48 protein-coding genes and 1 other RNA gene (1 of these 49 cut by a window edge) are annotated in these 57,671 nt (G+C 59.1%); 20 read left to right on the plus strand and 29 right to left on the minus strand.

The genetic code is table 11. The annotated features are described in order from the left end of the window. Window positions 1-64: 64 nt before the first annotated feature. Complete coding sequence (locus FAES_RS17450; RefSeq protein WP_015332554.1) at window positions 65-769, minus strand: esterase family protein; 705 nt, start codon at window positions 767-769, stop codon at window positions 65-67. A 178-nt stretch (window positions 770-947) separates the two neighbouring features. Here FAES_RS17450 and FAES_RS17455 point away from each other — a divergent pair, with 178 nt between their 5' ends. The 3 genes from FAES_RS17455 to FAES_RS30760 all read left to right on the plus strand — a co-directional run bounded on the left by FAES_RS17455 (window position 948) and on the right by FAES_RS30760 (window position 3,388). Continuing rightward, window positions 948-1,790 (plus strand): alpha/beta hydrolase, encoded by an 843-nt coding sequence (locus FAES_RS17455; protein ID WP_015332555.1) that lies wholly within the window; start codon window positions 948-950, stop codon window positions 1,788-1,790. A gap of 102 nt (window positions 1,791-1,892) precedes the next feature. Continuing rightward, the gene (locus FAES_RS17460; RefSeq protein ID WP_015332556.1) at window positions 1,893-2,705 is read left to right on the plus strand and encodes a glycoside hydrolase family 16 protein; all 813 of its coding nucleotides are present in this window, start codon (window positions 1,893-1,895) and stop codon (window positions 2,703-2,705) included. Between the two features lie 152 nt (window positions 2,706-2,857). Continuing rightward, a complete protein-coding gene (locus tag FAES_RS30760) occupies window positions 2,858-3,388 on the plus strand; it encodes a hypothetical protein (RefSeq protein WP_015332557.1) in 531 nt (176 codons plus the stop codon). 11 nt (window positions 3,389-3,399) lie between these two features. Here the strand turns inward: FAES_RS30760 and FAES_RS29115 are convergent, their stop codons facing one another. Beyond that, window positions 3,400-4,824: a sensor histidine kinase gene (locus tag FAES_RS29115; RefSeq protein ID WP_015332558.1), complete on the minus strand. Its 1,425-nt coding sequence runs from the start codon at window positions 4,822-4,824 to the stop codon at window positions 3,400-3,402. A gap of 674 nt (window positions 4,825-5,498) precedes the next feature. After that, entirely contained in the window at window positions 5,499-7,163 is a 1,665-nt protein-coding gene (locus tag FAES_RS17475; protein WP_015332559.1) for a S8 family serine peptidase, read from the minus strand. Window positions 7,164-7,238: 75 nt separating this feature from the next. Here FAES_RS17475 and FAES_RS17480 point away from each other — a divergent pair, with 75 nt between their 5' ends. The 11 genes from FAES_RS17480 to FAES_RS17530 all read left to right on the plus strand — a co-directional run bounded on the left by FAES_RS17480 (window position 7,239) and on the right by FAES_RS17530 (window position 18,693). Further along, window positions 7,239-7,772 (plus strand): hypothetical protein, encoded by a 534-nt coding sequence (locus tag FAES_RS17480; protein ID WP_015332560.1) that lies wholly within the window; start codon window positions 7,239-7,241, stop codon window positions 7,770-7,772. Next, entirely contained in the window at window positions 7,772-8,428 is a 657-nt protein-coding gene (locus FAES_RS17485) for a hypothetical protein (RefSeq protein ID WP_015332561.1), read from the plus strand. Before FAES_RS17480 ends, FAES_RS17485 begins: the two co-directional genes overlap by 1 nt. After that, the gene (locus FAES_RS17490; RefSeq protein ID WP_148289392.1) at window positions 8,382-9,485 is read left to right on the plus strand and encodes a sensor histidine kinase; all 1,104 of its coding nucleotides are present in this window, start codon (window positions 8,382-8,384) and stop codon (window positions 9,483-9,485) included. The genes FAES_RS17485 and FAES_RS17490 overlap by 47 nt, the downstream gene beginning before the upstream one ends. Window positions 9,486-9,623: 138 nt before the next feature. Continuing rightward, the gene (locus tag FAES_RS17495; protein WP_015332563.1) at window positions 9,624-10,244 is read left to right on the plus strand and encodes a response regulator; all 621 of its coding nucleotides are present in this window, start codon (window positions 9,624-9,626) and stop codon (window positions 10,242-10,244) included. Between the two features lie 122 nt (window positions 10,245-10,366). Beyond that, on the plus strand, window positions 10,367-11,323 hold the full coding sequence (locus FAES_RS17500; protein WP_015332564.1) for a Kelch repeat-containing protein: 957 nt from the start codon (window positions 10,367-10,369) through the stop codon (window positions 11,321-11,323). Then, window positions 11,256-11,801, plus strand: a complete 546-nt coding sequence (locus FAES_RS17505; protein WP_015332565.1) for a Kelch repeat-containing protein — start codon at window positions 11,256-11,258, stop codon at window positions 11,799-11,801. Before FAES_RS17500 ends, FAES_RS17505 begins: the two co-directional genes overlap by 68 nt. A gap of 102 nt (window positions 11,802-11,903) precedes the next feature. Beyond that, window positions 11,904-12,572, plus strand: a complete 669-nt coding sequence (locus FAES_RS17510; RefSeq protein WP_041258052.1) for a hypothetical protein — start codon at window positions 11,904-11,906, stop codon at window positions 12,570-12,572. A gap of 686 nt (window positions 12,573-13,258) precedes the next feature. After that, window positions 13,259-13,840, plus strand: a complete 582-nt coding sequence (locus tag FAES_RS17515) for a DUF4082 domain-containing protein (protein WP_015332567.1) — start codon at window positions 13,259-13,261, stop codon at window positions 13,838-13,840. A gap of 129 nt (window positions 13,841-13,969) precedes the next feature. Beyond that, on the plus strand, window positions 13,970-14,839 hold the full coding sequence (locus FAES_RS17520) for a thermonuclease family protein (protein WP_015332568.1): 870 nt from the start codon (window positions 13,970-13,972) through the stop codon (window positions 14,837-14,839). A gap of 75 nt (window positions 14,840-14,914) precedes the next feature. Continuing rightward, window positions 14,915-16,642 (plus strand): alpha/beta hydrolase, encoded by a 1,728-nt coding sequence (locus FAES_RS17525; RefSeq protein WP_015332569.1) that lies wholly within the window; start codon window positions 14,915-14,917, stop codon window positions 16,640-16,642. Between the two features lie 59 nt (window positions 16,643-16,701). Next, on the plus strand, window positions 16,702-18,693 hold the full coding sequence (locus FAES_RS17530) for a PAS domain-containing sensor histidine kinase (RefSeq protein ID WP_015332570.1): 1,992 nt from the start codon (window positions 16,702-16,704) through the stop codon (window positions 18,691-18,693). A 70-nt stretch (window positions 18,694-18,763) separates the two neighbouring features. On the opposite strand, the gene FAES_RS17535 is transcribed toward FAES_RS17530, so the two are convergent. The 8 genes from FAES_RS17535 to FAES_RS17565 all read right to left on the minus strand — a co-directional run bounded on the left by FAES_RS17535 (window position 18,764) and on the right by FAES_RS17565 (window position 29,427). Further along, complete coding sequence (locus tag FAES_RS17535) at window positions 18,764-19,810, minus strand: acyl-CoA reductase (RefSeq protein WP_015332571.1); 1,047 nt, start codon at window positions 19,808-19,810, stop codon at window positions 18,764-18,766. 94 nt (window positions 19,811-19,904) lie between these two features. Next, window positions 19,905-20,582: a tRNA (guanosine(37)-N1)-methyltransferase TrmD gene (gene trmD / locus FAES_RS17540; RefSeq protein ID WP_015332572.1), complete on the minus strand. Its 678-nt coding sequence runs from the start codon at window positions 20,580-20,582 to the stop codon at window positions 19,905-19,907. A gap of 96 nt (window positions 20,583-20,678) precedes the next feature. Further along, entirely contained in the window at window positions 20,679-21,245 is a 567-nt protein-coding gene (gene rimM / locus FAES_RS17545; protein ID WP_015332573.1) for a ribosome maturation factor RimM, read from the minus strand. A gap of 215 nt (window positions 21,246-21,460) precedes the next feature. Then, a complete protein-coding gene (locus FAES_RS17550) occupies window positions 21,461-22,024 on the minus strand; it encodes a 30S ribosomal protein S16 (RefSeq protein ID WP_015332574.1) in 564 nt (187 codons plus the stop codon). A gap of 199 nt (window positions 22,025-22,223) precedes the next feature. Continuing rightward, an RNA gene (gene rnpB, locus FAES_RS29390) (RNase P RNA component class A) lies at window positions 22,224-22,725 on the minus strand. 157 nt (window positions 22,726-22,882) lie between these two features. After that, entirely contained in the window at window positions 22,883-23,701 is an 819-nt protein-coding gene (locus FAES_RS17555; protein ID WP_015332575.1) for an alpha/beta fold hydrolase, read from the minus strand. 42 nt (window positions 23,702-23,743) lie between these two features. Beyond that, window positions 23,744-26,149, minus strand: a complete 2,406-nt coding sequence (locus tag FAES_RS17560; RefSeq protein ID WP_015332576.1) for a leucine-rich repeat domain-containing protein — start codon at window positions 26,147-26,149, stop codon at window positions 23,744-23,746. 5 nt (window positions 26,150-26,154) lie between these two features. After that, window positions 26,155-29,427 (minus strand): leucine-rich repeat domain-containing protein, encoded by a 3,273-nt coding sequence (locus FAES_RS17565; protein WP_015332577.1) that lies wholly within the window; start codon window positions 29,425-29,427, stop codon window positions 26,155-26,157. A gap of 119 nt (window positions 29,428-29,546) precedes the next feature. On the opposite strand from FAES_RS17565, the gene FAES_RS17570 reads away from it, so the two are divergent. After that, on the plus strand, window positions 29,547-30,608 hold the full coding sequence (locus FAES_RS17570) for an agmatine deiminase family protein (protein WP_015332578.1): 1,062 nt from the start codon (window positions 29,547-29,549) through the stop codon (window positions 30,606-30,608). A 94-nt stretch (window positions 30,609-30,702) separates the two neighbouring features. Here the strand turns inward: FAES_RS17570 and FAES_RS17575 are convergent, their stop codons facing one another. The 4 genes from FAES_RS17575 to FAES_RS17590 all read right to left on the minus strand — a co-directional run bounded on the left by FAES_RS17575 (window position 30,703) and on the right by FAES_RS17590 (window position 36,386). Continuing rightward, window positions 30,703-31,332 (minus strand): CAP domain-containing protein, encoded by a 630-nt coding sequence (locus FAES_RS17575; RefSeq protein ID WP_041258053.1) that lies wholly within the window; start codon window positions 31,330-31,332, stop codon window positions 30,703-30,705. Between the two features lie 203 nt (window positions 31,333-31,535). Then, complete coding sequence (locus FAES_RS17580; RefSeq protein WP_015332580.1) at window positions 31,536-32,345, minus strand: SDR family oxidoreductase; 810 nt, start codon at window positions 32,343-32,345, stop codon at window positions 31,536-31,538. Window positions 32,346-32,434: 89 nt separating this feature from the next. After that, window positions 32,435-34,339: a TlpA family protein disulfide reductase gene (locus FAES_RS29120; protein WP_015332581.1), complete on the minus strand. Its 1,905-nt coding sequence runs from the start codon at window positions 34,337-34,339 to the stop codon at window positions 32,435-32,437. Between the two features lie 79 nt (window positions 34,340-34,418). Beyond that, window positions 34,419-36,386, minus strand: a complete 1,968-nt coding sequence (locus FAES_RS17590; protein WP_015332582.1) for a TlpA family protein disulfide reductase — start codon at window positions 36,384-36,386, stop codon at window positions 34,419-34,421. 171 nt (window positions 36,387-36,557) lie between these two features. Between FAES_RS17590 and FAES_RS17595 the strand changes: the two genes are divergently transcribed. Beyond that, entirely contained in the window at window positions 36,558-39,500 is a 2,943-nt protein-coding gene (locus tag FAES_RS17595) for a T9SS C-terminal target domain-containing protein (RefSeq protein ID WP_015332583.1), read from the plus strand. Window positions 39,501-39,520: 20 nt separating this feature from the next. On the opposite strand, the gene FAES_RS17600 is transcribed toward FAES_RS17595, so the two are convergent. The 3 genes from FAES_RS17600 to FAES_RS17610 all read right to left on the minus strand — a co-directional run bounded on the left by FAES_RS17600 (window position 39,521) and on the right by FAES_RS17610 (window position 41,837). Continuing rightward, window positions 39,521-40,135 (minus strand): hypothetical protein, encoded by a 615-nt coding sequence (locus tag FAES_RS17600; protein WP_015332584.1) that lies wholly within the window; start codon window positions 40,133-40,135, stop codon window positions 39,521-39,523. After that, window positions 40,074-41,333: an argininosuccinate lyase gene (argH, locus tag FAES_RS17605; RefSeq protein WP_015332585.1), complete on the minus strand. Its 1,260-nt coding sequence runs from the start codon at window positions 41,331-41,333 to the stop codon at window positions 40,074-40,076. Before argH ends, FAES_RS17600 begins: the two co-directional genes overlap by 62 nt. A gap of 165 nt (window positions 41,334-41,498) precedes the next feature. Continuing rightward, the gene (locus tag FAES_RS17610) at window positions 41,499-41,837 is read right to left on the minus strand and encodes a DUF6970 domain-containing protein (protein WP_015332586.1); all 339 of its coding nucleotides are present in this window, start codon (window positions 41,835-41,837) and stop codon (window positions 41,499-41,501) included. Window positions 41,838-42,010: 173 nt separating this feature from the next. Here FAES_RS17610 and FAES_RS17615 point away from each other — a divergent pair, with 173 nt between their 5' ends. Together FAES_RS17615 and FAES_RS17620 are read left to right on the plus strand one after the other, a co-directional pair. Then, window positions 42,011-43,006 (plus strand): type I phosphomannose isomerase catalytic subunit, encoded by a 996-nt coding sequence (locus FAES_RS17615; protein WP_015332587.1) that lies wholly within the window; start codon window positions 42,011-42,013, stop codon window positions 43,004-43,006. A gap of 117 nt (window positions 43,007-43,123) precedes the next feature. Further along, window positions 43,124-43,921, plus strand: coding sequence for an energy transducer TonB (locus FAES_RS17620; RefSeq protein WP_041258055.1), 798 nt, complete (start codon window positions 43,124-43,126; stop codon window positions 43,919-43,921). A 67-nt stretch (window positions 43,922-43,988) separates the two neighbouring features. On the opposite strand, the gene FAES_RS17625 is transcribed toward FAES_RS17620, so the two are convergent. The 11 genes from FAES_RS17625 to FAES_RS17675 form a co-directional block, all read right to left on the minus strand. Continuing rightward, a complete protein-coding gene (locus tag FAES_RS17625) occupies window positions 43,989-44,804 on the minus strand; it encodes a TIGR02757 family protein (RefSeq protein WP_015332589.1) in 816 nt (271 codons plus the stop codon). Between the two features lie 89 nt (window positions 44,805-44,893). Then, entirely contained in the window at window positions 44,894-45,637 is a 744-nt protein-coding gene (locus FAES_RS17630; protein ID WP_015332590.1) for a hypothetical protein, read from the minus strand. 62 nt (window positions 45,638-45,699) lie between these two features. After that, entirely contained in the window at window positions 45,700-46,560 is an 861-nt protein-coding gene (locus tag FAES_RS17635) for a tetratricopeptide repeat protein (protein WP_015332591.1), read from the minus strand. Window positions 46,561-46,658: 98 nt separating this feature from the next. Further along, window positions 46,659-47,291: a hypothetical protein gene (locus tag FAES_RS17640; protein WP_015332592.1), complete on the minus strand. Its 633-nt coding sequence runs from the start codon at window positions 47,289-47,291 to the stop codon at window positions 46,659-46,661. Between the two features lie 96 nt (window positions 47,292-47,387). Next, the gene (locus tag FAES_RS17645; protein ID WP_015332593.1) at window positions 47,388-49,274 is read right to left on the minus strand and encodes a beta-N-acetylhexosaminidase; all 1,887 of its coding nucleotides are present in this window, start codon (window positions 49,272-49,274) and stop codon (window positions 47,388-47,390) included. Between the two features lie 33 nt (window positions 49,275-49,307). Then, on the minus strand, window positions 49,308-49,676 hold the full coding sequence (locus FAES_RS17650) for a type II toxin-antitoxin system VapC family toxin (protein WP_015332594.1): 369 nt from the start codon (window positions 49,674-49,676) through the stop codon (window positions 49,308-49,310). Beyond that, complete coding sequence (locus FAES_RS17655) at window positions 49,676-49,924, minus strand: hypothetical protein (RefSeq protein ID WP_041258057.1); 249 nt, start codon at window positions 49,922-49,924, stop codon at window positions 49,676-49,678. The genes FAES_RS17650 and FAES_RS17655 overlap by 1 nt, the downstream gene beginning before the upstream one ends. Window positions 49,925-49,997: 73 nt before the next feature. Beyond that, window positions 49,998-51,356, minus strand: a complete 1,359-nt coding sequence (locus tag FAES_RS17660) for an FGGY-family carbohydrate kinase (RefSeq protein ID WP_015332595.1) — start codon at window positions 51,354-51,356, stop codon at window positions 49,998-50,000. 103 nt (window positions 51,357-51,459) lie between these two features. Continuing rightward, entirely contained in the window at window positions 51,460-52,734 is a 1,275-nt protein-coding gene (locus FAES_RS17665; protein ID WP_015332596.1) for a sugar isomerase, read from the minus strand. Window positions 52,735-52,807: 73 nt separating this feature from the next. Beyond that, complete coding sequence (locus FAES_RS17670) at window positions 52,808-53,275, minus strand: four helix bundle protein (protein ID WP_083891497.1); 468 nt, start codon at window positions 53,273-53,275, stop codon at window positions 52,808-52,810. A gap of 38 nt (window positions 53,276-53,313) precedes the next feature. After that, a complete protein-coding gene (locus FAES_RS17675) occupies window positions 53,314-55,446 on the minus strand; it encodes a bifunctional rhamnulose-1-phosphate aldolase/short-chain dehydrogenase (protein ID WP_015332599.1) in 2,133 nt (710 codons plus the stop codon). Window positions 55,447-55,575: 129 nt separating this feature from the next. Between FAES_RS17675 and FAES_RS17680 the strand changes: the two genes are divergently transcribed. After that, the gene (locus FAES_RS17680; protein WP_015332600.1) at window positions 55,576-56,622 is read left to right on the plus strand and encodes a GntR family transcriptional regulator; all 1,047 of its coding nucleotides are present in this window, start codon (window positions 55,576-55,578) and stop codon (window positions 56,620-56,622) included. A gap of 153 nt (window positions 56,623-56,775) precedes the next feature. After that, window positions 56,776-57,671, plus strand: the 5' portion of a protein-coding gene (gene rhaT / locus FAES_RS17685; RefSeq protein ID WP_015332601.1) for an L-rhamnose/proton symporter RhaT. Its footprint extends 139 nt past the window's final position; only the first 896 of its 1,035 coding nucleotides appear in the window; its start codon is at window positions 56,776-56,778; the stop codon falls past the right edge of the window.

Consider the following 57,671-nt stretch of genomic DNA (forward strand, 5'->3'; position numbering starts at 1 on the left):
GATGTAGGCGGGCCTGTTGGCGTTATTGGGCTGCTGATTTCAGCCTAGATATATTTCGGCTCGCTTAAATCCCGTTCAGATACTCCGGGAATTGCGACCGCCAAACGGGCCAGTCGTGCTCGCCCCAGGGTTTCACGTCGAGCCAGTGGTGGATGCCTTTTGCATTCAGGATGCCCGACATCTGAAGCGTCGAGGGCTTGCAGAAATCATATTCCGACGTACCCAGCACGATCCGCATCTGGTAGAGGTGCTCGTTCTGGGCGTTGGGTACGTAGTCGACGGGGTTGTTGAAGTACACGTTATCGTCGTAGTACCCGTCCATAAACGAGCGGATGTCGTATTTAGCCCCCATCGCCATCAGGTGCGCGACCTGATCGGGGTGGCGGAAGGCGTAGTTCAGCGCCTGAAACCCACCAAAGCTGCAACCCGCTACCCCAATCTTATCCACGTTACACTCGCGCTGGATGTAGGGCACCAGTTCTTCGCTGATGAAGCGATCGTAGAGCACGTGGTTCCAGATGCGGGTGCCGGGGTGCAGGTGTTTGGCATACCAGCTGTCTTTGTCGATACTGTCGATGCAGTACAACTTGATGTGCCCCGACTCGATGTGGCCCTGAATGGCGTCGATCAGTTTGAAGTCTTTGGCTTCGTAATACCGCCCCATCGTGGTCGGAAACAGCAGCACCGGGTACCCCCAATGGCCGTAGACGAGCATCTCGATGTCGCGCCCCAGCCGGTGTGAATAATACTTGATGTACGACTCTTGCATGGCGCAAAGATAGGGTAAGCGTCCCTGTTTCGCGCCCAAAGTTACGTAGCCGGGTCGCCCCGATGCCGCGCCACGTTGGCGACTGGTTCCGGCACGTCGGCCGGTGAACGCCGGACGGCACAGCACGAATGCCTACCTTTGTCCTGTGAAACTTGTACTTACTTTCTGTTTGTTGCTTATGCTTACCTCCGCAGCAGCCCAGCCGTCGGATTCGGTCACCGTACTGGCCGACGATTCGCTGGTGTCTGTCCCGCTGAATCGGGTCGTTCATCTGACGATCATTCTGCCCCCCCACTACACCACCACCGGCCCCGCCTACCCCGTTCTGTACCTCAACGACGGGCAGGACATTCCCCGGCTTAATCTAGCCCACGTGCTCGACTCGCTCTACGCCCGGCAGGCCATCCGGCCTTTTGTGCTGGTTGCTCCGCACGCCAACGCCGACCGTATTCAGGAATACGGCACCGCGGCCCGCGCCGACTACATGAACCGGGGCAGCAAAGCCGCCGCCTACACCGATTTTGTGCTGACCGAACTGCTGCCCCATGCCCGCAAGCAGTACCACGTCAGCCCCGACCCGGCCGGGGCGGCCATCGCCGGTTTTTCGCTGGGGGGGCTGTCGGCTTTCGACATTGCCTTTCATCACCCCGATCGGTTTAGCCGGGTGGGCGTGTTTTCGGGGTCGTTCTGGTGGCGGAAGAAGAAATTCAGCACCGATTCAGGCAGCGCCTACGACGACGATACCGACCGCATCATGCACAGCCTGATTCGGGAAAGCACCACCAAACCGCCGGTCCGTTTCTGGCTCCAAACCGGCACCAACGACGAAACATCCGACCGTAACAACAACGGCGTCATCGACTCCATCGACGATACCCTCGACATCATTAAGGAGCTGACGAAGAAGGGTTTCGCCCAACCCGCCGACATCCGGTACGTAGAGGTGCCCGGTGGCGAGCACAACCAACGTACCTGGAGCGAGATCATGCCCGATTTTCTGACGTGGGCGTTCGGGAAATAAATCTGCCGGTTGCTGTTGGCCCGTAGCGCAGCTGGGCGACGTATTACCGGTAAACAGCAACCGGCCAACGGTAAACCCTAACCAACAACCTCTTTTCCTCCCATGCATCCTTTCCTGCCCCTGACTCTTCTGTTGCTGGCCTGCGGCTCGGCGACGATCGACACCGCCCCTGGCACGCCCCCAACGCCCCCGGCCCGCAAGCTGGTGTGGGCCGACGAGTTTGACAAGGACGGCCTGCCCGATCCGGCCAAATGGGGGTACGATGTCGGGGGGAACGGCTGGGGCAACAACGAATTGCAGTATTACACCAGGGCCCGCGCCGAAAATGCCCGCGTCGAAAAAGGCAACCTGATCATTGAAGCGATCAAGGAACCGTATGAGGGCAAGGCCTACAGCTCGGCCCGGCTGCTGACCCAAAACACCGCCACCTGGACCTACGGGCGCGTGGAGGTGCGGGCCAAATTACCCGCCGGCCGGGGCACCTGGCCCGCCATCTGGATGCTGGGCAAAAACATTGCGACGGCGGGGTGGCCCCTTTGCGGCGAACTCGACATCATGGAACACGTTGGTTACGACCAGGACGTGATTCACGGCACGGCGCATACCCAGGCCTACAACCACGTAAAAGGCACCCAGAAAGAAGGCAAGACGACCATTGCCACCGCCACCAGCGATTTTCACGTTTACGCCATCGACTGGACCGCCGACACCATCGCCTTCTCCGTCGACAACCAGCCGTATTACAGCGTGAGCAAAAGCGCACTGGGTAGCCAACCCGCACAGTGGCCCTTCGATCAGCCCTTTTTTCTGATCCTGAACGTAGCCGTGGGCGGCAACTGGGGTGGCGCCAAAGGCGTCGACGAAACGATCTGGCCCCGCCGGATGGAAGTCGACTACGTGCGGGTGTATCAGTAACATGGGCAACGTACCCAGCCCGGCCATCTGGTTAATCCCTCAGATTCTGAACCGCTTACTTACTATTCGCTACCGATTCGACCATCGACAGGTCGTAAACCCCAGTTTTGTTATCGGCAACCGAGCTTCACACCGACCGGCTGCCCATCCAGATGACAACCCTTTTCTTGTTCCGTACGGCGCTGCTGCTTACCCTGGCCCTCAGCTGTTTACTAACTGCCTGCCAGAAAGGCGGCGGTGGCGACGTAGGTCCACAGGGCGTGGCCGGCCCCAAAGGCGATACGGGCGCTCAGGGACCCAAAGGTGACCCCGGCACCGCCAACGTGCTATACTCCCCCTGGATAGCGGTGACCTTTGCGGGCGGTGGTTCCACTTACACCGGTACTGTCACCGCACCGGCCATTACCCAGGACGTGCTCGACAAGGCCGATATCCGGGTGTACTGGAATGAAAATGGGCGCATTCTCTCGCTACCCTACGCCCAACTGATTGGCGGGGTTACCTACAGTATGCACCAACGATTCTACGTGGGCCGGATCGAGCTGGTGGCGAGCTATCCCCTCAGTGCGCAACAGATACGCTACGTGATCATTCCCGGCACGGTGCCCATCGGTGGCCGTAAAGCAGCCGCTGATCTCACCACTTACCAGGCCGTAAAGGCTTACTACCACCTTCCCGATTGACTCCCGGCCGCTCAGATGGCAACCTCGGTCGGCTGGGCAGCGGGGGAGTAAGAAGCGCCCAGATACGGCATAGCGAAGGTGCAGGTCGTACCGCGGCCCGGTTTAGAGTGGATCGTGAGCGTGCCGCCGAGGTCGCTAGCCCGCTGGTGTAGGCTGGCGAGGCCGTTACTCTGCGCAGGTACGTTGGCCGGGTCAAACCCGATGCCGTCGTCGGTCACCCGCAGGCATAGCTGCTGGTTGGTCAGTTGCAGACACACATCGACATTGCTGGCCTTGGCGTGGCGCAATACATTGTGCAATAACTCTTTATGAATCAGGTAAAGCTCCCGGCAAAGCTCATCGGGCAGCGGATTGGCCGCATCGAAATCGGGCAGATCGAGGTGCAGCTTCGTAAACTGATGCTCAAACAGGGCCTCAGCGGCTTCGCGCAGCCGGCAATCCAGTGGTTCAGGGGGCAATGCCGTCCCGGCGGCCTCGTCCACCGGTGCGCGCAAGCTCCAGACAATCTGTCGCATGTTGGCGAGCACCTGCCGCGCCGACTCGCCAATGAGCCGCAACAGCGCCCGGGCCTCTTCGGGGCGGGTGACCAGCTCGCGGTCGGCCGCCATGCTAAGCATGCTGATGCTGCTGAGGTCACCGCCCACGTCGTCGTGCAGGTCGCGGGCAATGTCGGCCCGGATGCGTTGCAATTGCAGTTGTTTACGCTCGTTTTCCCGCAGTTGCTCGATCAGTTTAGCCTGCATGACCAGCTGCTCCTGCTCCAGCTGACTGTTTCGCATGGAGATGCCCAGCGTGAAACAGAGCACCTCCAGCGCCACTCCGATCTGCATGTAGATGACCGGGAACGAAAACGGGTTGGTGGGATTACGGACAAAGATAGCGGGCAGAAAATTGATGGATAAGGCTACCAGACAGCCCATTACGAAGAAAAACGAGCCGACCACAAAGTACGTTACGATCGACTGCCGGAGCCAGACGATACGCGGCACTACGTAAAGCGCCGCCAGCGCCATCAGGATGCGGCCCGCGGTATAAAGCGCTGACCGAACCGGAATGGATACGTCGGACAGCAGCAGGATGCCATCGAGCAACAGGTAGCCCACCAGCAGGCCCAATATACCCTGTAGCACCCGGTAGCTCGTTGGGTCGTTCCGTTTTACGTCCATCAGCTGCATGGTAAACCGGACGTACAGCATCAGCGCCAGCGATTCCGATAAAACAATGTCGAACCGTTGGCCGGGTTGGTAGTGCGGGTTCTGATACCCATGATCGACTAGCCTAAACGTACAAACCATGCAGCCGATGTAAAACGCGTATTGCCAGTAAATAGCCTTACGGTGCTGCGCAAACGACAACAGCGCATAGACCGCCATCATGGCCAGCATGCCATCCAGAAACAGGCGCAGTTGCGGGTACGTAACAAGGCAGGCAGTCATTCAATAGTGGTTAACAAGGACACACAAACCGGCCAGAATGGGCTAACGAATAGGGAAGATAGCGGTAAACTACTTAATCACAAAAGCATTTTAAGTTTGCGTAAAAATACGTAGTTATCGCGTAGTTTTCCTTTACCTTATGCCCCCCTACACGCAGCCGGTTCCCCTCCCTACCTCGCCCATAGCGACTTCTATTTTCATGAATACATGATCTGACCATACAGGCATTGACAACGCTCAGGGTCTGGATACGGCCAAAGGCCAATCGCTCTGGAACTTGGCTTCCTTGCTGAGAGAGGCAACGTCGAACAGGACTGCACGGCTCAGCCAAGTTTTGGTCATAACGACGCGACAGGTACGTGCTCAGCAGTTGGGTAGCCCCGCCGATTCTGTCAACGTCAGGCGTCATTTGGAGGCTGTTCCACAACACTCCTCCCTTATTCGTGGTAGCGCTACCCGGTGCGTTGCCGCTGTCTCGGCGCTGGTCAGCACAAAACCCAACCGCCCCGGCCGCCTTCAGGGCCAGGGACATCCGGGAGCTATCCCCTTATTTGGGGAGGTTGCGGGGCTCGATATGCATCACCTTTGCAATGGTGCGTGGTTCATCAAACTAAACGTAAACAGACCACACGCCGAGCGTATGGAACGAGTCAGTGCTTCCTCAGGCGGATATGCTACACACCACCGGCGAATTGCTCCAACAAAGCCCCCAGATTAGGAAATTTGACCGCTCCATGCAGACTCACAGGACTTTGTGTGGTATTGCCTTGTGCTGCCCCTCGGAGAAGCCGTCGGACCGATAGGGCGGTCAAACCAGACTGCTTCGCTTTCAGATAGACTATGAAGCCAGCTAGTAGCGCTGAAGCCCCCGATGTCATGCCAAAACTAGATAGGTACCCGTTGTTGGTATCCGTGGTTTTTAGGCCTTCACCTGGGGCGACGCAATCGATCCGGGTGCCGAAACTGCTACTGTTTACCCATTTTGAGGCCTTGACCGTTGCGGCGCCAACCACGATCGCGCCTGAGTCTGGCGACACGAGCTGCGAAGGGTCTGAAGGGAGTTGATTGCTGACGTAACGGGCGCGATGAATGATCTGCCCCTCAGCCAGTCTGCCTGTGGGTGAGTAGTTCGCCTCATAATCGACTGTGTCGGTCGGATTGATGCGGCGTTGTTGAGTAGCGAAATACCGATCAAGTGCATCCAGATCAAGGGAGCTATTGCCGGCCGGCTCAACGATAGTTAACCCCAGTTCGTTGGTTGCCAGCCAGATAAGGTCGTAGCAAGCCTGATCGGTATCAAGCGGGTAATAGGTAGTGCCTGCTCCCGACGGAAACAATACATCTAACTTATGCAGTTGGACGAGGGCTAGTTCCAGCAGGATAACGTCGTTGGCGGTGGCGGCGTCAAAGGCGTGGGCCAACGCATCGTCGATGCGGGTCAGCCCAGCGTCATCGTAGGCAGAATATAAGTTCACCGCTACGCCAGGGACAACTCCTTTTACAATTGAATCGTCGCCAATGAGTACGCCCAAGACACGGCAACCATGCGGAATAAGAGCCTCGGGCACCGAATCTGTTGCCGGAAACCGGATGCTGCGTTGATCAAGGGTCAACCGATGATTATACGCCCGATGGGGTGACCAGCCCTGATCGACAATATGCAAACGGGAAGAGGAATCTGCGGGGAACGGCGTATTGGGTACGTTCAGTAGGCTTCGAAAATCAGTGGGATTCGTCGCCGTGGAAGGTCGGCTACCGGCCCCGACGAATTCACCGCGCACGTAGGCCAGTTCAAGGAGCGGAGCCTTTGTTTTACCATCTGGGGTAAACGCCTGTAGCGCCTTTTCCAACTCTACGGCTCTATCCAAGGGGCAGACTACCTTAAAGTAAGTAAACGGATTAGCCGACTGGAGTGGTACGCTATCCATACGGGTTACCTTGTAGCCTGACTTCATTCGGTTTGGCTGGTTGTAGGCTCGTTCCAGTAGCTTTAACAAAAGCGAAGGCTCCGTATGATTTAGCAGCGGCACAAGGGTTCCACCAGTGGCCGATACATATTGCCAAAACTCGCCAATGCCGACAGGCTTATAGTCGTCGAGCTGTCCATAAAAGACGCGCGCAAACTGAGAGCTTACCAAGTAATCAACGGATAAGCGGAATGAAGCCTTGACGCCCGAGTGAGCTGACTGTTCGACAGGAAATACGTCCACCAAAGAAACGGCCTCCTGGAATTTGATGACAACGGTTGCCAGGGTTTCGGTAGCGGTTCCGGCGGTTGGCTGGGCGTCGTCATCCGCACGATCGGAGACTGGAGGAAAAGGGATGGGTGGCTGAGGCATAAGTACATACCTTTAGGTAAATCACCCAAAAGATATACACACCTTTACTGGATAAATTTTTAAATTACTATTCGTATGAAAGAAGCAGAAAAAAGCTGTAATGGAGCGGATTTTATCGATAATCCGCTGAATGGTGGCCTGGTAAAGATTACCAAATCACTGGCTGACGAGTATGCAACCAACTATCAACGCCTGATCGGTATCCTGGCGAGTGATGACCCAACAGCAGGCGGAAGCTTACCCCCTGATTTGTTGAAACGGACGTTAGCCATCCACGGCTATTACGTCGGGAAGGAGCAACTCTCGTGCCTACTTGACCATGCGTTTGGGTCGTTCAGAGGCATTCAACTACAGCTGGGGCTGACGCAGCATCCGATTGACGGCGAAACCGTTGGCAACCTGGTTTATCTCATCGGCGGACTGTACAATGGCGACCGGCCAACGCCAGCGTCTTATCAGCCGGAGATAGCCACCGCCTCGGAGACCACCGACTGGCAACCCGCTTTGTTTGGTAATGACGTGTATATAGCGGGTCGGATGCCGCTGGTTCAGCAGCCAGACCCACCCGTTCACCAAAATCCACCGTATGGCTCCTCTACTGTTGAGTGATGACCACTACGTTATCCTACATCATCCTCTACGTTGGCACCTACTCCCGATTGCTGTCGGTGGGCGCGGCTCTCTGGAACTGGCCCTTCCTGCGCGGCGGCGTTCGGTTGTTCGCCCTACTGGAAATGATTGGTCTTGGCTTCACAGTGTATTCGACCTTGACGTTTTCAGACGGAAACAACGCGTATCTGAATTTTTTGAGCGTGGCCGTTGATGCCCTGTTTATGAGCCTGATGTATGGCCCGCTGATGCCCACCGTTGGGCTTCGGCGGGCCGTTTGGCTCTTCGGCCCGTTGTTTGCCGTCGCTACAGGAGCCGACTACTGGTGGGGTGAAGGGCGTCAGCAGCTAGGAGCCAATTATATTTCAGCGCTTGAATGTGGACTGGTTTCGATCATCATCTTACTGTATCTAAACCACTTGCTTCGGCAAGATCGCGTGTCTTTACGGCGGGAGCCAATCGCAATCATCAGTGTCTGCTTGCTGGTAATCAGCCTGATTGCCTTGCCCATCTATCTGTTTAGCCCCGCCCTGATGAGCTACTCGATGACATTGACGCTACGGGCCTACGACCTGATGTTCTTAAGTGCCTTCTTTGCCCATACTGGCTATGCCTACGCGTTCTGGTTCACTCGTTCACAGGCAGTTGCTGCTTAAGGTCAGCGTGGTGGCGGCTTTGCTCGGCCTGCCCTTCCCCCATCTTGGCCAATCGTTACGAGTCACGATAAACGGGCAAGCTATCGAGCGCCGTGACTGGCTCAGCATGGCCGTTCTACGGCTACCCAGCCGCGAGACAAGCCTGACGATTCAGTTACTTCCCGGCGAGCAGACGGCTCTTTATGAATACCGGCTCATCCAACGGCGTACGGCAAACTGGCAATCGTTCAGAGGCGCGCATACTGTCCAGTACCACAACCTATCAGGCGATGAATACCAGTTTCAGGTACGTCAGTTGAGGGGGGCGCTTCTCATCCAGCGGCGGATTCTGATCGAGAACCTGCTCTGGCAACGGTGGTGGTTTGCCCCATCGCTGTTTTTGTATGGCCTGTTGGTGATGGGCGTAGTTGGTTTTCTGTTTTATCGCTACCGCATCCGGCAGTTTATGCGGATGCAGCTTATCCGTGACCGGATTGCTCGCGACCTCCACGACGACATGGGCAGCTACCTCAGCAGCATCTCCATCCTGAGCGCCGCCCTGCCCGCCGACCCCGCCCGCGCCAAACAGAACCTCGACCGCATTGGGCAAACCGCCCGGCAGGTGATGGATGCCATGAGCGATATTGTCTGGAGCATCAACCCCACCCAGGATACCATGCAGCAGGTGCTCGACCGCATGAAGCAGGTAGCCGACGAGCTATTCGGCTCGACCGACACCGCCGTAGTGTTTTCAGTCGAGCCGGGTGTCGATGCCCTCAGCCTGCCGCTGGAGCGGCGCCGCGACTTTTTTCTAATCTACAAAGAAGCCCTCACCAACGCGGCCCGCTACGCGGCGGCCAGTCAGGTACAGGTACGTCTCGATCGCCAGCAGAGCCTGCTACGGCTGCGTATCAGCGACAACGGGCATGGCTTTGACCCGGCCCATGCTACCCACCGGCCCGGGGGCGGGAATGGGCTGAAGAACCTCCAGGTACGTGCCGGGGCGCTGTCAGGTACGTTGTCGGTGGAGTCGGCACCGGGGCAGGGCACGCGGGTGGTGCTGACGCTGCCGCTTTGAACGTACTGATTCAACGCCTATGTACTGTGCGCTACCGGAAGGCAAACCTGCTTACCTTCGGGTCGGCTTATCCCCCTCTTTGGGGAGTTCAACGTATGTTCAGGTATTTATCTTTGAGGCACATAACACACTACCCATATGGCCGTCCGCACCGCTATTTTTGAAGACAACATGCCCCTGCGCGAGGCACTTTCCTTTCTGATCGAAGCCACCGACGGGTTTGACCTGCTGGGGGCCTTCGGCGATTGCCTCTCTGCCGAAAAACAGGTAGGTACGTTGCAACCCGACGTGGTGCTAATGGACATCGACCTGCCGGGCCGCAGTGGCATCGACGCCGTTCGGAGCCTGCACGAGCGGTATAGTCACGTAGATGTATTGATGCTCACCGTGTTCGATGATGATGACCGGGTGTTTGAGGCTATCCGGGCGGGGGCTACGGGGTATTTGTTGAAGAAAACACCCCCGTCCCGCATCCTGGAGGCCATCCAGGAGGTCTATGACGGCGGCGCGCCTATGTCGCCCGCCATTGCCCGGCGGGTAATGGAGGCCATGCAGCACCGGCCAAACCCTAATCTGGCCGACCTCACTCCCCGAGAAAGCGAGGTGCTGACGCTGCTGGCCAAAGGCAATAGCTACAAAATGGTCGGGGCCGAGCTAGGCATCACCGTCGAGACGACCCGTACCCACGTGAAGCGCATTTACGAGAAGCTTCACGTCCACTCCGTCGCCGAAGCCTTGGCCAAGTACCACGGCAAGTAAGCAGCTTACCCCGCTTACCGAAGCCAACAAACCCAATACGTATCCCCTTTTTTGGGGACGCGCGGCGGCTGGCGGTGGTGGAGCTTTGACCCAACCAAAACGGGTTACCGCCGCACCACGCCATGAACCGCTATTACTCCTCGTCAGTAGGGCTGGGTCTGTTACTGATTCTAGGCCTGAGCTTGCAAAACTGCAAGAAAGACGACCCCGCCACCCCAACCGGCCCCGCGAGTGGCACCACTACGCCAGGTACGTCGACAACGGCTACGACCAAGAGCACCGGCCCCGTGCTGCTCACCGACCCTGTCGTTAGTAACGTGGGCAGTTTTTCGGCCCGCATCACCGCCGTCATCAACGGCAACGGGGGCGAGGCCATTACCGGCCACAAGTTATTCGTGGTTCAGACCGCGTCCCAACGCCTGGACAACCAGTATGAACTGGGAGCGACCAGCGGCCCCTTTCCGCTGACGATTACGCAGGCAGTGACGGGCCTCGCCGCCAACACCAACTACACGGTCTACTTCACGGCCACCAACAAAGTAGCGGTGGTGCAGCGAGCAACGACCTTCACGACCACGACCATCGCCTCAACCACGACGGCACCCAATGGTAACGCCGTTACCGTCAAAGCGCCTTTCCCCGGGCAGACCCGCCGCCTGGCGCGCATTTTTACGCTGGCCAATAAGCTGTATGTGTTAGGCGGGTGGGACCAAACGCAATCCGCGGCGGCTGACCTGACCGATCTGTGGCAGTATGACCCCGCCACCGACAAATGGAGCGCAAAAGCCGCCCTTCAGGTTCCCAACGCACTCCGGCTCGATTATACCCTGCCGATTATGCTGATCGACGGGCAGGCTCATGCCCTGGTCACCGTCCAGACTGGCACTACGGCCAGCACCCGCACCTCGTTTATCTACACCTACGACCCCACCACCAATAAATGGACGGCCAAAGGGCAAGCTCCGTTTGTTGGTTCGTGGCGAACGGTGATGAGCCTCAACGGCAAAGGGTATGCTGTGGGGGGGTGGCGATCAGCTCAACACGCCCTTATCCGTCGGGAAGCAGGTGTGGCAGTATGATCCCACTACCGACAAATGGGCCCGCCGGAACGACTTTCCGGGTGAGGCGCGGTATGGCGGGTTTGGCACCACCCACAACAACAAAGGCTATCTGATCGGTGGTACGGGGCTCAACGGGATGCTGGCCGACCTGTGGGAATACAACGATGCCACCGATAGCTGGACGCAAAAAGCAGCGCCCCCTACTATCATCAGCAGTGGCGCGTTTAGCGGGAAAGCGTTTCTGGTCGGGGACAAACTGACCTTCACCCAGTTCGCCGACAACTATTATACCTACAATTTCACGACCCAGGCGTGGTCGACGGCACCCGCACCAGATGCCATCTACAAATCGGCGCTGGGTGGTACGGGCTGCACCGTCTATGAGTACCTCACCGAATCCAGCGGGGCTAATGTGTATCTGTTCCATCAGTACCGCTCGGTAGCGGGTACACCCTGCCTGAATCTGATGGGGCAGCTCTGGCAATACACCCCCTGATACGGCCTGGTCAGCCAAATCGCCCCCGGCTTATGCACGCTCCTTACCATGTATGTCTCAGCAACAGGGCTGAGGCCCTTTCACACCAAACCAATCAATCGCATGAACACGTCTCGATTTTCCCTGGTCACTATAGCCGTCAGCCTGCTGCTTGGCAGCCTCACGGGTTGTAAAAAAGCCGACGACCCCACGAAAGGCTTATCGGCCAAAATTCAGTCGATCATCCCGCAGGCCGATATCGATAAGCTGCGGCAACGGGGCATGATCATCAACGAGGGGTCGCAGCCGCCCAACATCGAGGGCATTTTTGCGTCGTCGCCCCACACGCTCGTCAGTCCCTACGACACCGACTCCTACGGGGCTGGGTACGTTTTCAACGACCTCACGATCCGCTTTTCAAAGCAAAATACCGCCGATCAGACGGCGGTGGTCGACATCAAGAATGCCGGATCAACGGGCACGGGGGTGGGCGGTTTTCTGGCCGGTAACGGCAACCAGTTTACGTTTTTCGCCGAGATCGACCTGGTCGATGGGAGCGCCACGGCCAAGCAGGTTCGCATTTTTTCGGGCGAAATCACCAGCGCAGGCATCAAGAATTTTTACACCACCCTGCTAATGAAAAGCAAAAACGACCCGACAGACCGGCTCATTCCGGTGGGGGCCGCCCGGGTGATTAAAGACGGCGACGGCCTGGCCAGCAAACAGAGCAGCTTCCGCCTGAACGCCGCCGCGCAGCCCAAAGTACTCACTGCCGACGACGCAACGCGGTAGTAGCCAGCGTTGCCGCGCTGGCCCGTGTCTTCTCGACTCCCAGCCCCCTGCATCCCCCATTTTGGGGGCGCATGGGGGACGTCACCTACCGACTTTTGGCTTACTCAAACCCGGCTTTCCGCCTCTCCACACCCTGATCACTCGTTTCAATCATTCGTTTACGCCCAGCGACCAATAAAGACGGCCCCAACAAGGCGTGTGAAAGCAAGCTACCGTGAAACCGCAAACGAGTCATCCAATTAAAAACGAACGCCTTACAATTCAACGCACGCTTAAACGCACGGACGGCCATGGCGAATCTGCTTATTTTCAATCGCGCGGCTCAATTAGTATCCTTTCACCCTGAGTGAGTCGACGGATGCACGAAATGTCCTGGGCCAAACGACCAGCTCACGTGGTGGGTGCCAGGCTTTCTGGTTCGTGCTATTGCCAGCCCAATCGCGACTTAAAGCAGTGCTAAATCGATCAATGTCTTTGCCTTCAACGGCCTCAGCATCGACAACAACGGTACGCTTTAACTGGGCGAATGGGGCAAACGAACGGGCCAAGTGGTGATGGTCAGGTACGTTACCATATGCCCCGAACCGTTGGCATAGCCCAACGTGCCTTTGGGTAAAAGACCCAACCGATTCGGCAGCCCCTCTTCTAGTTTAACGACCTGTCTATCAACGCAAAAACGCAACACCATGAAAGCCATCGGTATCAGTTTAATTTGCCTCCTGAGCTTCGCTGGGCTAACCGCCTGCAAAAAAAGCGATGCCACCAAACCCGTTGAAAACACCATCACTTCGTTTATAACGAGTGAAACGGCCCTCACGGCCGGTACCCGTGCATCAGGGCCGTGGGAATTGGGGCTTGTGTTCAGTGCTTCCGTAGCGGGTAAGATTACGCAGGTCGGCGCGAAGATGCCCGAGCCAGGTACGTACCGCGTTATTATCTGGGATTTTGACAGCAAGCAATTGCTTCGGCAAAAGACCATTGAGCAAACCTCGCCCGACAAGCTGACGCTGGATGGTATCGATGCGCTGGCACTGACCGCGAATAAAAAATACGTTATCAGCATCAACAGCCAATCGGCGGGGACCAACAAGAAATACGGGTTTGTCTATAAAACCAACAGCGCTGAATTCATGCCCTTCACGAAAGGCAGCATCCTGGTGTACAACGCCTGCTACAGCGGCGTGGCGACGGCAACGTTTCCGAACACCACCCCCAATGTGAAATACGAAATGTACGGCTTCCCCGAATTCACCTTCATCCCCGACTGAGGGTAAGCGTAGCGGGCCGACAAACCATGTCGGCCTGCAACCGTAACGTTGGCCCACTCGCTCAACGCAACGTTCAGTTCATCCTGTTTCTGGGTACGTTTACAAGCACACAATCAAGCTACCACCCCCATGGCGCTCGCGTATTATCAGGCCCTTCATGGCTCATTTGTTATCGTCGGCAAATCGCCCGATGGTGATTCGGTGCGGTTCATCGCCGACAACCCCGCCGGTTACCAGTCTATCTACCGGGCCTACCGGATCGAGCCAGCCCGCGACGGCAGCGTGCAACTGCGCTTCGAGGGAATCGACGCGCCCGAGGTCCACTACGGCAAAGCGGCCCAGCCACTGGGTAACGCCGTGCGCGATAGCCTGCTGGCCCGGCTGGGTTTTACCAACGTCGTCATCAATCCGAATGAGACGGTCCTCTCGGCTACCCCCGACCGGATTTCCGGCTGGATCCTGACCAAAGGCGTCGATGCCAACGGCCGCCCCATCGCCTACGTCCTGCCCGATACCGCAACCCTCACCGACGGCGAAGCTACCCTGGTCGATGAAGCCCTGCTGAAGCAGACGATCAATCACGAACTGACGGTGCGTGGGCTGGTCTACTACACTGTGTATACGTCTACACCCGCCTTGCACCGCCACGTATTGCGGGCTGCCGCCGCCGAAGCCCGGGCCAACCTGCTGGGCGTCTGGGCGGTCGACTGCACCAGCCGCTACCGCCTCGAAAGCCAGGCCGACCTTGAACCCGGCGAGCAGGGGCAGCTCATCCTGCCAAAGCTGTTCCGGCGATCGACGGATTTTTTGAAAAAACCCGATGGGGCCGAAAACCTCAAAGACTGGCTCCTGAGCAAAGCGACCGGCTCGCGCCCCGAAGACGACCTTGTGCTGATCTGTGGGCATATCGAAGTGCCGCTGAGCCAGCTGGTTGTGCAACAAAACCAATACGTACTCTTCCAGGCCGATACGCTCGATATCGTGTTTGTGGAGAAGTAGCGCATCCCCGTTGGCCAACCGCCGCTGGCGTGTATTTTTACCTGGGCCACGTCGCAACGTCGTGGCCCAGGTCTTATGCAACGTACCTATACTCTGCTCCTCTGCCTGTTTGCCCTGGTCGCGCAGGCACAGCCTACCTTTACCGTTTCGTTTCCCGCCAGTACCACCACCGTTCCGCTCGACGGGCGGGTGTTGCTCATCCTGGCCAAGACCAACACCCCCGAACCCCGGCAGCAGGTGAGCGACGCCGTGGAAACGGCGCAACTGGTTGGGCTGGACGTCGACGGGCTCAAGCCGGGGCAGGCCGCCACGCTGGATGCCAGCGCCTTTGGTTACCCCAAACGCAGCCTGCGCGAACTGCCCCCCGGCGACTATTACGTGCAGGCCGTGCTCCACCGCTACGAAACATTCCGGGTAAAAAATGGCCCCAACGGCACGCGCCGTACCGTGAAGCTGCCAATGGACCGGGGCGAAGGCCAAAACTGGCGCACGGCCCCCGGCAACCTCTTCAGCCGGCCACAGCGCATCACGATCCGGGCGGGGCAAAAACAGACCTTTCCGGTGCGGCTGGATCAGGTGAACCCGCCCATTGAAGCGCCGAAAGACACCCGGTTCATCAAGCATATCCGCATCCAGAGCCCCCGCCTGACCGAGTTTTGGGGCCGCCCCATGTACCTGGGTGCGCACGTGCTGCTGCCCGCTGGTTTCAACGAGCACCCCGAGGCGCGCTACCCGCTCTGCCTGTTTCATGGCCACTTCCCGGCCGATTTCGACGGGTTCAGCGAAACTCCGCCGCCCGCCAACATGGACACCACCGATTATACCGAGCGGTTCAACCTGCGGGGGTACAAGAAAATCGTGGCGCAGGAGGCCTACGATTTTTACCGAAAGTGGACAAGCCCCGGCTTCCCGCGCATGCTCATCGTAGAAATCCAGCACGCCAATCCGTATTACGACGACTCCTACGCGGTCAACTCCGAAAACCTCGGCCCCTACGGCGACGCCATCATGTATGAACTGCTGCCCGAAATTGAGCGGCAGTTCCGGGGCATCGGGCAGGGTTGGGCGCGGTTTACCTACGGCGGCAGCACCGGCGGCTGGGAGGCGCTGGCGGCGCAGGTCTTTTACCCCGACGCCTTCAACGGTTGTTTTGCGGCCTGTCCCGACCCTATTGCTTTCGATGCCTACACCGTCTTCAACCTCTACAAAGACAAGAACGCCTATTACACGGAAGGGCCCTTCCGCCGAACGCCCCGGCCCAGCCAGCGCAACTACCTGGGGCAGGTAAAGGTAACGATGGCCGAGACCAACCACCGCGAACTGGCCCTGGGTACCCACTCCCGCTCGGGCGATCAGTTCGATATCTGGGAGGCGGTCTATTCCCCCGCCGGCCCCGATGGCTACCCCAAACGCATCTGGAACAAAGAAACCGGTGTGATCGACAGCAGCGTGGCGGCCTACTGGCGCGAGCATTTCGACCTACTTCATATCCTGCGCCGCGACTGGAAGACCCTTGGCCCGAAGCTGACCGGCAAGATTCATATCTACTGCGGCGATATGGATAACTTTTACCTCAACAACGCAGTCTACCTCATGGACGACTTCCTGAAAACCGTGCAGAACCCACCCGCCCACAGCACCGTAGCCTACGGCGACCGCTTTGAACACTGCTGGAACGGCGACCCCAACGTACCCAACTACATCAGCCGTCTGCGCTACAACACCCTGTACATTGACCAGATTATGAAACGGATAACCGACAGCCACCCACCCGGCGCCGACCTCACAAGCTGGCGTTACTAGCCAGCCACACGCCGATTTATTGCTATTTTTGGCCCCATACGCAGGTTTACTCAACGGACATGACGTCACTTGCTGACTCGGCCCCGCATTTTGGGGAGGGTATATCCACTTCACAACTTTGGTCGGTGCTCAATGCCGCCCCCAGCGGCATGGCCCTGCTTACGGCGGTCCGATCGCCCGAAAACCCCGAACTGATTGTCGATTTCCGTTACCGGCTCGCCAATCAGGCGCATGCCGCCGTCACGCCTTTTTCCTTCGACGAGCTACCGGGCATGCGCGTGTCGGCCTTGTTTCCCACGTTAGCACAACACCCATTCTTCACCCAGTTTGCCGACGCCATTCGCACGCAGCAGCCGAGCCGTTCTGAACACATGTACCAGGCCGACGGCCTCGATGGGTGGTTTTCGGTGCGGGTAGCCCCCAGTGGCGATGACCTAATCCTGACCTACGACGACATTACCGATGCACAACGGGCGCAGGCCGACGCGCAACGGCATGCCCAGGAACTGCGGGCGATTTTCGACGCCTCCATCAACAGCATCATTGCCATGACGGCCATCCGCGATGAGCAGCACGACATCATCGATTTTCGGATGGATATGGCCAACGAATCGGTTCTGAAAAGCAACTTCATGAAGCCCGAGCAGATCATCGGGCGGCGCTTGCTGGTTGTTTTCCCCGGCAACCGCGACAACGGCTTTTTCGATCTATACAGGCGGGTGATGGCTACGGGCATTGCCGAAGAAAGCACCCAATACTACCGCGACGACTTTGGGCTGGAAGGCTGGTTCGAGGTGTCGGCGGTGCGGCAATCGCCCAACCAGCTGGTGGTTACGTACAATAACGTGACGGGCATCAAACGGCAGGAACTGGAACTGCAACGCACCAATGAGCGGCTCGTGCAGATCAACGACAGCGCTCTGTCGGGCATCGCGGCCTACACGGCCATCCGCGAACCCGGCCCCGATGGGCAACCCGGTCCCATCATCGACTTTGTGTATGACAGCTTCAACCGCCGGGCCGAAGAGCTTACCGGCCTGAAAGCCAGCGATATGGTAGGAAATCGGGTGGTTCAGTTATTTCCCCACGTAAAAACCTCCGGCCTGTTCGACAAATGGGTGCAGCTCGTCGAAACGGGGGAGCCGATGCGGTATACCAGTTTTTACAACGGGCAGGGGAAGGAGCTGTGGTACGACACGCAGGCGGTGAAGTGGAGCGATGGCTTCATCCAGTCGTATATCGATATTTCGGCCAGCGTGACCTACCAGCGCGGGCTCGAGCAGGCCAACCAGGTGCTTCGGCAGGCCAACGAAAACCTCCAGCAGTTTGCCTACGTGGCCTCGCACGATTTGCAGGAACCCCTCCGCAAAATCGTCACGATCTGCGGCCTGCTGATCGAGCAATATGCCGACGCGTTGGGGGCCGATGGCCACGATCTGTTGATACGGGTGCATCGGTCGGCCCAGCGGATGACGGTGCTGGTTAAAGATTTGCTGGCTTACTCGCGGCTGGCAACGCCCGAGGTGGTGCGTGAACCGGTGGATCTCAATCTGGTGCTCAGCGACGTACTGACGGACCTCGATCAGTTGATCGCCGAGCATAGCGCCGTTATCAACGCCGATTCGCTGCCGACGCTTCAGGCCGACAGCCGACAGCTTCAGCAATTGTTGCAGAATCTGCTCTCCAACGCCATCAAGTACGTGCAGCCGGGCACCACGCCGCAGGTCCACATCCGCAGTACGCTCCATTCGCGGGAAGCGCTGGCGCTGCTGCTGACGCCCCCCGAAAGCAGTACGATCACCGCCCCGGCCTACTACGAACTGACGATCACCGACAATGGCATCGGCTTTCGGCCCGAATACCGCGATCGGATCTTTGGCACGTTCCAGCGCCTGCATACGGCAAGCAGTCCCTACGAAGGCACCGGCATCGGCCTGGCCATTGTGAAGCGCGTTGCCGAAAACCACGGCGCGTTCGTTATCGCCGACAGCGAAGAAGGGAAAGGCGCTACGTTCCGTGTTTTCTGGCCGGCAGAATCGATTAATGTCTAAGGTTAAAGGTTGGCTGGCGCAAGCCTAGTCAGGCGCCAGCCAACCTTTAACCTTTAGACGTTGAACGGCTTTACAACGTACCCAGAAACGCCATCGTATCTACGCCGTCGGGGTAGTCGACGAGGCGGGGGTATTGGGTCTGTCCGAACGGCACCGAACCGGCATACCAGCCTTCAGCCGATGCCACCACCTGAATTTTGTCGGCATGGCTCGCCAGCAACGTACCCAGGTGTTCCTGATCGCGGTAGAGCTGGTAATAAATCACCGAAATGGGCGACACCAGGTTAGCCGGATCGGGGGCTTCGGTTACCATCAGGAAACCATTATCGAGGTGCGGCACCCGGTTGACGAGGTAAATCGACTTGTTGTAATCGTAATTGTTGAGGTACTTATGGTGCGCCATGTACGTCGCCGTGCGGGGTTCGAGCGTACGGAGCAGCGGGGTAAAATCATAGGCGGGTTCACCCTCGTAGGCATCGGGCACAAACAGCGTCGACACGTTGCGGCAGCCCAGCCCGTAATAGGCCAGGATGTCGTTGCCGAGGCGTTCGAGCTGCGCGTCATCTTCGGCCCCCGTCAGCACCGCCACCGACGTGCGGTTCCGGCGGATGATGTGGGGTTTCTTACTGAAATACTGCTCGAAGTACCGCGCCGAGTTGTCGCTGCCCGTGGCAATGAAGGCATCGGCCGCGTTGAGCCGCTCCACCACCTGAATACGATCGGCAAAGGCAGGCTCCACCTCCAGCAGCGACCGGATCAGGAAGCGCATCAGCATTTCGTCCTGGCTGCTCAATTTGGCCAGCAGGCTATGGCCGCTGATGAGCACACACAACAGATCGTGGAAACCCACCGCCGGGATATTACCCGCCATCACGACCCCGACTTGCCGGGGCTCGGCTGGCTCAGCCGGATAGTGCGAAAGCCAGTTGGTGAGGGCGTCGCGGGTGAGCATCTGACCCGCAATGGCGTCGAGCGACCGCAGCCCGTTCTCAACCGTGAACCAGTTATTTTTAGAGAAAGCCCGATGGGCTGCTTCCTCGCGGTCGGCCAGGCGGGCCGGGTCGCGCAGCAGCTCACCGAGTTTACTGAACGCGTCGAGTCGTTGGGTACGTGTCATAGCTAAATGAAAAATGTAGACTGAATAATGTACAATGGCTTAGCACCGAAGTCCCCTTGCTGTACCTCACCCAGTAGTCAGTATACATTGTACATTACTCATTAAGTAAATCCGGTCGTCTGGCTTTGGTTCGGGCAAGAGCCTGTTCGTAGCGCCAGTTGTCGATGTTGGCTTCGTGGCCCGACAGCAGAATATCGGGTACGTTCCAGCCTTCGAACGACGCGGGGCGGGTGTAGATGGGTGGCGCCAGCAGGTTATCCTGAAACGAGTCGGTCAGGGCCGAGGTTTCGTCGCCCAGCACACCGGGGATGAGCCGGATGATGGCGTCGGACAGCACGGCGGCAGCCAGTTCACCCCCACTCAGCACGTAGTCGCCGATGCTGATTTCGCGGGTGATAAAGTGTTCGCGTACCCGTTCGTCGACGCCCTTGTAGTGGCCGCAGAGGATAATCAGGTGCTGGGCCAGCGACAGCCGGTTCACCAGGGGTTGGGCCAGCCGTTCGCCGTCGGGCGTCATGTAGATGACCTCGTCGTAGGTACGTTCGGCCTGCAAGGTCCGGATGCACTTGGCGATGGGTTCGATCTGCATCACCATACCCGCGCCGCCCCCAAACGGGTAATCGTCGACCCGCCGGTGTTTGTCGGCGGTGTAGTCGCGGAGGTCATGCACCACTACCTCCACGTGCTGCCCCTGCTGCGCCCGTTGCAGAATGGAATGCCCGAAAAAACTGTCTAACAACCTGGGCAGGCAGGTGATGATATCGATGCGCATAGTGTAAGTTGAGGTTCAACGTTTAATGTCCAATGTGTGTTGGCACCTGACTAAGATGCGTCAGCCAACGTTAGACATTGAACGTTGGACGTTGAATCAGTTCTCTTCATCATCCCCATCGGTGGGTTCACCGGCGTCTTTCAGATAGACGTCGAGGAGGCCTTCGGGGAGGTCAACATTGAGGGTTTTGGCCGCGCGGTCTACTGTTTTCACAATCGCCGAGTTGACCGGAATCAGCACGTCCTGCCCTTTGTAACGCATATCGATCAGGTCCTGCGTGGGCATGGTCAGCACCGACGTTACGGTTCCGAGCGGACCGGCTTCTTTATCAATGATCTGAAACCCAATGATTTCGTGGTAGTAGAACCGATCGGGGTCGGTAATGTCTTCAAGGTTGTCGAGCGGGAGCCAGACGGGGCAATTGATCAGCTTCTTGGCCTCGTCGATCGTCTCAACTTCCTCCAGCGCCAGAATGGCGCGGTCGCGGTTGATCGACAGGGATTCGACGAAATACGGCAGCAGTTCGCCCCGTACTTCGATCAGCACCGAGTCCAGGTCTTCGTAGTCGGTCGGGTCGTCAACGTCCAGAAACAGCACCACTTCGCCGTTGAGGCCGTGGGTTTTGGTGATGTGCCCAACCTGGAAACAATCGTCTTTTGTCATGATTCGGGGGAACGCGGAGAATACGGATCAACCGGATGAGCGCGGATTATGGATCGAACGGAGTAAACACGGCCAGCAGGAACCCAGCCTATCAGATGCCGCTTGTTTGATCCGTGCGCAGTTGTTCAATCCGTATGGTCCGCATTCCCTGTTAATGTAAAAAAAGAGAGCCTGCTCGGGTAGAACAGGCTCGTACTTGGTCAGAAAGCGGTGGCTTATTCAGCAGCCGTTTCGTCGGTCGACGCCTCAGCAGCCGGAGCTTCTTCGGTTTCGGCCGCTGCCGGAGCCTCGTCGGCGGGGGCTTCTTCAGCGACCGGCTCTTCCACTTTGTACTTCGCCGCGATGGCTTCAGCACGGGCCGCGTTTACCTGCTGTTCAGCGGCAAGGCGCTCCTGACGTGCTTTGTCAGCTGCCTGTTTTTTCACATCAGCTGTGTCTGCCTTACGGCCAGCTTTGTTTTCTTTCCAGTCGGCCAGTTTGGCGTCGGCCTGATCCTGCGTGATGGCACCTTTTACGACACCTACCTGCAGGTGCTTCTGCAACATAACGCCTTCGTGCGACAGAATGGCACGAGTCGTATCCGTTGGTTGGGCACCCACCATCAGCCAATGTACGGCACGGCCGTTATTGAGGACGATGCGAGCCGGGTCGAGGTTGGGGTTGTACGTACCGATTTTCTCAACAAAACGGCCGTCACGAGGTGAGGTTGACTCTGCCACGACGATATCGTACATGGCCATTTTTTTGCGTCCGCGACGCGCTAAACGGATCTTAAGCATGGTTTTGCCTTTTTCCCGGAACGAACCCGTCGTTCCGATGGGGGAACACGTCCCCCGGGTTAAACGTGGCCGCAAAGGTACGGAAAAATGCGAAAAAATGCACGGGGCGTGGCGCTCGGGGCGTAGGATTAGAGGCTAAGTAGCCAATAACTCCCTGCTCCGAGCGCCACGCCCCATGCATTTCTCAGAAAAAGCGCTACAAGAGCCGGGGTCTATAAGCCGGATTCTGTCGGCCCGGCCGTACCCGTGGGCGCGCCGAACCGTCTTACCATTTATCTGGGAGGGCCGTCACCGACCCCCTCTATCGACCTACCCGCACCGGCAGTGACCCGGAGGCCATCTGGAGACGAGCCGCCCCGCATCCGGTGCTTATTTGGTCTTTCAGCCCCTAAGGTTTATCGTGCCCCGCCTGTCGCCAGCCGAGCGGTGGTCTCTTACACCCCCTTTTCACCCTTACCCTGAAGGCGTTTGCAGTTTTCAGCTTCCGGTTTTCAGTTGGCTTACGCGAGACTAAGCTTGCACCAGCCAACTAAAAACGAGAAACTGAAAACTGCAAACGCCAACGTTGGCGGTCTGTTTTCTGTGACACTGGCTGTCGGGCGGCGGTTACCCACCGCCCGCCTTCCCGTTAGGAAGTAGGGTGCTCTGTGCTGTCCGGACTTTCCTCCCCGCCGAAGCGAGGCGGTAAGACGACCCCGGCCCATTGCAACGCGGGGCAAAGGTAGGGAATGTACAATGAATAATGCGGTCCGCCGCTGCGGTACGATGCACAATGGGCTGACGCGAGATCACACTTGCGTCAGCCCATTGTGCATCGTACCGCAGCGGCGGACCGCATTATTCATCATTCATTATTCATCATTCATTCGTTAAAAAGGCCATCACCTGCCGGGCGAACGGGAGGGTATTCATGGTGGTGTTGTGGTTGCCGGGTACGCTCACCTGCTTAGCATGGGGCAGGATGGCGGCCAGATCGGCGGCTTTTCCGTTGTCTTCATCCTGATCGCCCGCAATCACCAGCACGGGCTGCTGAATATGCCGCAGCTGATCGGGCGACGTGACGGGTTGCGCCTGTTGCATGAACTTCAGGGCCGTGGTGTCGGCGCCCGATTTGAGCGCGTAGTCGATGGCCGGTTGCAGCTCGGGGTGGCTACCGGGGCGGGCCAGGGCTTCGTAGAAATTACGCCGCCGGACCCAGTTCGGGTCCGAAAAATCGAGGCCCATACCACCCAGCACGGCCTTGCGAACCAGTTTCTTGGGCGTAACGGCCAGCAGCCGCGCCGCCACGATAGCCCCGCGTGAGTAGCCGACCACGTCGTATTGCAGATGGCCCAGGTGCTGCATCAGGGCGGCGATGTCTTTTACTTCGGCGTCGTGCTGATAGGCCGTCAGCGTATGGGGCTTGTCGGACCGGCCATTACCCCGCAGGTCGAGCGTGACGACGGTGAAGCCCGAATCGGCCAGCATCTGCGTGAGTGGTGCCCGCTTCCAGGAGTCGCCGTTGACGATGAAGCCGTGCAGCAGCACCACCGCCCGCGGGCCTTTGCCCAGCACGTCGTAGTGAATCTGGGTGCCATCAAATGATTTAAACAGAGGTTCGCGGGCGGTTTGAGCCAGCAGCGGGGTAGTCAGGAGGCAGCTCAGCAGCGCGCACAGGCCAAGTTTCAGACGGGTCATCGGGGATCTGGATTGGTACGATAAGCAGCGAAGCCAGGTACGTTACTCTGCCGCTTTCGCCAGGGCTTTGGCCAATTCGCTTTTCGGTCGAAAAAAGCGGTTTAGCTGCGGTGGCAGGTTGTTGTCGGCCAGGTTGATCTGCGTCAGGTTGGGCATGTCGAGGAGACTGTTGGGCAATTGGCTCAGGCGGTTCTGCATGAGGTTCAGGTTGACCAGAGAAAGCTTGGACCAGACGATGCCCGACAGGTCGGTGATGCCGCAGTTGATGAACGAGAGGGTTTGCAGGCGCGGCAGGGCAGCCGACAACCGCAGGGCGTCGCCACCGTCGAAGGCCTGCTGCTGCTGCACCGTCAGGTCGGTGAGGGCGGGGCAATTGACCAGATCAGCAGGCAGGTTGGTTAGTCGCCCCAGCCCCGAGCCCGTCGTCGAATCGGACCGGGCCGACACCACCAGTTGCCTGAGCCGGGTGAGCTTACCCATGCGCTCGGGCAGGCCAATCAGTTTGTTGCCCGACAGGGTGAGCACCGTCAGGCTGCGGCAGTCAGTGAGGGCGTCGGGCAGCAGCACGAGTTGATCACTTTCGATGGTCAGGTCTTCGAGTTGCTGCCAGTTGCCAATCTGATCGGGCAGGCGGCGCAGGTAAGGGAGTTGCAGCGAGGCCGTTCGTAGCCGTTGCCACCCCCCCACCGAAGCTGGCAGGATTTCCAGCGGGTTGTTGCCAATGACGACGGCCGTGAGCGACGTCAGGCTCCCGATGGATTCGGGCAGTTCCCGGAGCCGGTTGTTGCCCAGTTCCAGCCACGACAGGCGGCTCAACTGCCCTATGCGCTGGGGCAAGGCCGTCAGTTGGTTATCGCCGAGGGTCAGCATCTCCAACGAATCGAGCTGACCGATGGTCTCGGGCAGGCTCGTGAGTGGGTTACCCGCCAGCGTCAGGCTTCGCAGCCGCCGGAGTTCACCCACGGCATCGGGTACGTTCGTCAATTGATTATCGGACAGATACAGGTGACGAACCTGCGCCAGTTCGACGGGGAAGCGCGTCAGTTGATTGGTGAAGGCCGCCAGCCGTTCCAGCGCCGGTAGCTGCCGGAGACTGCCAGGCAGATCGGTCAGGTCATTCATCGACACGTTGAGGTCGCGCAGTTGCCGTAGCTGGCCCAGCGATTCGGGCAGGCGGGTGAGGTGGTTCTGCGTGGCCGTCAGGTACGTTAGCTGGCCTAGCTGCCCCAGCGTTGCGGGGAGTTCGGTCAGTTCGCAGCGATCGAGGCTAAGCTGCCGCAGCCGGGTCAGCCGACCTACCAAAGCGGGTAACGTCTGAAGCGGATTCCGGTCGAGGTGCAGTTCTTCTAACCGCGTCAGGTTGTCCAGACTCTCTGGTAACGCCGTTAGTTCACAGTCGACCAGCGACAGCGTCACCAATTGCGGGTTGGCAAGCAGGCTCCTGGGCAGTGCGGCAAGCCGAATGCCGTCGAGCGTCAGGTGTCGAAGCGTCGTTACGCCCGCCAGTGTCGAATCGAGGTCGACCGCTTTTTCCTCTTTGCCGTACCGGCTCAGGTGCAGGCTTTGTAGGGCAGGCAGCGCGGCAAGGCGAAGACGAGGCAGCCTGTCAGCCGGCCCTACGTAATCCAGATCGAGGGTTTCCAGGCGTTGAAGTGATGTAAACAGGGCATTCATGTCGGCCAGTTGACCACTGCTGAACGTTAACTTTCGGAGGTTCGTCAAGCGGCCTAAGCCGATCAACCAGTCGGGCCGAGTATCGAAGCCGTTGACAGTCAGTTCGCGAAGTTGGGGCAGCAGTGCCCAGTCGGCGGCGGTGGGTAACTCGGCGGATGTGTCCCAGAGATACAGGGTTAGGCTTTCCAGCGCGGGCAACCGACTCAGTTGCGACAAGGCCTGCCGCACGTTCAGGTTCGTACTAAGGGTCAGTTCGCGCACCGACGTGAGTCTGTCCCAACCTGTTTGCGGTAACGTGGGTAAAAACGTTGTCTCTGAAATGGTTTTCTGCCCGCCTTTTCCGTCGGGCACCATCGTGTAGGATCGGGGGCGATACTCAGCCCCCACATTAAGACTTTGCAACGACGCCCAACCAGCCATGATGGGCAACAGGCGCTCGTTGAGCGTGCTGTCTATAAGCTCAACGACGAGTTTGGTTGGCGACGGCAATTGCCGAAGCACCTGCCAGTCGGTGAGGGCGGGCTGCCGAACGGTGAGGTGCAGGTGGAAGGGCTGATCAGGGCGCTGAGCTACTTTCTGCGCCAGGTCGGCCCAGGACGTATAGGTAATCAGGCCCGGCCCATCTTCCCGGGGCGGCTGCCCGGTTGGCTGAGGTACGTACCAGAGCAGCGGTGCTTTGGCGTCAATCGATTGGGCTGCAACAGGTCTGGCTCCGCTCAGAAACAGCAGACAGATCAGGTACGTTAGCCAGCTAGAGCGGGTGGTGTAGCTCATGGTTTCTAGTCGACAACGGCAGCCTGACGTTTGGTCAGGTTCGTGAGTTCAGTCAGGGCCGCCACTTTATCGGACGGAAGGCCAATTTGGGGCAGAAACGTCTCCATTAAGTCGAAACTCCAGTTATAAATTTTTTCAGGCCGTTTCCGCTGCTGCTCGGCCAGCGTAATCGGGGCCTGAGCGGGCGTAGTGGCATTGGTCAGCACATCGACACAGGCCTTCAGGTAGTCGAACAGGGTCGTGTAGCCACCTCGATAGTCCGATAGATTGGGAGTCTGTTTGCGGATCTGTTCGAGCACCGCCGCCGCTCGGGCCGGTTGGTTGGCCAGCAGGGCCAGTTCTACCTCGGTCAGCCGCTCACTGGGTCCGGCATAGGTTATAGCCGCATACACGTCGGCCGCCTTGAGTAAGCTTGCCTGCGCGTCGGCGATGCGCCGCAGGCTGGCTAAACTCCGGGCTTTTTGGGTCGTCGTGTGCGCCCGTAGCAGGTTCATCGCTTCGCTGGCTGGCAGGAGTTGCAAGGCTTTGTCAAGGTCGGTCAGTGCCCGCTCGTGCTGCCCGGCGCCAGCCCGGGCTATACCCAGTTGGGTCCACAGGGCACTGACCCGGTTCATTGGGTCAGCAGCAGGCATGCCCGCCCGCTCCAGCACCTGTTGGGTTAGTTTATCCATGGCCGCCAGCGCCTGCTCAAAATCGGTGATGGCCAACGTGTAGTCTTTTCGCGCCAGCCGCAACTCGGCCCGTAAGCTGAGCGGGACGGCTTTCAGGCTATCGGGGGCCACCAGTACGGCATTGTCAAGGGCCGCGAAGGCTTCGCCCCAGTTGCGCTGTTGTCGCTCGCGAAAGCCCGCACTCAGAAAGGCGCGCATCAGCGTGGCGTCGGGCTTTTTATCGGCGACGGGCGCGCCGCCCAACCGACTCTCGACGAACGCTACGCGCAGTTCTTCTTTTCGCCAGAAAGGCCGGTTAAACGCGCGCGGTAGCTGATGGTTATAGACCAGATTGATGGTTGTCAATTGGGGTGCCTCCAGGATGGCTTCCGGTACGTCGCGCAGGTTATTTTGCTGCAAAGACAGGGACCGAAGCGGCACTTCTTTCCAGTTGATGTCGGCCAGGTCACCGATCCCGCACTGCGTCAGGTCCAGCGTGGCTAGCTTGGGTAGGCGGGTTGTTTTTCGGATGGCATCGGCACCATCGAAATTCACCTGATGATGCACCGACAGCGTGGTCAGGTTCTTGCAGTACACCACACTATCAGGCAGTTGCAGAAGCTGCCCCGCCGGTTTGTTGGTTTCAGGGTCAATCGTACCGTCGAGTTGCAGGTGACGCAGGGCCGACAACCGCCCGACGCTGTTGGGCAGGCCGATCAGCCGACGGCTGATCACATGCAGCGTGTTCAACTGGGTCAGCGCCCCCAGGTTCTCGGGCAGGGCCAGCAGGTCAGGTACGTTGAGCCACAGGTACGTTACTTTAGTCAGTTGGGCAAACGATGCGGGCAGGGCCGTGAGGTGAGGCAGCCCAAGGCTTAGCTGGTTAAGATTCAGCAGCTTACCAAAGCTGGCGGGTAGCCCGGTGAGGGTGCTATCAGTCAGTTGCAGATACGTTAGCTGCCGACAGTCGCCGATCGACTCAGGTACGTTGCGCAGCGATCCGCCCGATAGCGTCAGGTTTCGGAGCGCCGTTAGTTGCCCGATGGTGTTGGGCAGAGCCAGCAGGCGGGTTCGGGCCAGGTGCAACGTCCGGAGCGAATCGAGTTTCCCGATGGCGTCGGGCAGGCTGGTCAGTGGGTTTTCGTCGGCCATCAGTATACGCAGGTTACGGCACAGGCCCAGTTCGGCGGGCAGGGTCGTCAGCTTGTTTCGGGCTACGTATAGGTCGGTCAACCCGCGTAACTGGCCAAGGCTGCGGGGCAGAGCCTGCAACTGGTTATTGGCCAGGGTAAGCCTGCGCAGTTGTGGCAATTGGCAAACCGCGGCGGGCAGGTCGGTGAGCTGGTTACTGCCCAGATCCAGCTCGGTCAGAGCTGTGAGTTTGCCCAGTTCGGCCGGCACGGTGCGTAGTCGCCCGTTGTTCAGGGTCAGGGCTGTCAGCGAGGTCAGGTTGCCCAGCGAGGGGGGCAACGTACCCAGCCTGCCTCCCCGGATCGATAACGCGCGCAGGCGCGGCAGGGTCGTTAGTTTCTCCGGGAATTGCCCCAGCGTGTCAAACGACTCAATCGTTAGCCTCGACAGGTGGGTGAGCTGGCTGAGCGAGCGCGTCAGTGGGGGGAGCCCACCCTCCTGCAGGCTAACGGCGTGCAAGTCCGGGTTGTCGGCCATCCAGTCGAGCGACGATAACGCAACCCCATGCAGCGATACGGAACGCAGCGAACGCAGACCACCGAGCAGCGAATCGGCCGACACGGGCGTTTGACGAATCAGGGTCAGCCCGAGGGAGTCGAGTTTACCCAACGACTTCAGGCTGAGGCCCGACAGGCTCTCTCCGTTCCGCTGGGCGCCGATGCTCAGACTACGCAGGTTGGGTAGTTGCGTCAGCAGTTGGGTCAGCGCCGTACCCGACTGATCGACGTTTGTCAACTGCAATGCCGTCAGTTGGGGTAACGTAGCCAGCAATGGCGCCAGATCGATCTTCGGGGTGATGCCGTAGACGTGCAGGGTCCGTAACTGCCGGTACTGTGTCAGGGCATTTCCCATGTTCACGACGTCATCCTCCCGCCTGATGCTATTGAGGGCCAGTTCCTGAATACCCGGCGCCTGACTAAACAGCCGTACCCCCGTTAAGGCCGACCCATTTGCCGACGAAAGCATCAGCCGCCGTATCTGCTTCAGCCCTGCGCTACCGGCTCCGCTGATGGTCGGTTGGGTTGACGACCCATCGCTTCTGTACGCAAGCGAAACGGTGGTCAGATCGGGCCAATTGGCCAGCGCCGCCAGCAACGAATCGGCCACGGATTGGGTGAGCAGCGGGGGTAGTTGCAGCGTTAGCTGCTGCACCCGTTTCACCCGCCGCAAGCTCGCCCAGTCGGCCTGTTGCCCAACCGAATCCAGCGAGACAACCAATTGAATCTGGGCACTGTCCTGCTGCGTCTGATTGGCCAGATCGGCCCAGGAGCGATACGTTCGTGTATAGTCCGACGTTTCAAAAGCGGGCATATTGGCACTGGTAACCTTAGAACGCGGGCTGTACCAGCGCATGGGTTGGGCGTACTTACCCGGCACCGATTGCCCCAGGGCCGTCACACACCACAAACAGAGTAAAGACAACAGCAGACGGGTCATAAGCAGGAATCGTATGTACTTTTGCGGAAGTGGTTGCTGTCGCCGTTCGCGGTCGTCTACGCCGCTCGCGAGTGCCCAGGCAAACGTTTCAGACAGCAATATATCAACAAAGAACAAGAATGAGTGACCTGTCAACTGATGAGTTAACGCCCGCGCAACAGGGCTTCTTTTTTCCGGCCGAATGGCACCCCCACGTGGCCACCTGGCTGAGCTGGCCCCATACCGACGCGTCGTGGAGCCGGGAGCGCCTCGAATTAATGATGCCCGCTTACCTCGATTTCATCAAGGCGATTTCAGAAAGTGAGCCTGTATGCATCAACGCCCACAACGACGTGATTATCCAGCAGGCAAAAATGCGGCTGCTGATGGCCGGGGCCAATATGGACCGGATCACGCTCCTCCCCTTCCCGACCAACGATTCGTGGTGCCGCGATCACGGCCCGGCCTTTCTGATTAACCCCGCCACCAAGGAGCGGATGATCGTGAACTGGGGCTACAACGCCTGGGGTGGCAAATACCCGCCCTACGACAAAGACGACCTGATTCCTACGGCCATTGCCCACTACCGCAAGCTCGACTACGTGACGCCGGGCATCGTGATGGAAGGGGGTTCGGTGGAGTTCAACGGGGCCGGCACGGTGCTCACGAGCCGGGCCTGCCTGCTTAACAAAAACCGGAATCCGAACCTGTCGCAGGCGCAGATCGAGCAGTATCTCTGCGATTACTACGGTGTTAAGCAGGTGCTGTGGGTGGAAGATGGCATCGTGGGCGATGATACCGATGGGCATATCGACGATACGGTGCGGTTTGTGAACGAAGACACGGTCATTGCCGCCATCGAACACAACCCCAACGATGCGAACTATGCCCCCTTGCAGGAAATTCATCACGAACTCCGGCAAATGCGGCTGCTGAACGGCAAGCCACTCAACATTGTGGAATTGCCCATGCCCGGCCCGGTCGAGAGCGATGGGCAGCGGCTACCCGCTTCCTACGCTAATTTCTTAATTACCAACGGGTCGGTGATCGTTCCGACGTTCCGTTGCGCCAATGATCAGCCCGCGCTCGATCGGATTGGTCAGTGCTTCCCAGGCCGGAAAATCATCGGTATCGACTCTACCGAGATCGTCTGGGGCCTGGGCAGCTTCCACTGCCTTAGCCAGCAGGAACCCGCTGTTTAATGAATAATGAACGATGTATAATGCACAATGGGTTGCGCCAGCAATACGCCGTGCCAACCTCATTGTACATTATACATCGTTCATTATTTATTACTTACCGCTGCGTGCCGAAGTCGTTGACCCAGTAGACGCGGTAGGTGCTGCTGGTGTTGGTAGCGTAGCCTACGCCGACTTCTTTGAACGACGGATTCATGATATTGGCGCAGTGGCCCGGCGATTTCAGCCAGCCATCCACCACGGCCCGCGCGGTGGTGTAGCCCGCGGCGATGTTCTCACCCGCCGTGCGCCAAATGTACCCTTCCCGCGTCATCCGGTCCCAGGGCTGCGACCCGTCGCGGCCGGTATGGCTGAAGTAGTTGTAGGTTGCCATGTCGAGCGCGTGTTTGTCGGAGGCGGCGTTCAGTTTGGCGTTCAGCGCGAGCGCCGGAGCCGGAGCGTAGGTCGTCGTTCCGCACAGGCACGATTTGGCGCGGGCCTGGTTCAGGTACGTCAGGATTTCCTGTTGCAACGCCGCCGACGCCGCCCGGGCATTGGCAGCCTTGCCCTGCTCCGCAAAGCCTGACACCACGCCTGACGCTTCAGCCGTAGCTGTTTCACTTGCTTTTCGAACCGACGACGTAGCGACGGGTACGGCGCCCTGCGTCGGGTCGGCTACCTGATCAGATTGACAAGCCCCAAGGCCCAGCATCGCCAGCATACCGGCGACAATAAAGGATTTTTTCATACAAGTCGGGATTGATTTCAAGGCCAGAACGGCCATATATGATCCTTATTGCATGAAAAAATCGCATCAAACACATCCTGTGCACCTACTTCGCACGATTAACCCTTGAGTATCAGTACAGTATCCGATCAGTAAATTTTAGGCACAACTAATAGGTAACAAATACGGTTACGAACGCAGTTGATTGGTAGACAAATGACTGATCAGCGCTTTAGCGGCGAATCCTTTTCTTTCGCTAACGTATTGTAAACCAGCTTATCGGCCAGACTTGGCAACCATTTATTGATAAACACGGTCAGCTTGCCCTGCGTCGTCAGGATGAGTTCGCGTTTGCGTCTCTGAACGGCTTTCAGAATATGGTCGGCGCATTCATCGGCACTCATCATATTGCCTTCGTCGCGCATGGTGTCGCCTTTGGTGCGGCCGTGGGCGTCGAGCGAGGAGAACCGGATGTTGGAGGCCGTAAAACCGGGGCAGGCCGTCAGCACGTGTACGCCGCTATGAAGCAATTCGGTGCGTAGCGCTTCCAGAAACCCGTTCATGGCAAACTTCGACGCCGAATAGCCCGTCCGGACGGGCAGGCCGCGATACCCCGCGATCGATGAAATCCCGACGATAGAGCCTTTCGTTTGCTGGATGTGCGGCAGGGCGTAGCGCGTGGCGTAGACGGTGCCCATGAAGTTGATGTCCATGAGCTTGCGCAGCACGTCGGGATCGGTTTCGGCAAACATCGCCCGCATGCTGATACCCGCGTTATTGATAAGCACGTCGATTCGGCCAAACCGACCAACGGCATCGGCCATCAGACGCTGCATATCGGCTTCGACGCTCACATCGGCCACAATAGGAAGGTTGGTAATGCCTGCCGCCGACAGTGCCTGCGCCGTTGTTTGAAGGGCGTCGGCTTTTCGACCACAGAAAACAATGGCAGCACCCGTCCGGCCAAAGGCAAAGGCCAATGCCTGCCCAATTCCCGACGAAGCCCCCGTAATCACAACTACTTTCTGATTCATCCCGCAAAGATGTGGTATTCGCACTGAAAGAGTGATGAACGCGGCGGGCGAAACAACGCCAGCAGGACCTTATTTCCCCGTTTATTGGCTCAGCGGTATCCGTCGTTCAGGGCCTCAATCGCCTGCTGTAGCTCGTCGGTGGTGGCTTGTGCGTTGTCAGAGTAGCCCGCGCTACGGTAGCGTATCCGCCCTTGCGCGTCAATCAGGATGGTCGACGGCAGCAGTTTTACGCCGTAGGCATCGGCCATTTTCCGGTCCGGGTCGAGTAGTACGGGGCTGGCGCCAATCTGTTTGGCGGCAACAGCCCGCACAGCGGCTTTGGCGGCGGTTTCGTGGGTATTCACAAACAAAAACTGCACGCTAGGTACGTTCCTGAAGCTGTTGCGAACCTGGAGTTTGGGCGGCAACGATGCCCGACAGGGCTCGCACCAGGTCGCCCAGAAATCGAGCACCACGACCTTGCCCCGCAGACTCGCCAGCGATACCCGCCGCCCGTTGAGGGCCATGAGCGTAAACGGCGGGGCCGGTTCGTCGGTAAACTTGTCCATCACGACGGCGCGGCGGTCAGCAGCCTCAATAAGGGCCAGGTTGTGCTGGTAGGTGGCCAGTTCGCGCGTACCGCCCAGCCGCGCCGTTTGCCAGTCGCGCAGGCTGCTGCGCAGGCTCGCCGTGGTCCGGTTGGCGCGTACGACCGTCAGCATAAAGGGCAGCACCGAATCGGCCCGGCTCGTTTTCTGCGCACACAGCCAGATGCGTTCGTTGGTGGTGGGGTCGGTTTGCCGCGGCGGCGTGCTGGTCCAGATCTCCCGGTAGCGATTCAAGGCGGGCAAATACCGGTTCTGCTCGTAAAGGGCATGGGCTGATACCGCCTGCGCGGCCCGGATCTGCCCCGCCCGTTCCATCGCCAGCTGCTTATTCGTCGGGGGTACCGGGCGCTTGCCAAACGCCCAGATGGCCCGGTTGGCCAGCCAGTCGGCCTGGGGCATGCCCCGCCCTTCTTTGGCCAGCTGATGCGCGAACGACAACAGCAGGACCGGATCGGTTTCCGGGTCGGCTTCAGCACCCATAAACTCCACCAGTTCGCGCAGCTTATCCGCTTTGAAGTACGCCTCGGCGACCGCACTCACAGCCACGCCCCGGTAGGGCGAACGCGGCAGGGTAGCCACAAAATCATTGAAATTTGCCCGCTTTTTTCCCAGATCCGGCTCGGCGGCGATCTGCGCCACGCGGGCTTTCTGGGCGGCATCGCTGCTGTGGTCGACGCTGCTGATGCGGTCGCGGGCTTTCTGGGCCAGTTGCGGCTCGTTGAGCTGGGTGTACAGTTCGGCGGCGGCGCGCAGATCGGCGGGCGTCAGATTAGCCGTCTCGCTCGTCAGGTACGCGTCGATGTCGGCCAGGCAGGTTTGCCGGTAGTCGGGACGGGTTTGGCCCTGTTGGCCTTCCCGTAGTTTGGCCCGCACCAGATCGGCCCAGTAGAGCGGGCGGGTGGTGGGGTGCCGGGCAATTTCCTGCTCATACTGCCCAACGGCCCAGGCCCAGTCGGGTTTGACCTTGAGCAGGTACGGAAACGACGTGCGCATCAGCACCGACGCCTGCCCACCCACGGCATGAGGCAGCACCGCGCCGGTTTTGCTGTGAAGCAGGATGGGGTAAAAATGCGCGTTGTTGTGATCGATCAGCGCCGGGTTGTTTCGGCTCTGGAACGCGACTAACAGCCCCGCTACCTCTTTAAACGGAATCTTAATCGTTCCCACGAAGGCTGAGCCGGTCGGCACGGCCGGGGCCGTTTCCGACTGGCTCAGCCGCATCTGCGCCGGGGAGCCGTAGCGCAGAAACACTGCCTGAATGTCGGTTTCGCCAATTAGCGGGCCGGTAGGTGTGTAGGTAAACGACACGACGCCATCGATTTTGGGCCGGTCGGGCGTGAAGCGAAGCTGAGCCAGTGCGGCGGTTACACTGAGCAAAAACAGGCAGGGTGTGAGATAGCGATTCATAGCCGTAAGCTACTGATTAGTACGCACTCACCTGCAAAAAGCGGACCTAATCCCTGAAGAACGAAGCCGATTTTGGCGGTTACATCTCTTTCAGGGCTTCGATCACCAGCGTCAGTTCGTCGGCGGTGGCTTCGGCATTGCCCGAATAGCCAATGCTGCGGTATCGTACCCGGCCTTTGGGGTCGATGATAACCTTCGTGGGAATACCCTGCACCCCGTAGGCGTCGGACACCCGCTGGTTTAGATCGAGCGGTATTACGCCGGTATAGGGCTGACGGGCCACGAAATTCTGCACCCGGCTGACGGGACCCCCTTCGCGGGTGTTGACGAACAGAAACTGCACGTTGGGGTCATTTTTGAAGTAATCGCGCGCCTGCCGCATGGCCGGGAAGGAAGCAACGCAGGGCCCGCACCAGGTCGCCCAGAAATCGAGCACCACGACTTTACCCCGCAGCCCCGCCAGCGAAACCGTTTTGCCGTCGAGGGTCGTCAGCGTAAAGCCGGGGGCGGGTTGGTTCACAAACTGTTCGGCTAGTTCGGCGCGGCGATCGGCGCGGTAGTCGGCTTCGAGCGTGCGCAGGTACGTTGTCGCCTGCGCCGCACCACCCAGCCGCGGCGTCTGCCACTCGATGAGGCTGCTGCGCAGGCGCGGGGTGGCCCGCCCTTCGCGCACGACGCTTTCGATAAAAGGCAGTACCGAATCGGCCCGGCTGGCGCGTTGGGCACACAGCCAGGTACGTTCGTTGGTGCGGACGTCGGTCTGGTCGGGGGTCAGGCTGGTGGCGGCTTCGCGGTAGGCCGTCAGCGCGGGCAGGAGGCGATTTTGTTGTTCGAGCGCATGCCCCAGCGCAGCCTGCGCGGCCCGGATCTGAGCCACCCGATCCTGGCCACTATTGCGGGGAGCAGGCACCTGCCGAAACACAGCAATAGCCCGGTTGGCGATCCACTCGGCCTGGGGCAAACCGCGCCCCTCTTCGGCCATCTGCTGGGCAAAACTGAGCAGGAGCGCAGGGTCAGTGGCGGTTACCGGCTGGGCGGTCAGGAAGTGGACCAGTTCCTTGAACTGACCGGGTTTGAAGTACGCTTCGGCCACCGAACTCACCAGCACCGCCCGGTAGGCCGAAGTCGGAAATGCCTGTGTAAACGAGGAAAAGGCGGTTAGCTTTCGGCCCAGATCCGGCTCGGCCCGAACGGCTTCGGCCCTCGCTTTTTGGGCCGCGTCGCCCGCCGGGTCTACCGTTTTGATGCGATCACGGGTCTGTTGGGCCAGTTTGGGTTCATTCAGTTGGTCATAAAGCTGGGCGGCGGTAGTCAGGTCAGCGGGCGAAGGCGCGGGTTTCTGGCTGTCCAGGTACGTGGCAATGTCGGTCAGGGCCGTCTGCCGGAAATTGACCGGCGATGGCGCGCGACCAGCTGGCGCGCGTTTGGTGGCGCCACCTCTGGCCGAAGCGCGCGTACCGGCTGGCGCCGATGTAGCGGGACCACTTTCGGCCTGCCGCATTTTGGCCAGAATCAGGTCGGCCCAATACAGCGGCCGGGTGGTGGGGTGCTGCTGAAGCTCCCGTTCATACTGCCCAACCGTCCAGGCCCAGTCGGGTTTGATTTTCATGGCGTAGGGAAACGCCGTGCGGACCATCACTGACGCCTGCCCGCCCGTGGCGTGGGGCTGCACGTTACCGTCGGCGGTGTGGAGCAGAATGGGGTAAAAATGGGTGTTGTTATGGTCGATCAGGGCGGGCTTGGCTTTACTCTGGAAGGCCATCAGGAAGCCCGCTACGTCTTTTTTAGGCACTTTCACCTCGCCGATCACGCTGTTGCCCACCCGCACGGCCGTGGCTGTTTCGGGCTGGCTCAACCGCATCACCAGCGGCGATCCGTAGCGCACGTAACGCCCTTCGATGGTCGTTTCACTGGCCAGCATTGCGTTGGGAGTGTACGTAAACGAGACCACGTCGCCGGGTTGGGGCCGCTCGGGCGTGTAACGAAACTGAGCCAGCAAGGGCGTGGTCGATAGTAGAAAAAAGGAAAGAAGAAGCCGTGCATTCATAGTCGGAAGATAGCGCACAGGGCGTAGACTATAGCACAATAGGCCCGTAATCTGATCGACGTGTACACGACTCGACCCGGGTTGACCTACCGCCAAGTAACCATTTTACGGCGTCGTACACCAGGTTGAGACAAGCCAACGTTTATCGGGAAAATAAGTACGTCTAACGCTATGAGATCATTCTTTACGGTAAGCCTAGTGGCCCTGGTGATGGCTATTGGCTTGTTATGGCCAACGATTACGCAGGCTACCCATGTGCGGGCGGGTGAAATCACGACCCGGCGCCTGCCCAGCTCCGGGTCGGCCCTGACGTATGAAATTACCCTGACGGCTTATTATGATGTCACCAACCGGCTAAGCCAGGACGCCGCCGCCGCCGCTACCGAATCCCTCTTCTGCTTTGGTGATGGCAATTTCCAGAACGTACCCCGCCTGTCGATTCGACCACTCAATGCTGCCACCACGGTCAACATCTATCGGATTGTGTACACCTACGCCGGTCCAGGTACGTATACCATCTCAGCGCGGGTCATCAACCGCAACGACAACACCCGCAACATCAACAACGGCAACTCGCTCAACGTCAACTTCTTCGTCTCCACCACAATCTCTGCCAATGGGTCGCTGGGGTTGAATTCGAACCCCGTGCTGCTCAACGCCCCCGTCGACACGGCCCGCATTAGCCAGCGCTACTGCCACAACCCCGCTGCCTTCGACCCCGATGGCGACAGCCTTTCCTATCGTATCGCCACGCCCCAGCGATCAGCCGACGAGATCGGTAACGTGAATGCTGTAGCCTGCCGGTCGCTGCCCGTGCCGGTTTATGTGCTCCCTAATGTGATTGGGGCACCGGGTCGGACCGAAGCGGGGAGCTCACCGGCCACCTTCACCGTCGACCCCCGCACCGGCGACGTCTGCTGGGACGCCCCCGTCGAGGCCGGCCAGTACAACTACGCCTTCGTCATCCAGGAATGGCGACAGGGCGTCTTGATCGGGGAGATCACCCGCGACGTGCAGGTCATCGTCCTCGACGGACCCAACAAACGACCCCTCATCGACCCCATCGCCGACATCTGCGCCGAGGCGGGCAGCCTCATCACCCAGGCCATCCGCGCCACCGACCCCGATGGCAACCGCATCCTGTTGCAGGGCTACGGCGGGCCCTTCAACCGCACCCCCGAGGGCACCCAGTATGCCCCCGCCCTGCTGCCCCCCGCCTACGCCAGCCTCACCCCGGCGGCCTCCCAGCCTTCGCCCGCTACGGGCACCTTCTCCTGGCAGACTAACTGCAGCCAGCTGCGGCAGGACCCCTACCAGATCACCATCAAGGCCACCGACCAGCCCCCCCGGGGCACGGCCTTCTCGCTCAACTCCTACGAGACCTTCGGGGTGCGGCTCATCGCCCCCCGCCCCCAGAACCTGACGGCCCGCCCCCTGGCCGGGGTGGGCACCAGCGGGCGGGCCATCCAGCTCAACTGGAGCGGCTACAGCTGCCTGCCCCCCACACCACCGGCTGACCAGCAGCCCTCGCAGATGATCGTGTATCGCCAGGAAGGCTGCGATACGCGCAACCCGCCCTCTTGCACCACGGGCATCCTCTCGGGCTACACCCGCATCGGCAGCGTGCCTTTGACGGCTACCACCTTCACCGACACCACCAACCTTAGGCGGGGCGTGAGCTACACCTACCGCATCGTGGCCCAATTCGCCCTGCCCACCGGAGGGGAGAGCGTCGTCTCGGCGGGCGTCTGCCTGAGCCTGCCGCTGCTGGCCCCGGTCCTCACCCAGGTCACCGTCGATAGCACCGGACCGGCCACCGGCGCGGGCCGCGGGGTGATCACCGTGCGCTGGAGCCGGCCCATCGGGCTTAACCCCGCCGACGGGGGCGGTCCCTTCCAGTACCGGCTGCTGCGGGCCGAGGGGGCCACCAGCACGGCCTTCACCCAGCTGACGGCGGTGAGCACGGGCCTGCTGCCCTCGGTGGTGGACACTTTTTTTGTGGACCGGGGGGTGAACACCGCCGGGGCCGTCTACCGCTACCGGCTGGAGTTCTACACCACCGTCAACGGCCAGTTGCTGCGCCAGGAGACCACCGAGATCGCCAACAGCGTGCGGCTGAGCGCCACGGGCGGCATCCGTCAGATCGAGTTGAGCTGGGCGGCCGCTGTGCCCTGGAGCAACGACAACCAGACGCACCTGGTGTATCGCAGCCGCACGGGTCCGGCGGGCCCCTTCAACCTGATCGCCCAGGTAGCCGTGCAGGGGCCGGCCACCTACCGCTACGTGGACAGCGGGGCCGACCTGGTGGCCTCCGACGGCAACACCAGTGGGGCCCTCTCGCTGGACAGCAGCTATTGCTACCGGGTGCAAACGGTGGGCCAGTATGCTGACCCCACCATCCGGGCTCGCACGGGGCGGTTGCTGAATTTCAGTCAGATTCAGTGCGCCTCGCCGGGCGACACCACCCGGCCCTGCGCCCCGGCCCTGACGGTGGATCAGCTCAACTGCGCCAATCTGGCCCCCGACGCCTTCTGCAACCAGGCGAGCTTTGCCAACACGCTGACCTGGAGCTACCCCACCCAGGTGGGGGGGCAGGCCTGCGACGCGCGCATCGCCTCCTACAACCTGTACTATGCCCGCTACGAGGGAGACAGCCTGCGGCTGCTGGCCAACATCCCGGCCCCGACCACCACGTTTGTGCATCAGAATCTGACCACGGTAGCGGGCTGCTATGAGGTGCGGGCGGTGAACAACCGGGGTCTGGAGAGTGGGCCCAGCAACCGGGTGTGCAAGGACATCTGCCCGTTGTTTGCCTTGCCGAACTTGTTCACCCCCAACGGGGATGGCAAGAACGATGTGTTTACGCCGTTGCGGTGTCCTCGGTTTGTGGAGCGGGTGGAGGTGGTGATCTACAACCGCTGGGGGGTGAAGGTCTACACCTCGGTGGGTGGCGAAGTCGCCTGGAATGGCAAGACGGGCGATGGTAGGGAGTTACCCGGTGGGTTGTACTACTACGAGGTGCGGGTGGTATACGCGGGCTTGCAGCGCAACGCCGCCCCACAACTGATCAAGGGTTATGTGCAGCTCATCCGCGATGCCATCGGTATGCGGTGATAGATAACTCTACCCGTTGCTTAGAGGCATGTGGCGGGCGTCAGGTGGAAGCTGCGCGTAAACAGGCGATGCTCGGTATAAACCGGGATAAACAGCAGCCTCCACTTGAGCGCTACGTCGATGGTATAAGCCAGTTCCGTCGGAGATACCTGCCGGTAGCTGACGGTACGGTCCCAGTCAAAAATGGGGAACAGATTATGCGCAAACGGACGTACCTCCAGCACAACCCGATTAAAAATCGAGTCGCGTGGGTACGTCAGGTGCGTCATGTTCTGGAGTTGAAGCGTGGGGGTTTTAACCAGGTAATTAACGTGCTGAAACCCGCTCAGGCTATCCCGCTGATAACAGCCGTTCAGTTGAGTCGGCACCCGGTCGGCGGGAGGAAAACGGTTGGATCGACTAATCCAGAAAAACGCCAGAGCGAGAAGGGCTACCGTACCCACAAACCGAAAAGCTGGCAACGTTTTCGGCTGTCGATAAAACCAGTACTGCCAGGCCAGCACCACACCCAGCAGCAACGCGACGTTTAGGATCGTCCAGAGGCTATAGTTCATATCAAGTGACGTACCCAGTTCAGGCCAATAATGCCCGTTCGGCTTGCTGGGTACGTTCGGCACCGAAGCCAGCGAGGGCATCCTGCATCGCTTCAACGATGTGCTCGTTCATCAGGTTACCGATACTGCCTTCGTGGGTGTGGTGTAGCTCACGGGGGGGCTGATAGGTGTGCTCGGCGATTTCTTTACCCACGGTGCGGTACGCCTCGCGGAACGGCACGCCTTCCAGCACCAACGCATTGACCCGCTCCACGCTGAACAGCAGGTCGTATTTGGGATCGTCGAGCAGATTGGGTTTTACCTGCACGTGTTCGAGCATATAGTCGGCGATGTGGAGGCAGTCGAGCAGGTCGTCGAAGGCGGGCATCAGCACCTCTTTCAAGATCTGCATGTCGCGGTGATAGCCGGAGGGCAGGTTGCTCAGCACCAGCGTCACCTCCATAGGCAGGGCTTTCAAGCGGTTGCACTTGGCCCGCAGCAGTTCGGCCACGTCGGGGTTTTTCTTATGCGGCATGATGCTGCTCCCCGTCGTGAGGGCTTCGGGCAGGATCAGGAAACCGAAATTCTGGCTGTTATAGAGGCAAACATCCATCGCCAGCCGCGAGAGCGTACTGGCGATCGCCGCCAGCGCGTTCAGCGCCGTCTGTTCGGTTTTGCCCCGGCTCATCTGCGCATACACCACATTGACGTGCATACCCTCGAAGCCCAGCAGGTCGGTGGTGAGCGTGCGGTTGAGGGGGAACGACGAGCCGTAGCCCGCCCCCGACCCCAGCGGGTTGCGGTTGGCAAAGCGGTAGGCTGTTTGCAGCGTCAGCATATCGTCGGCGAGGGCTTCGGCGTAGGCGCCAAACCACAGGCCAAACGACGACGGCATGGCGATTTGCAGGTGCGTGTAGCCCGGCAGCAAATCGGCCTTATGCTCGTCGGAGCGGGCGATGAGCCGGTCAAATACACGGTGGGTCGCTTCGGCCACCTGCCACAGCCGCGTGCGGGTGAACAGCTTCAGATCCACCAGCACCTGATCGTTGCGCGACCGGCCCGAATGGATTTTTTTGCCTACGTCGCCCAGTACCCGCGTCAGTTGCAGTTCCACCTGCGAGTGCACGTCTTCCACGCCGTCCTCGATCACAAACTGCCCCGCTTCGATTTGCCCGTAGATGGTTTTCAACTCACCCTGTAACGCGGTCAGTTCGTCGGTGGTGAGCAGGCCGATGGTTTCGAGCATCCGGGCGTGCGCCAGGTTACCCAACACGTCGAACGGAGCCAGGTGCAGGTCCATCTCACGGTCGCGGCCGACCGTAAAGCGTTCTATTTCAGCGGCAGTTGATACGCCGTCTTTTTGCCAAAGCTTAGCCAATGCGTAAATGAAGGATTGCGTGAATAATCGGCTTGCTATACAAGCCGACGCAAAGGTCGCACAGAAAGTGGAGGACGCCCAACCGGCTTACGGGGTACGTTGCCAAATCTCAGTTTTCTCGGTGGCTTCCTTGAAAAAATCGGGACAGTCGCCGCGTCCCCATCCACCACCGGTCGAACAGATGGTCTGGCAATCGCTGTCCAGCACCAGGCTGGGCGCGTCGCAGCAGTCCGACAGGGTAAAATACACGTACCGGTTTTGGTATTTATACCGCGTGATCGTGACAACAGGCCACCGATTGCTTGCCTGTCCGTTCTGCTGGATAATGGCCTGAATGCAGGCAGGTACGTCGGTTGGCGTTGGCTCAGTCGCCCGGCCGCAGGCGAGTAACAGCGATAGCCCAAGGAGTATAGCGTAGCCCTTCATAATCGGTCATTTTTGATCGTAGAGTCTACTTCGGGCGGTTTCGTTGGGAGGCGGTTCAACAAAAGCCGTTCACGCTATAGTCAGGGTTTCGCAGCGATCCCAACCCTCGAAACATCAAACCCCCGCCTATCTTTGCCGGTTCAAGAGTCAGACGACATAACGAATCAACCGCAATGCTATACCCGCTCACGTTTACGCCTCAGTTTAAAGACAAAATCTGGGGTGGCCACAAGATAAAAACCATCCTGGGCAAAGACTTCCCGACCGGCCCGGACGGCCAACCGCTGCCCAACTGTGGCGAAACCTGGGAAATTTCGGGCGTACCGGGCAACATTTCAGTAGTGAAGGAAGGCGCACTCGTGGGCGAAAACCTGCAGGCGATTCTGGAAAAATTCAAAGAGGAACTGGTTGGCAAGCACGTCTACGAAACGTATGGCAACGAGTTTCCGTTGCTGGTCAAATTCATCGACGCCAACGACGATCTGAGCATTCAGGTACACCCCAACGACGAACTCGCCCGCGCCCGTCACAACAGCTTCGGCAAAACCGAGATGTGGTACATTCTGCAAGCCGACGAAGGGGCCAAACTCAATTCGGGTTTCAACCGCGAGGTGACCAAAGACGAATACGTGAAAGCCGTGGCCGACAACACGCTACCCGAGATTCTGAACATCGAAGAAGCCAAACCCGGCGACGTATTTTTTCTGCCCGCAGGCCGCGTTCATTACATCGGCAAAGGGCTGTTGCTGGCCGAGATTCAGCAAACGTCCGACATCACCTACCGGATCTATGATTTCGACCGGAAAGACGATAAAGGCCAAACGCGCGAACTCCACACGGAGCAGGCTGTCGACGCCATCGATTACCACTACTACGGCGACTACAAGACGAGCTACGACCATAAGCGGAACGAGGGCGTGAACGCTGTAAAGAGCGATTACTTCGTGACCAACGTGCTCGATTTCGATCAGGAGGTGATGCACGATTATACCCACCTCGACTCGTTCGTGATTCTGGTGTGCGTGGACGGCTCCCTCACGATTCAGGCAACGGGGGGTTATTCGGTGCCGCTGAAAAAAGGCGAATGCGCGCTGATTCCGGCCTCGACGCCTTCGGTGACGCTCGTTCCCAACGGCCACATGACCCTGCTCGAATCGTACGTACCCTGATAAGCCTGTAGACTTACCGAAGCGCCCCGGCCGCTCAATCGCATGAGCAGCCGGGGCGTTTGTCGTATGCACTTTTTGGCCGTTCGGCATCCATTCGGAAACCAAACACCGAGTATCATGGCCAATTTCGACGACATTCTGTTTGCAGGCCGACCACAGGCCTACGGTGCCTATGCACTCCGGCAAGCCTACCGCCCCACGCTGAGCCGTGCCGTGCTAATCGGCAGCCTGCTGTTTCTGGGTACGTTGCAACTGCCCCGCCTCTACGCGCTGGTCAAACCTGACAAGACGCAGTTTATGGACGAGGTAATCCTGGACGACGTCAAGATCGAGACTCCTCCCAACGACCCGGTGGTTGTACCACCCCAAACGCAGCCCGCGCCCGCTCAGGCTACGGTGCGTAACCTCGTGCCCGACGTGGTAGCCGACGCGCCTGACGACGTACCTGACGTGGCTACGGTCGACGAATTGAAGGAGGCCACCTCGGGACAGACGACGCAGGAAGGCACTGGCGAGGTCGAGTTCATCGAAGCGCCCGAAGCCTCGAACGGCCCCACGGTTATCGAGCACGCGCTGGAGGTGACTCCGCCCACAAAAGACGATGTTTTTGTGTCGGTTGAGCAGGAGCCGCAGTTTCCGGGTGGCCAGGCGGCCCTGATCGGTTTCCTGCAAAAGCACCTGCATTATCCCGCCGAAGCCAGCCGGGTCAACGCGCAAGGCAAGGTGTTTGTGAATTTCACCGTCAATACCGACGGAAGTATCGTCGACGCCTCGATACTGAAAGGGCTTGGATTCGGTACCGACGAAGAAGCCCTGCGCGTGTTGCGCCTGATGCCCCGCTGGAAACCGGGCCGACAGGGCGGTCGCGCCGTGCGGGTCAGGTACGTGCTTCCCATCACTTTCGCGCTGGAATGAAGTTGTTGATTTGGTTGATGGCACCGCAGCGGCGGACCGTGCGGATGCTGCGGTGCCCTCAATAAGATCACATCTCTCCTTCCACGCCGAGGCCAAACAGGGCGAAGTCGTAGCGGACAGGGTCGGTGGGGTCAAATTGGCGAAGGATGTCGGTGAGGGCCACGGCAGCTTTCCAGTCGGTTTTGGGCGTTTCACCGTGCGACGGACCGACGCGCCTCGTGCCGAGCAGCCCCAGTTTACTGGCCACGCGGCCCACATGCACGTCGATGGGAATAACCAGTTGGTCGGGCCGGATGCGTTGCCAGAGGCCAAAATCCACGCCCCTATCGTCGCGGCGGACCATCCAACGCAGAAACATATTGAGCCGCTTGCAGCCCGAATTGCGGGCCGGCGTAGCAATGTGTTTCCGGGTACGTTCGGGGAAGAACAGCCCCGCTTCACCGGTGGTATCGCAAAACCGGTCGTGGAAGGCCATCAGGTGCGGTTCGGTGGTTGGGCTGTCGGCCCCGCCCCCAACGGGCAGAAAGGCATCTTCCAGCGATTCGTGGCGGTTGTAGTACTGCTTCAGAAAATGCAGAAAATAGAGCGTATCGGTGGTGTTGAAGGTGCGGTGTTTGAACGCCAGAAACCGGCGCAGGTCGCTGTCTTCGTGGTAGCGGATAAAATCGTAAGGTACGCCCTCCATGAGCGTAACGAGTTCGTTGGCCTTCTGCAAAATCACCGGCCGCTGCCCCCACGCCAGTACGGCGGCCCAAAAGCCCATAATTTCGATATCCTGCAACCGCGAAAACCGGTGCGGAATACTGATGGGGTCACGTGCAATGAAGGCTGGGCGGTTATACTGATCGACTTTCTGATCGAGGAGTTCTTGAATGGCTTGCATACCTCCATAACCACGAAGCCGTCGGGTTTATTCGCGGTTTACCGGGCGTTGTCGAAACATAGCCGACGCCTAGGCCCACTTGTTGGGCCTCAGTTCAGGTATTGAAAAAGGGGCGTTTGCGAGTTGGTGCGGACGTAATTGCCAGTTACGGTGGCGGCATCCCCAAAGCCACAATTGGCCGAATCGTTCAGAAAATCAACGCAGGCACCATTGTTGAAGAACGTCAGCTTGATGGCGCACTTGCCTTTTTCGGCGGACGTATAAATAGCCTGATTGCCCGATAGCCGGAGCAATGTCCGGTCGATAATAGCCAGCTGGCGGGCTGGTTCGCCCGTAACACCCTGCATGGCCATCCAGATTTTGCGGGCATCGAGTTGCTGTACGTAAAGCGTTGCCGAGCTGGCTTTGGGGCCAAAATTGTACTCGTAGGTCCCGGTCAGGTCGGTTAGTTTCAGGGGCTTTTCCGGCTTGTTGGTCACCCCACCCGTGAGGTCGAACGGCATTTCGGGGCCCGCTGCCGACGGACTATTCCACAGGCCCAGAAACCCTTTGCTGGTTCGTTTGCCGCTGTAGACGCCCATCACGTTGCCTTTCTTGTCGAACTCGTGCATCAACAACGATGATCCGTGCAACGTACCCACCACCTGAATGGGGATGCCGCTGCGCGTGTAGACCAACGTACCGTAGGCCAGATTGTCGGCGGTTGTTAGCGTTAGCGAGACGGGGTAATTGCCCACGTGCCCTTCGTACACCCGCGTGGTTTGCATGGGCACCGACTCCGCCAGACCAACTAATTTCGCTACTGACCACAACGATGTCAGAGTATTTTTCATACGCGAGAGGCTCTAAAATGGGGTCGACACCCAAGCTGGCTCCCGGCATTCAGCGATTCCACTTAGGCCTGGGCGCGTTTCAGAATGCTTCCCAGCAAACTCCCTACAAACGTCAGACCAATTGCCCCATAGAGCGAGAATAATTCTACTTCCAGATCCACACTCGACGGCGACGGACCCACCACGACATAGTAGCCAACGCCCAGCAGAAAGGCCTGTAGCAGGGCTAATACCCACCCTTTACGCGGTTCGGCAAACCCAATAGCTGCCGCCGAAGCCGTGGCAACCAGGTAAGGCCAATGAATGACCGACGTTTGTTTAATGATAAAAAGTAGCACCGCCGCGTTGAGCGCCGTCAGGCCCGCATGTTTAAGCAAAGACCGATCCAGAAACATCTGCGATTTAGGATTCGGTAGGCCCAATACGTCGCGCGCCGCCACCAGGGCCGCTTCGGCCCGTGCCATATCCTGACTGGCCTCGGTTACCTGCCCGATTTGCTGCCGGGTCAGGCCGCGCCAATGATAGGCCTCGCCGGTGTTGCCGTGGAAGATCGCTTTGTCGAAATCCTGAAAGGCCGTCGGGTAATCGCCCTGTTCGTAATGGATCTGGCCGGTCTCGAGGTGCAGGTCCGCGATGGTATCATCGAAGCTTTTGGCTTTAGTCAGATCCTTTAGCGCCTCGTCGGTGTCGCCCAGCGCCCGGTAGATGCGGGCGCGGTAGAGGTATGCCACGCCAAACTTCGGGTGTTCGATCAGTGCCTGGTTGAAATAGACCAACGCCGCCGCCAACTGATCGGTCTGGTAGAGCAAAATGCCGTCGTGCAGTTGTTCGGCCTGTTTCTCGGCTTCGCTTCGTTGGTCGGCATAATATTTCAGGTAGATGATGTAGCCCACAAACGAGGCCACCGTCAGGAATTCAATCATACAGCATCCGGCATTACCCGTTATCTGAACAACCCCGGCACACCGACTTTTGTGCCCGTTTCCCGGTGGAATCGGCCGCACCACCGATCACACAGCCGCTATTTTTTGGGCAGAATCTTGCTGGTATAGGTCTCAAACCGAACCTCGCCAAACGGCTTCAGATCAACCGTTCTGGCAGGCTTCGATTTGGTGAGCTTGCCCGAGGCATCGAACGCCATCGGTTGCAACACAACGTCGTGCAGCCACCAGTCGGGTCGTTTGGGGTCAAACTGAAACGTGACGATCTGCATGGTTTTCTCGCCGAAGCCCACCGTGCTGATGAACGACAGAAAATTACCGTTGATCGTAACGCGGGTGAACGGATCCTGCCGGGAATTGCCCCCGCCGCAGGTCGAGCAGGCCACGAGCTGATCGTTATAAACGGCGGTGCGCAGTTGCCCGTTGGGCTGATGCAGCAACAGCAGCACCCGGCGCGAGAAGCCGCCTTTAGGGTCGTCGGGCCGTTGCTGGGTGTTCTGGGCGATCACGACGATGTCGGGCCGTTTGTCGTTGTTGACATCGCCCACAAAGTGCCGGAAGTAGCGATACACGCCCGGCGTTTGGCCAATGTGCCGTTGATACAGCACCACCGAATCGGCCGTGAGTAATACCCGTTCCTGGGCCAGCAGCTGATGGAGTGGCCCACCAAGCAACAAGAAGACAAGCAGGGCAATGTGTGATGGCTGTTTCATAGACTGTACGTGCGAACGGGCTAAAATAAAGCTTTTACAGCATCAGCCTCCGGTTTTGGGCCGGAAAGCATTCAAGTAGTCAGGACGGTGAACGGCTCATTTTTTAGCCCGCTTCAGCAGCTCGTCGCGCTTCAGCGTAAGCATGCGGCCGGCGGGTTGCCCGTTGCGGTAGGTAACGGCGCGCAGGGTCACGTCGCCCTCCGGCACCGGAATAGGCTGACTGTAGCGTTGGCTGTAACGGCCGGGCACGGTGTCGTCGAGCGAGTAAAAAATATCGGTGCCGGGCAGTTCGGCGTCGAGCATCAGGGTCAGTTTATTGTCAGCAATGGTCGTGCTGACGATGGGATCGTAGGCCGCGCGGGCGTAGTTGACCCCGGCGGCATCGGCGCGGCGCATCTGCGCTTCGAGACGGGGAATGAACCCGGCCCAATCGCGGCGGTTGCGTGGCGTCCAGAATACCTCCGACAGCGCCCAGGTACGTGGGTACGTCATGTATTCGGCATGGGCCAGCGTCGGAATCTGTTCGGTCCAGAGGTTCCCCTGCCCACCCAGGATGCGCGTCGAATCGATGCCGGGCGGTACGGGTTCAAACTCGTAGCAGGTTTTGAGGCGCAGGCTGGCGTAGATGCGGGGTTCAAGTGTGGGGTCACCCTGCATGTAATCGATGTAGGCAAAGGTGCTGGGCGTCATCACCACGTCGTGACCGTGTTGGGCCGCTTCGATGCCGCCTTTCATGCCCCGCCAGCTCATCACGGTCGCGCTGGGCGACACGTCGCCTTCCAGAATCTCGTCCCAGCCCAGGAATTTCTTGCCTTTGGCGTTGATGATCTTCTCGACCCGCTTCATGAAATAGCCCTGAAGCTGCTCCACGTGCTTCATGCCTTCTTTCTGCATCAGCGCCTGACAGCCGGGGTCTTTTTCCCAATACCCTTTGTAGCACTCATCGCCACCGGCGTGGATGTAGGGGCCCGGAAAGAGCGCCGCCACTTCGGTGAACACCTTGTCGAGCGTAGCATAAACGGCTTCATCCGACGGATTCAACGTATTGTCGATCAGCATCTTGAACGTGCCGTTGCCGTACCACTCGGCAAACTGCGTACCGGGGTTGACCCGCACCGACGTGTCTTTGCTGCACGAGAGGTTGGGGTACGCCGCCAGCATCGCCATGCTGTGGCCGGGAATATCGATCTCGGGTACGATGGTGATGTTGCGGGCCTGCGCGTACTTCACCACCTCCCTGATGTCGTCCTGCGTGTAGAAGCCGCCATACGTAGCGGCCTCGCCCGGTTTGGGGTTGGGTCGCTCGCCGAAATGCCCATCGCGCGGCACACGCCAGGCGCCTACGCTGGTGAGCCGGGGCAGGCTTTTGATCTCGATCCGCCAGCCGTTGTCGTCGGTCAGGTGCCAGTGAAAGGTGTTCAGTTTGAGGCGGGCCAGTTCGTCGATGTAGCGCATCACATCGGCTTTCGGGAAGAAATGGCGGCTCACGTCGAGCATCACCCCGCGCCAGCCAAAGCGCGGATAGTCTATGATCTGCACGGCGGGTACGTTGGTCGGCTGGGTCATTCGCCCAGTCGGGGCAGGCTGTTCGGTCGGTACCAGTTGCAACAGCGTCTGCGTCCCGTAAAACAGCCCGGCGGGTTGGTTGGCCGTGATGACAACGCCCTTGGGACTGCTACTGAGCCGGTAGCCTTCGCGGCCTAGTTTAGCGTCGGGCGTTGGGGTCAGCGTGAGCAGAATGGTATTGACGGGGGCTGCCGCTGCGGGCCGGCTTGTCAGCGTGAGGCTTGTCTGTTCGGCCAGTTGCCGGGAGAGCATTGCCGCTACCGAGGCCGACTCTGGCTTGGTGTAGGTGATGGTTGTGGCTTTGGTCAGGGTGAAGTGGCCCGGCTGAGGCTGCACCGATACCGGCTGCGGTACTAACTGAATCTGGGCCTGAGCCAGTGAGGCAACGAGCAGACCCACGAGGAAAAGAAAGCGCATAAAAATGGGTGAGTAGATTAGGAATCAGGTACGTTACCGGTCGATGGGGTTTACGACCACAAGGCCGGGAATAGAGGTAAAGTCAGCCGTGTTGCGGGTGTACAGCTCGAAGCCGTTCAGTAGAGCCGTAGCGGCAATAATGGCATCGCCAAGCGACATCTTTTTTTGTTGGCGAAGTTCAACGGCTTTGTCGATGACATAATCATCAATCGACAATACGGCTGCTGTATCGAACAATCCCCTCAAGTATCGTTCGTCATCAGCTGTGATCTGTTGAAAGCCCAGTACTTCAACTTTGGAAATACTAGACAGATACGTTCCCTTTTTAATCAGCAAAGCGCGCAAAAAGGCATACTCCACTTTGGCAGCGTAGATGATAATGTTTGAATCAACAATAATCATTATTCATCGCGAAAGGGTAGTTTTCGGTCTTGGCGAGACTCCCGAAGATGCTCCAGCATTGCGTCGATGTCCATGTTAGGGCTACCCCTGAGCACCGCTTCTCGTAGCGAGGCCCGCTCCTCGTCACTCATCGGTTTTTTCGGGACTACAGGTGTTTTTGGCTGTAGCTTGATCAGGTCTAAATCAGCTAAGTCTTCCAGCAGGCGAATTGCTTTTGGGTTCAGAATTTCCACCGAATACATCGTCATCGGTCCGTCGGTTTGGTATTTCTTTCACAAGATACGAAACAGCCCGTTTGTTCCTTTGCGACGTCTATCCTGCTCAATACCCCACCAGCCGAATCGCGTCGGGATCGAACGGCAGGGGGTTCCAGTGGTCGTGCAGGACCAAGGCCGTACCGAGCGCCGACGCTTGAGCCACTTCCGAGGCCTGCAATCGACAATGGGGTAAGGCTGCCGCCAGCCCCCGCATGAACACGTCGTTGCGTGAAAAACCCCCATCGACGTATACGTTCCGAATGCCCGATCTGCCGATCGCCAGTTGAAGCGAGGCTAGCTGCTGGGCAATCAGATCGAGCATGAATTGGTGGTAAGCTTCGTCGTAGGTGGTGAAGGTGTTCAGGTTACGCTCCACGAACGGACTTTCGCGCAGGTCGGTCAGGTACGTGTCGGCGGGTTTGGGTTGGCGGAACTGCGCCTGTAGCCGCTGCATGAGCGCGGCATCATACCGTACCTGGCGGAAGGTGTTCAGGTCGACGTGGAAATAGTCAGCCAGGTGCCGGACGTGCCGCTCGTGTTCATTGCCCGCGAAGAGGCGCGAGGCTTTCACCGGCCTTCCGTCGTAACCGAGGTAGCACAGGCAATCCTGCCGAAGCTCATCGACGGTAAGGGGCTCGTCGTTGAAGGGGTTCATGCTCACGGCCCAGGTGCCGGTGGAAAGCAGCGCAAAGGGCTCGGCAAAGGCCCGCCGATACGGTACCAGCGCCGCCGACGAATCGTGCATGCCGATGCCCGCTACTACGCCGTTGGCGAGCGTGAAACAGGTTGTTGACGGCAGTGGCGGCTGGCAAAGGGCGGTGATGCCTTCCCGGCGCGTCCAGTCGTGGTAGTTGTTCTGGCCAAAATCCCAGAGGGCGGTGTGGCACCCCACGCTGGTAATTTCCGACACGGGTTGGCCATGCAACAAGTACGCGATGTACTGCGGCAGGTGCAGCGAATGGGCAATCTGCCCGAACAGCACCGGTTTGGTGTGCTTGAGCCAATAGAGTTGCAGCCCCGAATTGAGCATACCCAGATCAGGCGAAGCCGTTTGCGCGCAAAACTGGTCGATGGGGCCATACTGCTCGAAAAAGCGCCCGTGCAACTCACGGGGAAATTCGCGCAGGTAATTGTAAAGCGGTGCAATGGGTTGCCCCTGCGCGTCGAGGTGCACCAGACTCGCGCCGTAGGCCGACACGTTTACCGCCCGCAACGACCATTGCGGCTGGGCCAGCAGCCACGCGTAGGTCTCCCGCACCCAACGCGTCAGCCGGGCCAGATCGTCGCAGTGAAAACCGTCGTCGTCGGTGATTTCGGTAAACGGCGTTTGCTCTTCGTGCAGCAACGTATAGTGCTGATCGAACACCAGTACTTTCTTGTTGGTCTTGCCAACGTCAAACACAGCACAGACGGAGGTGGGCATGAGATAAAGAGTGAAAGCGTGAAAGAGCCAAAGAGCGAAACGTGCTTAGACGCTGACTGCTCTATCAGCCACTCTTTCGCTCTTTGGCTCTTTCACGCTTTAATTAGAGTCCCGTGGCGATGGCTTTGGCGCCGCGCTGACCGATGAGTTGCTGCCGGATGGCTTGTTCACGGAAGAGGGCGAGCGGGGCCAGTGCCCCTCCGGCTCGCAGGCGGGCTTCGGCCACCAGCGGGCGCACGTCGGTACGGAAGGCGTCCTGCAAAATCTCCTGCGCTGTCACCACGTCGTTGGCGTTGCGGGCGTCGGCCAGCCGGGCCTGGTCAATCAACAGGGCCTGGGCGTAGGCGATCTGGATGGCCTCCACGCTTTGGAGCAGGTCTTCGAGCGGGTCTTTCACGTTGTGGCTGGCGTCGATCATCCAGCCCAAATCGGAGGCGTGATTCATGCCGCGCGCGTCCATCCCTTCGACCAGTTCGTTGAAGATCAGGAAGAGCTGGTAAGGCCGGATGCTACCCACCGTCAGATCGTCATCGCCGTATTTCGAGTCGTTGAAGTGGAACCCGCCAAGCTTGCCTTCCATCAGCAGCAGCGATACAATCTGCTCGATGTTGGCGTTGGGCAGGTGGTGGCCCAGATCGACCAGCGTGTAGGCCTGCGGCCCCAGCTTCTGGGCATAGAGCAGGCTGCTACCCCAGTCGCCGACGGTCATCGAATAGAAGTTCGGCTCGAAGGCTTTGTATTCGACAAACACCTTCCAGTCGGGCGGCAGGGCGGCGTAGATCGCCTGCAATGATTCGTAGGTACGTTGGAACGCCTGCCGAAAATTCAACTGACCCGGGAAACAAGACCCATCCGACAGCCAGACGGTCAGCGATTTTGAGCCCAGTTCGACACCGTGCCGGATCACCTCGATGTTGTGGTCGATGGCCTGCTGCCGCACCGCCGCGTCGACGTGCTGCAACGAGCCAAATTTGTAGGATTCAGGTTGGTCGGCTTGGTCCTGAAAAGTGTTGGAGTTGACGGCGTCGAAGGTCAGCCCCAGCGCGGCGGCCCGTTCCCGCGTGGCGGCGGCATCGGCCGGGATATCCCAGGGAATGTGCAGCGAAATAGCCCCCGACGACCGGTTGAGGGCGTGGAGCAGCCCCACATCGTCGATTTTCTCGTCGAGCGAACGGGGTTCGCCCCCGCCGGGGAAGCGCCCGAAGCGCGTGCCGCCCGTACCCAACGCCCAACTGGGAATAGCAACCTGATAAGCCATCAGCTTCTCGATGATGGCTTCCGTTTTATCAACCTCGCCCGTCCAGGGAGCCAGTTGCTGCTTGTGTTTGGCGAGTCGCGCTTCGTTGTGTTGCGCGATCTGATCTGAGTTTAGGAGCATGGTAGTAATGTACAATGCACGATGTACAATGAACAATGGGTACGTTGTACAGCCTGCTGGTGATCAATCTGCTTCACTGCTGTTTCGTGAGATTGGCTCTGGTTGATTTGAGTATACTGACTAACAACCGTATTAATTCACCACAATCTCTGCTCAATGATGCATACATCGGTTCATCGATATAGTCCGTTGCTTTTAATAAGCCCAACCAGTAATTGGTCTCACGGGCTTCCTTGAGCGATATGCCTAATTTCGAGGCGAACTCACGTTTGGAAAAAGCGCAATCGGCCTCGTTAATATTAGCGCCAATAGAAGTTCCAGCCTTAAGAATCTGAGTCGACAGCGCACCAATGGTTGGGTGTTCTTTGCGGAGCCATTTATGCAAGTTGATAATGCGAACAGCGAACGCAACGGCTTTGTCAAGCACCTGATTCGGCTTAGTTACGTACCCAACTCCCGCCTCTTCGACTAACCAGTAGGTACTGGTGAGGTTCGTTGTCGGTTCATCCACTTCCGCGTTAATAGGTATCGGCTCCACCATTGTGCATTGTTCATTGTGCGTTGTTCATTACTCAACCTTTACCGAACAAACGCCATCGCTACGCCGCCGTCGACGTTGAGTACGTTGCCGGTTGATTTATTCAGCAGGCCACCGACGAAGGCGAAGCAGGCATTGGCAATGTCGTCGGGCAGAATGACTTCGTTCAGCAGGGTACGTTTGGCGTAGTAGGCGGGCAGTTCGTCCACCGACACGCCGTAAGATTTGGCGCGCCCTTCGGCCCAGCCGCCCGCCCAGATGTTGGAGTCGGCGATGACGGCGTCGGGATTGACCGTGTTGACGCGGATTTTATCGGCCCCCAGTTCGGCGGCATTGAGGCGACTCAGGTGCAGTTGGGCGGCTTTAGCGGAACCGTACCCCGCGTTGTTGGGCCCGGCGACCAGCGCGTTTTTCGAGACGACGTTGATGATGTCGCCACCGAGGCCCTGCTTGCGCATGACGGCTACGGCGGCTTTCGACACCATAAACTGCCCTTTCACCAGAATGTCGTAGAGCCGGTCCCACTCCTCGATGGTATGCTCGGCAATGGGCTTCGAGATACTGATGCCCGCGTTATTGACGATGATATCGACCCCGCCGAAGGCCAGACTAGCGGCGTCCATCGCGGCTTCGATGCTGCTCCAGTCGGTCACGTTGAGCGGGGTGGTGGCCACGGCATCGTTCCCGAACGACTTGACAAACTCAGCTTGTGCACCAGCGAGCCGCTCTTCGTTGATGTCGTTGAGCACCACACAGGCACCTTCTTGGGCAAACTTTTTGGCGATGGCTTTCCCGATGCCCCCTGCGCTACCCGTCACGAGGGCGATGCGGCCCGAGAGCGGCTTGGGCTTCGGCATCCGCTGCAACTTCGCTTCTTCCAGCAGCCAGTATTCGATGTCGAACGCTTCCTGACGGGGCAGCGAAGTGTATTCCGAAATGGCCTCAGCCCCACGCATCACGTTGATAGCGTTAATGTAAAACTCAGCGGCTACCCGCGCCGTCTGCTTGTCTTTCGCGAAGGTGAACATCCCCACGCCGGGCCACAGCAGCACCACCGGATTGGCATCGCGGATGGCGGGGCTGTTCGGGTGTTTGCAAGCCTCGTAGTAGGCCGTGTACATGGCTCGATAATCCGCAAAGGCCGGTTCGAGCTTCGTCTTGATCGCGGCCGGGTCGGTCAGGTCTTCGTCGGGCGCGAGGGCCAGCACCAGCGGGCTGATTTTGGTGCGCAGAAAATGGTCGGGGCAGGACGTACCCATCGGCGCAAGCCGCGACAGATCGTGGCTGTTGATGAATTCCAGTACGCGGGCGTCGTCGGTGAAATGGCCGATCATAGCTTGCTTACTGCTGCACAGGCCGCGCAGCACCGGGGCCAGTTTGGCCGCCTGTTGGGTACGTTGGTCGGCGGGCAGCGCGCCCAGGGCTTCGCCGCCAAAGGTTAAGCCTTTTTTACCGTAGTTGTCTTCCAGGTACGTGGCGCAGGTCTCGATTACGTCGAGTGTATTGAGGTAGCTTTCGTAGGCCGTGTCCCCCCACGTAAACAGGCCGTGCGACCCGAGCATAATACCCCGAATGCCTGGGTTTTCGGCCAGACACTGTTCCAGCTTCAAGCCCAGATCAAAACCCGGGCGCTGCCAGTCGACCCAGCCGATTTGCCCGTTGAACAACTCCTGCGTGATGCGTTTGCCGTCTTTGGCGGCGGCAATGGCAATGGCCGCGTCGGGGTGGAGGTGGTCGACGTGGGCAAAGGGCAGAAACGCGTGCAGCGGCGTGTCGATCGACGGCGCTTTGGAGTCGAGGTCATAGAGGCAGTAGTTGAACAGGCCCACCATCTCGTCTTCAAACGCCAGCCCACGGTACCGCGTTTTCAGCGCCTGTAGCCGGTCCATGTAGAGCGCGGCCAGGCCGTTGCGTTTCATGGTGCCCAGATCGCCGCCCGAGCCTTTCACCCACATCACCAGCGTCTCCTGGCCGGTAAGCGGGTCAGGCGCCATGGCTTTGCAGGACGTGTTGCCCCCGCCGTAGTTGGTGAGGCGCAGGTCGGCGCCCAGCAGGTTGGAGCGATACACCAGCAGGGCGACTTCGCGTTCGGCGCCGTTGAGGTCATCGAATTTGGCCGCTTCGGCTTCGTCCCAGAGGTAACTTACGTGTTTGTAGGATTGGGGAACAGACATGGTTAAACGAGCAGGTATACGGGGCAAAAGTAGCTTTTTGCCAAACCCTACCTTCCCATCACTTACCACCCACCTTACCAGTATATTTGGTGGTCCATTTCATTTCTCAGGTACGTTTGCCAACGCCGTATGCCATCAGCCAACCCACTCATCTGCCCCGTTCAGCTACTGCGACTCAACGCCCAAGCCGACACGCCCAAGTACCAGCAACTGTACGACTCGGTGATTCGGAACATCGAACAGCGGCTGGTGGGGCCGGGCTATCGGCTGCCCTCCATCTTTGAAGTCAGCAGCGAGTTCGACGTGTCGCACGGGACGGTCGAGAAGGCGTATCGGCTGTTACAGGCCAACGGCATCATCAATTCGGTCAACGGCAAAGGCTATTACATCAAGCACACGGGCATTGACCAGAAGCTGACCGTTTTTCTGCTGTTCAACAAGCTGAGCGCCCACAAAAAGCTCATCTACGACGCTTTTGTGGCCAGCCTCGGCCCCGACGCCACCGTGCAATTACACGTGTATTACAATGATTTTGAGCGTTTCCGCGACCTGCTTCAGCAACAGGACGACCGCGACCTGACGCACTACGTCATTATCCCGCACTTCTTCGATCAGGAAGACAAAGCCCGGCAGTTGATCGATCAGTTGCCCAAGCATAAGTTACTGGTACTCGACAAGTTGATGGAAGGCATCCGGGGCCGTTACGCCGCCGTGTACCAGAATTTCAAGGCCGATATCGACAGCGCGCTCACGGAAGCCCTGCCCCTGCTGACCAAATACCGGAAGCTGACGATCCTGTTTCCCAACCAGACGTACCTGCCCAAAGCGATCCTGAATGGCTTTTTCGCCTTTTGCAGTCAGCATGGGTTTGGGGCGCAGCTCATTTCAAGCATCGACACCGAGCCCATCGAGGCGCAAACAGCCTACATCACGCTGATGGAAGACGACCTGGTGCCGCTGGTCAAGAAAATCCGGCAGACCCCCTACCGGCTGGGGCAGGACGTGGGCATACTGTCGTACAACGATACGCCGGTGAAAGAGATCATTCTGGACGGCATCACCGTGATGTCGACCGATTTTGAGCAGATGGGCCGCACCGCCGCACAGCTTATCCGCGAGAACCGCTCCGACCACATCGAGAACCCCTTCCGGCTGATCGTGCGCCATTCGCTCTAGGTACGTGCCTACGGGAAGGAGTGGGAAGGTTGCCCCGCTTGGGCGGCACAATTTTATCTGGTAAAAATGATGATTGACGCAGCGGCGCGGGTGAGTAGATACCCGATACCGCCGTCTCTCACCCCTTTACCGTAACCCCTTTCCTCCTACCCTATGGGCTCCTTTCTTGGCATTTTCTTTCACGCCCTCGGCGGCTATGCGTCGGGCAGTTTTTACATTCCGTTCCGGCGCGTGCGCGGCTGGTCGTGGGAGAGCGCGTGGATTGTGGGTGGCGTGGCGTCGTGGCTGATTGTGCCGTGGCTGATGGCGTCCATTACCGTCACCGGCACGTCGGAGGCGATTGCATCGGCAAGCACCAACACCCTCTGGTGGACATACTTCTTTGGGGTGCTCTGGGGAATCGGCGGGCTTACCTTCGGCCTCACCATGCGGTACCTAGGTATTTCGCTGGGCATGGCCGTAGCGCTGGGCTACTGCTCGGCCTTCGGGACGCTCATCCCACCCCTCTACGAAGGCCGTTTCGATGAACTGCTTTTCACCCGCGCCGGGCAGGCAACCTTGCTGGGCATTGTGGTTTGCCTTATCGGGATTGCCGTTTGCGGGCTGGCGGGCGTTCGGAAAGAGCGCGAACTAAGTGCCGAACAACAGAAAGCCGCCGTCGCCGAGTTCGACCTGCGCAAAGGCATCCTGATCGCCACCGTATCGGGCGTACTGAGTGCCTGCTTCGCCTTCGGGCTGAGTGCGGGCAAGCCCATTGCCGAAGCCGTCGTGAAGCTGGGCACCGACCCGCTCTGGCAGAACAACGCCATCTACCCCGTGCTGCTGGCGGGCGGCCTCACCACCAACCTGATCTGGTGCATGGTCCTCAACAGCCGCAACAAAAGTTTCGGCGATTATACCGATAGCAAAGCCCCGCTCGGTAACAACTACGGCTGGGCGCTGCTGGCGGGTACCACCTGGTACTTTCAGTTTTTCTTCTACGGCATGGGCGACACGTACCTGGGCGATGAGTTCCGCTTTGCCGGCTGGACCATGCACATGGCGTTCAT

Source organism: Fibrella aestuarina BUZ 2 (genome assembly GCF_000331105.1).
Lineage (GTDB): Bacteria > Bacteroidota > Bacteroidia > Cytophagales > Spirosomataceae > Fibrella > Fibrella aestuarina.

Bases quoted from the DNA above. Each gene is read 5' to 3' on its own strand.
- FAES_RS17450 (WP_015332554.1), bottom strand. From the start codon at position 769: ATGCAAGAGTCGTACATCAAGTATTATTCACACCGGCTGGGGCGCGAC.
- FAES_RS17455 (WP_015332555.1), top strand. From the start codon at position 948: ATGCTTACCTCCGCAGCAGCCCAGCCGTCGGATTCGGTCACCGTACTG.
- FAES_RS17460 (WP_015332556.1), top strand. From the start codon at position 1,893: ATGCATCCTTTCCTGCCCCTGACTCTTCTGTTGCTGGCCTGCGGCTCG.
- FAES_RS30760 (WP_015332557.1), top strand. From the start codon at position 2,858: ATGACAACCCTTTTCTTGTTCCGTACGGCGCTGCTGCTTACCCTGGCC.
- FAES_RS29115 (WP_015332558.1), bottom strand. From the start codon at position 4,824: ATGACTGCCTGCCTTGTTACGTACCCGCAACTGCGCCTGTTTCTGGAT.
- FAES_RS17475 (WP_015332559.1), bottom strand. From the start codon at position 7,163: ATGCCTCAGCCACCCATCCCTTTTCCTCCAGTCTCCGATCGTGCGGAT.
- FAES_RS17480 (WP_015332560.1), top strand. From the start codon at position 7,239: ATGAAAGAAGCAGAAAAAAGCTGTAATGGAGCGGATTTTATCGATAAT.
- FAES_RS17485 (WP_015332561.1), top strand. From the start codon at position 7,772: ATGACCACTACGTTATCCTACATCATCCTCTACGTTGGCACCTACTCC.
- FAES_RS17490 (WP_148289392.1), top strand. From the start codon at position 8,382: ATGCCTACGCGTTCTGGTTCACTCGTTCACAGGCAGTTGCTGCTTAAG.
- FAES_RS17495 (WP_015332563.1), top strand. From the start codon at position 9,624: ATGGCCGTCCGCACCGCTATTTTTGAAGACAACATGCCCCTGCGCGAG.
- FAES_RS17500 (WP_015332564.1), top strand. From the start codon at position 10,367: ATGAACCGCTATTACTCCTCGTCAGTAGGGCTGGGTCTGTTACTGATT.
- FAES_RS17505 (WP_015332565.1), top strand. From the start codon at position 11,256: ATGCTGTGGGGGGGTGGCGATCAGCTCAACACGCCCTTATCCGTCGGG.
- FAES_RS17510 (WP_041258052.1), top strand. From the start codon at position 11,904: ATGAACACGTCTCGATTTTCCCTGGTCACTATAGCCGTCAGCCTGCTG.
- FAES_RS17515 (WP_015332567.1), top strand. From the start codon at position 13,259: ATGAAAGCCATCGGTATCAGTTTAATTTGCCTCCTGAGCTTCGCTGGG.
- FAES_RS17520 (WP_015332568.1), top strand. From the start codon at position 13,970: ATGGCGCTCGCGTATTATCAGGCCCTTCATGGCTCATTTGTTATCGTC.
- FAES_RS17525 (WP_015332569.1), top strand. From the start codon at position 14,915: ATGCAACGTACCTATACTCTGCTCCTCTGCCTGTTTGCCCTGGTCGCG.
- FAES_RS17530 (WP_015332570.1), top strand. From the start codon at position 16,702: ATGACGTCACTTGCTGACTCGGCCCCGCATTTTGGGGAGGGTATATCC.
- FAES_RS17535 (WP_015332571.1), bottom strand. From the start codon at position 19,810: ATGACACGTACCCAACGACTCGACGCGTTCAGTAAACTCGGTGAGCTG.
- trmD (WP_015332572.1), bottom strand. From the start codon at position 20,582: ATGCGCATCGATATCATCACCTGCCTGCCCAGGTTGTTAGACAGTTTT.
- rimM (WP_015332573.1), bottom strand. From the start codon at position 21,245: ATGACAAAAGACGATTGTTTCCAGGTTGGGCACATCACCAAAACCCAC.
- FAES_RS17550 (WP_015332574.1), bottom strand. From the start codon at position 22,024: ATGCTTAAGATCCGTTTAGCGCGTCGCGGACGCAAAAAAATGGCCATG.
- FAES_RS17555 (WP_015332575.1), bottom strand. From the start codon at position 23,701: ATGACCCGTCTGAAACTTGGCCTGTGCGCGCTGCTGAGCTGCCTCCTG.
- FAES_RS17560 (WP_015332576.1), bottom strand. From the start codon at position 26,149: ATGAGCTACACCACCCGCTCTAGCTGGCTAACGTACCTGATCTGTCTG.
- FAES_RS17565 (WP_015332577.1), bottom strand. From the start codon at position 29,427: ATGACCCGTCTGCTGTTGTCTTTACTCTGTTTGTGGTGTGTGACGGCC.
- FAES_RS17570 (WP_015332578.1), top strand. From the start codon at position 29,547: ATGAGTGACCTGTCAACTGATGAGTTAACGCCCGCGCAACAGGGCTTC.
- FAES_RS17575 (WP_041258053.1), bottom strand. From the start codon at position 31,332: ATGAAAAAATCCTTTATTGTCGCCGGTATGCTGGCGATGCTGGGCCTT.
- FAES_RS17580 (WP_015332580.1), bottom strand. From the start codon at position 32,345: ATGAATCAGAAAGTAGTTGTGATTACGGGGGCTTCGTCGGGAATTGGG.
- FAES_RS29120 (WP_015332581.1), bottom strand. From the start codon at position 34,339: ATGAATCGCTATCTCACACCCTGCCTGTTTTTGCTCAGTGTAACCGCC.
- FAES_RS17590 (WP_015332582.1), bottom strand. From the start codon at position 36,386: ATGAATGCACGGCTTCTTCTTTCCTTTTTTCTACTATCGACCACGCCC.
- FAES_RS17595 (WP_015332583.1), top strand. From the start codon at position 36,558: ATGAGATCATTCTTTACGGTAAGCCTAGTGGCCCTGGTGATGGCTATT.
- FAES_RS17600 (WP_015332584.1), bottom strand. From the start codon at position 40,135: ATGCCCTCGCTGGCTTCGGTGCCGAACGTACCCAGCAAGCCGAACGGG.
- argH (WP_015332585.1), bottom strand. From the start codon at position 41,333: ATGGACCTGCACCTGGCTCCGTTCGACGTGTTGGGTAACCTGGCGCAC.
- FAES_RS17610 (WP_015332586.1), bottom strand. From the start codon at position 41,837: ATGAAGGGCTACGCTATACTCCTTGGGCTATCGCTGTTACTCGCCTGC.
- FAES_RS17615 (WP_015332587.1), top strand. From the start codon at position 42,011: ATGCTATACCCGCTCACGTTTACGCCTCAGTTTAAAGACAAAATCTGG.
- FAES_RS17620 (WP_041258055.1), top strand. From the start codon at position 43,124: ATGGCCAATTTCGACGACATTCTGTTTGCAGGCCGACCACAGGCCTAC.
- FAES_RS17625 (WP_015332589.1), bottom strand. From the start codon at position 44,804: ATGCAAGCCATTCAAGAACTCCTCGATCAGAAAGTCGATCAGTATAAC.
- FAES_RS17630 (WP_015332590.1), bottom strand. From the start codon at position 45,637: ATGAAAAATACTCTGACATCGTTGTGGTCAGTAGCGAAATTAGTTGGT.
- FAES_RS17635 (WP_015332591.1), bottom strand. From the start codon at position 46,560: ATGATTGAATTCCTGACGGTGGCCTCGTTTGTGGGCTACATCATCTAC.
- FAES_RS17640 (WP_015332592.1), bottom strand. From the start codon at position 47,291: ATGAAACAGCCATCACACATTGCCCTGCTTGTCTTCTTGTTGCTTGGT.
- FAES_RS17645 (WP_015332593.1), bottom strand. From the start codon at position 49,274: ATGCGCTTTCTTTTCCTCGTGGGTCTGCTCGTTGCCTCACTGGCTCAG.
- FAES_RS17650 (WP_015332594.1), bottom strand. From the start codon at position 49,676: ATGATTATTGTTGATTCAAACATTATCATCTACGCTGCCAAAGTGGAG.
- FAES_RS17655 (WP_041258057.1), bottom strand. From the start codon at position 49,924: ATGACGATGTATTCGGTGGAAATTCTGAACCCAAAAGCAATTCGCCTG.
- FAES_RS17660 (WP_015332595.1), bottom strand. From the start codon at position 51,356: ATGCCCACCTCCGTCTGTGCTGTGTTTGACGTTGGCAAGACCAACAAG.
- FAES_RS17665 (WP_015332596.1), bottom strand. From the start codon at position 52,734: ATGCTCCTAAACTCAGATCAGATCGCGCAACACAACGAAGCGCGACTC.
- FAES_RS17670 (WP_083891497.1), bottom strand. From the start codon at position 53,275: ATGGTGGAGCCGATACCTATTAACGCGGAAGTGGATGAACCGACAACG.
- FAES_RS17675 (WP_015332599.1), bottom strand. From the start codon at position 55,446: ATGTCTGTTCCCCAATCCTACAAACACGTAAGTTACCTCTGGGACGAA.
- FAES_RS17680 (WP_015332600.1), top strand. From the start codon at position 55,576: ATGCCATCAGCCAACCCACTCATCTGCCCCGTTCAGCTACTGCGACTC.